Origin of the sequence: Streptomyces sp. NPDC059679 (assembly GCF_042734105.1) — a bacterium.
In the GTDB taxonomy this organism is placed as follows: domain Bacteria; phylum Actinomycetota; class Actinomycetes; order Streptomycetales; family Streptomycetaceae; genus Streptomyces.
This window is the reverse complement of sequence record NZ_JBHWES010000018.1, coordinates 113,157-168,294: the sequence shown is the minus strand read 5'-3', so window position 1 is coordinate 168,294 and position 55,138 is coordinate 113,157. Positions and strand designations below refer to the sequence as shown.

General features: G+C 72.2%; 50 protein-coding genes and 1 pseudogene (1 of these 51 running past the window's edge). 12 read left to right on the top strand and 39 right to left on the bottom strand.

Annotated features, from left to right (window positions below):
- Positions 1 to 143: 143 nt before the first annotated feature.
- The 12 genes from ACFV2X_RS21220 to ACFV2X_RS21165 all read right to left on the bottom strand — a co-directional run bounded on the left by ACFV2X_RS21220 (position 144) and on the right by ACFV2X_RS21165 (position 11,665).
- Positions 144 to 815 (bottom strand): class F sortase, encoded by a 672-nt coding sequence (locus tag ACFV2X_RS21220; RefSeq protein ID WP_385618524.1) that lies wholly within the window; start codon positions 813 to 815, stop codon positions 144 to 146.
- A gap of 114 nt (positions 816 to 929) precedes the next feature.
- The gene (locus ACFV2X_RS21215; RefSeq protein ID WP_385618521.1) at positions 930 to 1,535 is read right to left on the bottom strand and encodes a hypothetical protein; all 606 of its coding nucleotides are present in this window, start codon (positions 1,533 to 1,535) and stop codon (positions 930 to 932) included.
- 69 nt (positions 1,536 to 1,604) lie between these two features.
- Positions 1,605 to 3,083, bottom strand: coding sequence for an acetyl/propionyl/methylcrotonyl-CoA carboxylase subunit alpha (locus tag ACFV2X_RS21210; RefSeq protein ID WP_385618518.1), 1,479 nt, complete (start codon positions 3,081 to 3,083; stop codon positions 1,605 to 1,607).
- Between the two features lie 5 nt (positions 3,084 to 3,088).
- On the bottom strand, positions 3,089 to 3,712 hold the full coding sequence (locus ACFV2X_RS21205) for an acetyl-CoA carboxylase biotin carboxyl carrier protein (protein WP_385618515.1): 624 nt from the start codon (positions 3,710 to 3,712) through the stop codon (positions 3,089 to 3,091).
- The gene (accD, locus tag ACFV2X_RS21200) at positions 3,709 to 6,219 is read right to left on the bottom strand and encodes an acetyl-CoA carboxylase, carboxyltransferase subunit beta (protein ID WP_385618512.1); all 2,511 of its coding nucleotides are present in this window, start codon (positions 6,217 to 6,219) and stop codon (positions 3,709 to 3,711) included. Before accD ends, ACFV2X_RS21205 begins: the two co-directional genes overlap by 4 nt.
- Positions 6,220 to 6,278: 59 nt before the next feature.
- Positions 6,279 to 6,608, bottom strand: coding sequence for a TcmI family type II polyketide cyclase (locus ACFV2X_RS21195; RefSeq protein WP_385618509.1), 330 nt, complete (start codon positions 6,606 to 6,608; stop codon positions 6,279 to 6,281).
- Between the two features lie 2 nt (positions 6,609 to 6,610).
- Entirely contained in the window at positions 6,611 to 7,075 is a 465-nt protein-coding gene (locus ACFV2X_RS21190; protein WP_358639688.1) for an SRPBCC family protein, read from the bottom strand.
- Between the two features lies 1 nt (position 7,076).
- Positions 7,077 to 7,334: an acyl carrier protein gene (locus ACFV2X_RS21185; RefSeq protein WP_353590510.1), complete on the bottom strand. Its 258-nt coding sequence runs from the start codon at positions 7,332 to 7,334 to the stop codon at positions 7,077 to 7,079.
- Complete coding sequence (locus ACFV2X_RS21180) at positions 7,334 to 8,566, bottom strand: ketosynthase chain-length factor (RefSeq protein ID WP_385618505.1); 1,233 nt, start codon at positions 8,564 to 8,566, stop codon at positions 7,334 to 7,336. The genes ACFV2X_RS21185 and ACFV2X_RS21180 overlap by 1 nt, the downstream gene beginning before the upstream one ends.
- A gap of 118 nt (positions 8,567 to 8,684) precedes the next feature.
- On the bottom strand, positions 8,685 to 9,959 hold the full coding sequence (locus tag ACFV2X_RS21175; protein ID WP_385618502.1) for a beta-ketoacyl-[acyl-carrier-protein] synthase family protein: 1,275 nt from the start codon (positions 9,957 to 9,959) through the stop codon (positions 8,685 to 8,687).
- Positions 9,956 to 10,363, bottom strand: a complete 408-nt coding sequence (locus ACFV2X_RS21170; protein ID WP_385618499.1) for a cupin domain-containing protein — start codon at positions 10,361 to 10,363, stop codon at positions 9,956 to 9,958. The genes ACFV2X_RS21175 and ACFV2X_RS21170 overlap by 4 nt, the downstream gene beginning before the upstream one ends.
- Before the next feature lie 84 nt (positions 10,364 to 10,447).
- Positions 10,448 to 11,665, bottom strand: a complete 1,218-nt coding sequence (locus tag ACFV2X_RS21165; RefSeq protein WP_385618496.1) for a SchA/CurD-like domain-containing protein — start codon at positions 11,663 to 11,665, stop codon at positions 10,448 to 10,450.
- Positions 11,666 to 11,823: 158 nt separating this feature from the next.
- On the opposite strand from ACFV2X_RS21165, the gene ACFV2X_RS21160 reads away from it, so the two are divergent.
- The gene (locus ACFV2X_RS21160) at positions 11,824 to 13,452 is read left to right on the top strand and encodes an FAD-dependent oxidoreductase (RefSeq protein WP_385618493.1); all 1,629 of its coding nucleotides are present in this window, start codon (positions 11,824 to 11,826) and stop codon (positions 13,450 to 13,452) included.
- Positions 13,453 to 13,579: 127 nt separating this feature from the next.
- Here the strand turns inward: ACFV2X_RS21160 and ACFV2X_RS21155 are convergent, their stop codons facing one another.
- The 4 genes from ACFV2X_RS21155 to ACFV2X_RS21140 all read right to left on the bottom strand — a co-directional run bounded on the left by ACFV2X_RS21155 (position 13,580) and on the right by ACFV2X_RS21140 (position 17,112).
- Entirely contained in the window at positions 13,580 to 14,242 is a 663-nt protein-coding gene (locus ACFV2X_RS21155; protein ID WP_385618490.1) for a DedA family protein, read from the bottom strand.
- Positions 14,239 to 15,021: an MBL fold metallo-hydrolase gene (locus tag ACFV2X_RS21150; protein ID WP_385618487.1), complete on the bottom strand. Its 783-nt coding sequence runs from the start codon at positions 15,019 to 15,021 to the stop codon at positions 14,239 to 14,241. Before ACFV2X_RS21150 ends, ACFV2X_RS21155 begins: the two co-directional genes overlap by 4 nt.
- 189 nt (positions 15,022 to 15,210) lie before the next feature.
- Complete coding sequence (locus tag ACFV2X_RS21145; protein ID WP_385618484.1) at positions 15,211 to 15,870, bottom strand: hypothetical protein; 660 nt, start codon at positions 15,868 to 15,870, stop codon at positions 15,211 to 15,213.
- 15 nt (positions 15,871 to 15,885) lie between these two features.
- Positions 15,886 to 17,112 (bottom strand): hypothetical protein, encoded by a 1,227-nt coding sequence (locus ACFV2X_RS21140; RefSeq protein ID WP_385618481.1) that lies wholly within the window; start codon positions 17,110 to 17,112, stop codon positions 15,886 to 15,888.
- Between the two features lie 165 nt (positions 17,113 to 17,277).
- Here ACFV2X_RS21140 and ACFV2X_RS21135 point away from each other — a divergent pair, with 165 nt between their 5' ends.
- Positions 17,278 to 18,318, top strand: a complete 1,041-nt coding sequence (locus ACFV2X_RS21135) for a dipeptidase (RefSeq protein WP_089509028.1) — start codon at positions 17,278 to 17,280, stop codon at positions 18,316 to 18,318.
- Positions 18,319 to 18,322: 4 nt separating this feature from the next.
- On the opposite strand, the gene ACFV2X_RS21130 is transcribed toward ACFV2X_RS21135, so the two are convergent.
- The 3 genes from ACFV2X_RS21130 to ACFV2X_RS21120 are packed head-to-tail and all read right to left on the bottom strand — an operon-like array spanning position 18,323 to position 20,404.
- Positions 18,323 to 19,108 (bottom strand): fibronectin type III domain-containing protein, encoded by a 786-nt coding sequence (locus ACFV2X_RS21130; RefSeq protein ID WP_385618478.1) that lies wholly within the window; start codon positions 19,106 to 19,108, stop codon positions 18,323 to 18,325.
- The gene (locus ACFV2X_RS21125; RefSeq protein WP_385618476.1) at positions 19,105 to 19,713 is read right to left on the bottom strand and encodes a hypothetical protein; all 609 of its coding nucleotides are present in this window, start codon (positions 19,711 to 19,713) and stop codon (positions 19,105 to 19,107) included. The genes ACFV2X_RS21130 and ACFV2X_RS21125 overlap by 4 nt, the downstream gene beginning before the upstream one ends.
- Before the next feature lie 13 nt (positions 19,714 to 19,726).
- Complete coding sequence (locus ACFV2X_RS21120) at positions 19,727 to 20,404, bottom strand: cinnamyl alcohol dehydrogenase (protein WP_385618474.1); 678 nt, start codon at positions 20,402 to 20,404, stop codon at positions 19,727 to 19,729.
- A 209-nt stretch (positions 20,405 to 20,613) separates the two neighbouring features.
- On the opposite strand from ACFV2X_RS21120, the gene ACFV2X_RS21115 reads away from it, so the two are divergent.
- On the top strand, positions 20,614 to 22,797 hold the full coding sequence (locus ACFV2X_RS21115) for a phage holin family protein (protein WP_385618550.1): 2,184 nt from the start codon (positions 20,614 to 20,616) through the stop codon (positions 22,795 to 22,797).
- A gap of 37 nt (positions 22,798 to 22,834) precedes the next feature.
- Positions 22,835 to 24,205: an amino acid permease gene (locus tag ACFV2X_RS21110; RefSeq protein WP_385618471.1), complete on the top strand. Its 1,371-nt coding sequence runs from the start codon at positions 22,835 to 22,837 to the stop codon at positions 24,203 to 24,205.
- 9 nt (positions 24,206 to 24,214) lie between these two features.
- Here the strand turns inward: ACFV2X_RS21110 and ACFV2X_RS21105 are convergent.
- Positions 24,215 to 25,564: pseudogene (locus ACFV2X_RS21105) on the bottom strand (MFS transporter); the annotation flags it as partial.
- Positions 25,561 to 26,145: a TetR/AcrR family transcriptional regulator gene (locus tag ACFV2X_RS21100; RefSeq protein ID WP_385618468.1), complete on the bottom strand. Its 585-nt coding sequence runs from the start codon at positions 26,143 to 26,145 to the stop codon at positions 25,561 to 25,563. The pseudogene ACFV2X_RS21105 and the gene ACFV2X_RS21100, both read right to left, overlap by 4 nt.
- A gap of 114 nt (positions 26,146 to 26,259) precedes the next feature.
- Between ACFV2X_RS21100 and ACFV2X_RS21095 the strand changes: the two genes are divergently transcribed.
- Together ACFV2X_RS21095 and ACFV2X_RS21090 are read left to right on the top strand one after the other, a co-directional pair.
- A complete protein-coding gene (locus tag ACFV2X_RS21095) occupies positions 26,260 to 27,012 on the top strand; it encodes a hypothetical protein (RefSeq protein ID WP_385618465.1) in 753 nt (250 codons plus the stop codon).
- A gap of 156 nt (positions 27,013 to 27,168) precedes the next feature.
- Positions 27,169 to 27,555 carry a nuclear transport factor 2 family protein gene (locus ACFV2X_RS21090; protein WP_385618463.1) on the top strand — a complete coding sequence of 129 codons (387 nt, stop codon included), beginning with the start codon at positions 27,169 to 27,171 and terminating at the stop codon, positions 27,553 to 27,555.
- Here ACFV2X_RS21090 and ACFV2X_RS21085 read toward each other — a convergent pair.
- On the bottom strand, positions 27,545 to 28,348 hold the full coding sequence (locus ACFV2X_RS21085; RefSeq protein WP_385618460.1) for a helix-turn-helix domain-containing protein: 804 nt from the start codon (positions 28,346 to 28,348) through the stop codon (positions 27,545 to 27,547). The two genes, ACFV2X_RS21090 and ACFV2X_RS21085, sit on opposite strands and share 11 nt — an antisense overlap.
- Before the next feature lie 93 nt (positions 28,349 to 28,441).
- Here ACFV2X_RS21085 and ACFV2X_RS21080 point away from each other — a divergent pair, with 93 nt between their 5' ends.
- The 3 genes from ACFV2X_RS21080 (at position 28,442) to ACFV2X_RS21070 (ending at position 31,156) form a co-directional block, all read left to right on the top strand.
- The gene (locus ACFV2X_RS21080) at positions 28,442 to 28,747 is read left to right on the top strand and encodes a 4a-hydroxytetrahydrobiopterin dehydratase (protein WP_385618457.1); all 306 of its coding nucleotides are present in this window, start codon (positions 28,442 to 28,444) and stop codon (positions 28,745 to 28,747) included.
- A gap of 94 nt (positions 28,748 to 28,841) precedes the next feature.
- Positions 28,842 to 30,143 carry a cytochrome P450 gene (locus ACFV2X_RS21075; RefSeq protein ID WP_385618455.1) on the top strand — a complete coding sequence of 434 codons (1,302 nt, stop codon included), beginning with the start codon at positions 28,842 to 28,844 and terminating at the stop codon, positions 30,141 to 30,143.
- Between the two features lie 86 nt (positions 30,144 to 30,229).
- Complete coding sequence (locus ACFV2X_RS21070; protein ID WP_385618453.1) at positions 30,230 to 31,156, top strand: class I SAM-dependent methyltransferase; 927 nt, start codon at positions 30,230 to 30,232, stop codon at positions 31,154 to 31,156.
- A gap of 69 nt (positions 31,157 to 31,225) precedes the next feature.
- Here the strand turns inward: ACFV2X_RS21070 and ACFV2X_RS21065 are convergent, their stop codons facing one another.
- The 5 genes from ACFV2X_RS21065 to ACFV2X_RS21045 all read right to left on the bottom strand — a co-directional run bounded on the left by ACFV2X_RS21065 (position 31,226) and on the right by ACFV2X_RS21045 (position 37,302).
- On the bottom strand, positions 31,226 to 32,404 hold the full coding sequence (locus ACFV2X_RS21065; protein ID WP_385618451.1) for a S1 family peptidase: 1,179 nt from the start codon (positions 32,402 to 32,404) through the stop codon (positions 31,226 to 31,228).
- A gap of 298 nt (positions 32,405 to 32,702) precedes the next feature.
- On the bottom strand, positions 32,703 to 33,536 hold the full coding sequence (locus tag ACFV2X_RS21060) for an aldo/keto reductase (protein ID WP_385618449.1): 834 nt from the start codon (positions 33,534 to 33,536) through the stop codon (positions 32,703 to 32,705).
- Between the two features lie 182 nt (positions 33,537 to 33,718).
- Positions 33,719 to 34,432 carry a hypothetical protein gene (locus tag ACFV2X_RS21055; protein ID WP_385618447.1) on the bottom strand — a complete coding sequence of 238 codons (714 nt, stop codon included), beginning with the start codon at positions 34,430 to 34,432 and terminating at the stop codon, positions 33,719 to 33,721.
- A gap of 20 nt (positions 34,433 to 34,452) precedes the next feature.
- A complete protein-coding gene (locus ACFV2X_RS21050) occupies positions 34,453 to 36,279 on the bottom strand; it encodes an AMP-dependent synthetase/ligase (protein ID WP_385618445.1) in 1,827 nt (608 codons plus the stop codon).
- Positions 36,280 to 36,444: 165 nt separating this feature from the next.
- Positions 36,445 to 37,302 carry a LysR family transcriptional regulator gene (locus ACFV2X_RS21045; RefSeq protein WP_385618442.1) on the bottom strand — a complete coding sequence of 286 codons (858 nt, stop codon included), beginning with the start codon at positions 37,300 to 37,302 and terminating at the stop codon, positions 36,445 to 36,447.
- Positions 37,303 to 37,466: 164 nt separating this feature from the next.
- Here ACFV2X_RS21045 and ACFV2X_RS21040 point away from each other — a divergent pair, with 164 nt between their 5' ends.
- Positions 37,467 to 38,561 (top strand): bile acid:sodium symporter family protein, encoded by a 1,095-nt coding sequence (locus ACFV2X_RS21040; protein WP_385618440.1) that lies wholly within the window; start codon positions 37,467 to 37,469, stop codon positions 38,559 to 38,561.
- A gap of 10 nt (positions 38,562 to 38,571) precedes the next feature.
- On the opposite strand, the gene ACFV2X_RS21035 is transcribed toward ACFV2X_RS21040, so the two are convergent.
- From ACFV2X_RS21035 to ACFV2X_RS20985, 11 genes are all read right to left on the bottom strand, one after another.
- Positions 38,572 to 40,527: an exo-alpha-sialidase gene (locus ACFV2X_RS21035; RefSeq protein WP_385618437.1), complete on the bottom strand. Its 1,956-nt coding sequence runs from the start codon at positions 40,525 to 40,527 to the stop codon at positions 38,572 to 38,574.
- Positions 40,528 to 40,681: 154 nt separating this feature from the next.
- The gene (locus tag ACFV2X_RS21030; RefSeq protein WP_385618434.1) at positions 40,682 to 41,044 is read right to left on the bottom strand and encodes a MerR family transcriptional regulator; all 363 of its coding nucleotides are present in this window, start codon (positions 41,042 to 41,044) and stop codon (positions 40,682 to 40,684) included.
- A gap of 64 nt (positions 41,045 to 41,108) precedes the next feature.
- Positions 41,109 to 42,314, bottom strand: coding sequence for a serine hydrolase domain-containing protein (locus tag ACFV2X_RS21025; protein WP_385618432.1), 1,206 nt, complete (start codon positions 42,312 to 42,314; stop codon positions 41,109 to 41,111).
- A complete protein-coding gene (locus ACFV2X_RS21020; protein WP_385618547.1) occupies positions 42,311 to 43,513 on the bottom strand; it encodes a serine hydrolase domain-containing protein in 1,203 nt (400 codons plus the stop codon). Before ACFV2X_RS21020 ends, ACFV2X_RS21025 begins: the two co-directional genes overlap by 4 nt.
- 203 nt (positions 43,514 to 43,716) lie before the next feature.
- On the bottom strand, positions 43,717 to 44,475 hold the full coding sequence (locus tag ACFV2X_RS21015) for an SDR family NAD(P)-dependent oxidoreductase (protein WP_385618429.1): 759 nt from the start codon (positions 44,473 to 44,475) through the stop codon (positions 43,717 to 43,719).
- An 84-nt stretch (positions 44,476 to 44,559) separates the two neighbouring features.
- Entirely contained in the window at positions 44,560 to 46,020 is a 1,461-nt protein-coding gene (locus ACFV2X_RS21010; RefSeq protein ID WP_385618427.1) for an MFS transporter, read from the bottom strand.
- A 101-nt stretch (positions 46,021 to 46,121) separates the two neighbouring features.
- Positions 46,122 to 46,706 carry a TetR/AcrR family transcriptional regulator gene (locus tag ACFV2X_RS21005; RefSeq protein ID WP_385618425.1) on the bottom strand — a complete coding sequence of 195 codons (585 nt, stop codon included), beginning with the start codon at positions 46,704 to 46,706 and terminating at the stop codon, positions 46,122 to 46,124.
- A 175-nt stretch (positions 46,707 to 46,881) separates the two neighbouring features.
- Complete coding sequence (fdhD, locus tag ACFV2X_RS21000) at positions 46,882 to 47,736, bottom strand: formate dehydrogenase accessory sulfurtransferase FdhD (RefSeq protein WP_385618423.1); 855 nt, start codon at positions 47,734 to 47,736, stop codon at positions 46,882 to 46,884.
- A gap of 24 nt (positions 47,737 to 47,760) precedes the next feature.
- Entirely contained in the window at positions 47,761 to 48,621 is an 861-nt protein-coding gene (locus ACFV2X_RS20995) for a 2Fe-2S iron-sulfur cluster-binding protein (RefSeq protein WP_385618420.1), read from the bottom strand.
- Entirely contained in the window at positions 48,618 to 50,579 is a 1,962-nt protein-coding gene (locus tag ACFV2X_RS20990) for an NAD(P)H-dependent oxidoreductase subunit E (RefSeq protein ID WP_385618417.1), read from the bottom strand. Before ACFV2X_RS20990 ends, ACFV2X_RS20995 begins: the two co-directional genes overlap by 4 nt.
- 2 nt (positions 50,580 to 50,581) lie before the next feature.
- The gene (locus ACFV2X_RS20985; protein ID WP_385618544.1) at positions 50,582 to 52,564 is read right to left on the bottom strand and encodes a molybdopterin oxidoreductase family protein; all 1,983 of its coding nucleotides are present in this window, start codon (positions 52,562 to 52,564) and stop codon (positions 50,582 to 50,584) included.
- Positions 52,565 to 52,809: 245 nt separating this feature from the next.
- Here ACFV2X_RS20985 and ACFV2X_RS20980 point away from each other — a divergent pair, with 245 nt between their 5' ends.
- On the top strand, positions 52,810 to 53,226 hold the full coding sequence (locus ACFV2X_RS20980) for a hypothetical protein (protein ID WP_385618414.1): 417 nt from the start codon (positions 52,810 to 52,812) through the stop codon (positions 53,224 to 53,226).
- Positions 53,227 to 53,424: 198 nt separating this feature from the next.
- Here the strand turns inward: ACFV2X_RS20980 and ACFV2X_RS20975 are convergent, their stop codons facing one another.
- The gene (locus tag ACFV2X_RS20975) at positions 53,425 to 54,816 is read right to left on the bottom strand and encodes an OFA family MFS transporter (RefSeq protein ID WP_385618411.1); all 1,392 of its coding nucleotides are present in this window, start codon (positions 54,814 to 54,816) and stop codon (positions 53,425 to 53,427) included.
- A gap of 179 nt (positions 54,817 to 54,995) precedes the next feature.
- On the opposite strand from ACFV2X_RS20975, the gene ACFV2X_RS20970 reads away from it, so the two are divergent.
- On the top strand, positions 54,996 to 55,138 hold the 5' end (the start) of the coding sequence (locus ACFV2X_RS20970) for a GntR family transcriptional regulator (protein WP_385618409.1). The gene runs 535 nt beyond the window's last position; 143 of the gene's 678 nt are visible here — the first part of the coding sequence; it begins with the start codon at positions 54,996 to 54,998; the stop codon falls past the right edge of the window.

Here is a 55,138-nt window from a genome sequence, read left to right as displayed (position 1 = left end):
GCGCCCTCTTTTTTTTTATTTCAGCCCGCGGGTCCCCGCGCCGCGGGCCCCCCACCCCCCCACCCCCGCGGCGGGCGCGGGTCCCTATACCCCCGGCGCCCCCCCGGCCGCCCGGCCCCATCCGGCGTTTCTCCAGGGCGGGCTCAGGCCCACTGGAAGGAGTCGAGGTGGGCGAACACGACGACATTGGCGGTGTAGTCGCGGACGGCGCGGTCGTACGAACCGCCGCAGGTGATCAGGCGCAGCTGCGCGTCGGGGGTCTGCCCGTACACCCGCTCGTCGGGGAAGTTCGCCTTGTTGAACGTCTCCACCGAGTCGACGACGAACGTCGCGACGATCCCGTCGGCGCGGGTGATGGTGACCCGGCTCCCGGTCTTGAGCGAGCTGAGCGGATAGAACACCGCCGGGCCCGTCTTGGTGTCCACATGCCCCGCCACAATGGCGTTGCCCCGCTCGCCCGGTGAGGGGCCACCGTTGAACCAGCCGGCCAGGTTGTTGTTGTCGGCGGGCGGCGGGATCAGCACCCCCGACCGGTCGAGCGTCAGCTCGGTGAACGGTGCGCTCACCCCGATGGAGGGGATGTCCAGATGCCTGGCGGGCGAGCGCGGCAGCGCGGGCCCGAGCCGGACCTCCTGAGGGGCGGCCGTCTGGGGGCGGGGGGTGAGCGTCGGTCCGGAGATCGCGGGCTTCTTCTGCGAGGGCTGTGTGGAGGCCGCGTCGACCGAGTTGTAGATCAGGAAGACGCCGATGAGGGCCGAAGCGGCGGCCCAGCGGATGACGCGGGTGTTGCTGTCGGCACCGCCCTGTTTGCCCATGGATTCTGCCTTTCTGGCCGGTGGAGAGCCCACCGGCAAAGAGCGTGGCGCTGCCGTGGCCAACCGCCACAAGCGGTGTCGGCCACGGCAGCGGGGCTACGAAAAGCGGTCAGCTCAGATCGCGGTCCCAGTGGGCTTGCGACGACGCAGGGCGTAGGCACCGGCGCCGAGGCCACCGAGGAGCAGAACCGAGCCGGCCGCCATGCCGCCACCGGTGGTGGCCATGCCGCCGCCACCGGTGTGGACACCACCGTGCGGCTTCTCGTGCTCGCGCTCCTTGCCGTACGAGCTGCTGCCGCCCCAGCCGTGCTCTTCCTTGCCCTTGCCTTCTTCCTTTTCCTTGCCGTAACCGCTGCCGTAGCCGCTGCCGTAGCTGCCCTTGCTGTAGTCGTCGTTGCCGTAGCCGGACTCTTCTTCCTTGCCCTTGCCGTAGCCCGACTCTTCTTCCTTGCCCTTACCGTAGCCGGACTCTTCTTCCTTGCCCTTGCCGAAGCCCGACTCCTCTTCCTTCTCCTTGCCGAGGTCGGACTCCTCCTTGCCCTTGCTCTCCTTCTCCTTCCAGGAGCCGCCGGAGCCGTAGTCCTCAGACTCCTGACCGCTGGAGTAGCCGCCGTGGCCGCCCGGGTCGGAGACGTCAGCGGCGAACGCGGCGGCAGGGGCGCCCAGAGTCAGGGATGCGGCAAGCGCCGTCCCGGCGATGAGTGCGCGAGTTGAACGCATGAGTCATTCCTTCCGGCACCTGCACGATTACTGACATTTGCCAGATAAAGGGATCGCGTAGGTGTCTCATCAACCGTCAGCGACGTGGGGCCCCGCTGCCACTTGGCGCGGCCCGCTTTCGGGCCGGTTGTAAGCCCTCCGAGTGGAGATCGCCGTGGTCTTCACTCGTTCGCCGCGCGAATGGGCTGACGATGAATCATCTTTTCGGCCCATCGTTTCGATCAGCCCCGTAGTGTGCGTCGCCGACCGGAACTCCGGGCGCGCCAGCACCCGCCGCAGAAACCCCAGCGTGGTCCGTACGCCCCCGCCACCGACCCGGAACTCGCCCAGCGCCCGGTCCATACGGGCCAGTGCCTGCTCGCGGTCCGGCGCCCAGGCGACGGTCTTCGCCAGCAGCGAGTCGTAGTCCGGGCCCACCCGCCAGCCCGGGAAGGCGTGCGTGTCCACCCGTACGAAGGGCCCCCCGGGCGGTACGAACTCCGTCAGCGAGCCGGGTGTGGGCGCGAAGCCGCGGTCCGGGTCCTCGGCGTTGACTCGGCACTCGATCGCCACGCCCCGCCGTACGACATCACTCTGACCGAACGTCAGGGGCTGCTCGGCCGCGATGAGGATCTGCTCCCGGACGATGTCGATCCCGGTCACCATCTCGGTGACCGGGTGCTCGACCTGGAGCCGGCAGTTGATCTCCATCAGATAGAACTCGTGGTCGGGGGTGAGCACGAACTCGAAGGTGCCCGCTCCCACATAGCCCACCGCCGCCGCGCCCCGCACCGCCGCCGCGCACATCGCGGTGCGCCGCTCCTGGGGCAGATTCGGCGCGGGGGCCTCCTCCACCATCTTCTGGTGGCGCCGCTGTACGGAGCAGTCGCGCTCGCCGAGGTGGACCACCTTGCCGTGCCGGTCCGCGAGCACCTGCACCTCCACATGGCGGGCATGCTCCACGAACCGCTCCATGTACAGGCGCTCATCGCCGAACACCGCGCGGGCGTGGGCCCGTGTCTCGTTGAACGAGGGCACCAGGGCGTCCGGCTCGCGGACCACCGCCATACCGCGGCCACCACCGCCCGCCACCGCCTTGAGGATCAGCGGATAGCCGATCCGCCCGGCGATGTCCTTGGCCTCGGCCGGCGTGGCCACCGCGCCCGTACTGCCCGGCAGCACCGGCAGCCCCGCCTCCGCCATCAGCGCGCGGGCCGCCGCCTTGTCGCCGAGCCGCTGCATCACCGAGGCCGGCGGGCCGATGAAGGTGATCCCCGAGTCCTCGCACACCTCCGCGAAGTCCGGGTCCTCGGACAGGAATCCGTACCCGGGGTGGATGGCCTGCGCCCCGGTGCGGTGCGCCGCCTCGATGACCGCCGGGACGCTGAGATAGCTGGCCTTCGACTGCGGCGGACCGATGTGCACGGCCTCGTCCGCGAGCCGGACCACGGCCGAGTCGCGGTCGGCGGTGGAGTACACCGCGACGGTGCGCATGCCGAGCTCGCGGCAGGCGCGCAGAACACGCAGCGCGATCTCGCCGCGGTTGGCGACGAGGACGGTGGAGAACACGCGGATCACACCGGCCCGGCGGCGGGGCCGGGCGCCACCGCGATCAGAGGCTGCTGATACTCCACGGGCTGCGCGTTGGGCACCAGGATCTCCACCACCCGCCCGGCGGCGTCCGATTCGATGGTGCTCATCATCTTCATGACTTCCAGCACACCGACCGGCTGCCCCGGCTTGACCATGTCCCCGACCCCGATGAACGGCGGGGCGCCCGGCTCGGGCGCGTGGTAGAAGGTGCCGACCGTCGACGCGCAGATGTACCGCAGCCCGGCCTCCGCCTGCCGGGTTCCGGCCTGCGGCCGCATCCCGTCCGCCACGGCCACCTGCGCATGCGGATGGGGATGCGCCTGCGCCTGCGGATGCTGCGGCGGAGCCGCTGCGGGCCCGGACGGCGGTGCGTGCTCGTGCTCGCGCTTGGGCTCGTGCTCGTGCCCGGCCGGATCCGGCCACTCCATCTCAACTGATGTCTGCCCGTGCCGCAGCGTGATCCGGCGCGGGTGCTTGTCCGCGGCCTTCGCCAGCTCCGTCACACTGCGGCACAGGGAATCCAGCGTGGCATGCGGGGGCAGCACGACCGCGCCCGGCCGGTGCCCGTTCTCGCGATGGTCCGTGATGTGGCTGTCCGCTGTCACGATGCACCTCTTTTGGTGTGTAGCCGTGCGCCGGCCGACCCGGCGGGGACCCCCGTGTCAAGACCGAAGCGGCGGAACCGCTCCGCCCGCGCCGCCAGCAGCCGGTCCGCCTCCCACGGCACCAGCTCGCCCAGCGCCTCGACGAGCGCGTCGCCGAGCAGGGCCGCGGCCTTCGCGGGATCGCGGTGGGCGCCGTCCGGCGGCTCCGGTACGACCCCGTCGACCACCCCGAGCCGCAACAACTCCCTCGGGTCCAGCCGCAGAGCCGCCGCGGCGGCCCGGGCCGCCTCGGGGTTCTTCCACAAGATGGCGGCGCAGCCCTCCGGACTGATGACCGAGTAGATACCGCCCGCGCTGATCAGCACCCGGTCGGCGAGCGCCAGCGCGAGCGCGCCACCACTGCCCCCCTCGCCGACCACCGCGGCCACCACGGGCACCGGCAGCCGCGCCATCAGCCGCAGATTCTGCGCGATCGCCAGCGCCTGACCGCTGCGCTCCGCGTCCGGGCCGGGGTTGGCCCCCGGCGTGTCCACCAACGTCACCACCGGCAGTCCGAGCTTCGCCGCCATCCGCATCAGCCGCGCGGACTTGCGATAGCCACTGGGCGCGGGCATCCCGAACCGGTGCGCCTGCCGCTCCGCCAGGCTCGCCCCGCCCTTGTGCTGCCCGATGACCATCACGGGCAGCCCGCCGATCCGCCCCGGACCGCCGACCACGGCGGGGCAGTCCTCGGCGAGCCGGTCGCCGTGCAACTCGTGGAAGTCGTCGACGATATGGCCGATGTAGTCCATCACGGTCGGCCGATCAGGATGCCGAGCCCCCCGCACCCCCTCCCAAGCGTCCCGCTCCGCCACCTCCCCGACCTCCCGCATGACCGCGCTCCGCGCGGCCCTGGCGCGGGCTGCACCGGCCGCGTCCGGCCCGCCGCCCGGGGTGGCGTCCGCCTCCGCCTGTGTGGTGGCGGCGCCCGCCCGGCCGTTCGGGGCGGTGTGCGGCCCGTCGACCGCCGCGTCGGCGGGGCCGTGGGCTGTCGTGTTCGGGTGGTTCGCGGCGGTCGCGTGCGACCCGGCGCCGGGGACGGCGTGCGGTTGCCCGCGCTCGGCGGCCCGCCGCTCGCCGCGCGGGCCGGTTTCCGCTTCCCCGTCCAGGGCGGGGAGTTCCGCCTCCGCGCCGCTCGGGTGGCGTGCCGCCGCGCTGAGGGGGGCGGCGGGGGCTTGCGGCCCGTCGTCAGGTACCGCGTGGGGTTGCCCGTACGCGGTGGCCTGCCGCTCGCCGCGCGGGGCGGCGTGCTCCGCCCCCGCCTGTGCGTTGGCGAGGCTGTGGGCCGCCGTGCCTGGGTGGGTGGTGGCGGCCGTGTCCGGCCCGCCACTTGGCGCGGCGGGCCTCCGGTCCGCCCGTGCGTCCGCCCCCGCGCCGACGGCGCCGTGAGCCGCCGCGCCCGGGTGGCCGGCGGAGGCGTCCGGCTGCCCGGCCGGCGCGTCGTACCGCGCCGCGTCCGGTCCCCCGTACGCGGTGGCGTGCCGGCCGCCGGCCGAGGCGGGGTTCGGCCTCCCAGCCGGTGCGTCCGCCGGCCCGCCGTCCGGGTGGCGGGCCGCCGCGCTCAGGGGGGCGGCGGGCGCCTCCGGCCCGCCGTACGGGGGCGCGGCGTGGCGCGCCCCCGCCGCAGCCCCGCCGGAGGCGCCCCGCGCTGGGGTCCCGGCCGCCGGGCCCCCGGGCCCCGACACGCCGGATCCACCCAAGGCCAACAGCCGGGCCAGGGTGGGGCGGAGGGCGGAGCGGGGGATGATGTCGTCGACCATGCCGTGTTCCATCAGGAACTCGGCGGTCTGGAAACCCTCCGGCAGCCGCTCCCGGGTCGTCTGCTCGATGACCCTGGGCCCGGCGAAGCCGAGCCGCGCGCCGGGTTCGGCGAGGATGACGTCGGCGAGGGTGGCGTAGGACGCCGCCACGCCTCCGTACGTCGGGTCGGTGATGAGCGAGACCGTCAGGATCCCGGCCTCGTCGAGTTCGGCCATCGCCTGCGCGGTCTTGGCCATCTGCATCAGGGCCAGCGCGCCCTCCTGCATCCGGGCCCCGCCGGAGGCGGTGATCAGCAGCAGCGGGACGCGCCGGGCGAGGCTGGTCCGGGCCGCTTCGCAGATCAGCGCGCCCACGCCGCAGCCCAGGCTGCCGCCGAGGAACCGGAAGTCCATGGCCGCCACGACCACGGGCCGGTCGTCGATCCGGCCCACGGCGCAGATCACCGCCTCCTTGAGGCCCGTCTTCGCCCGCGCGTCCGCCAGCCGCTCCGCGTACGGCCGGGTGTCGGCGAACTCCAGCGGATCGTGCAGCGGCTGCACCTCGCCGATCGGCGCCGCGGAGTCGGCGTCGAGCAGTTGGTCCAGCCGCTGCCGCGCGGTCAGCGGGCTGTGCCAGCCGCAGTCCGGGCATACGCGCAGGGTGCGCGCGAACCTCTTGCCGTAGATCAGGTCGGCGCAGCGCTCGCAGCGCACCCAGTCCGCGACCACAGTGGTGCTCCCTTCCGGTCCCTTCCGGCCCCTTCCGGCCTTGTCCAGGCGTGCCTTGCTCAGGCGCGGTCGCGCTCCCAGCGGTAGAACTCATGCGCCATGGCGTCCTTGGGCTCGCGCCACGTCTCCGGGTCGTACGCCTGCACGAACGGCTGGAGCCGGGCGCTGACGTCACGGAACTCGGGGTGCTTGGCGTACCGGGCGACCTGGTCGGCCGGCGGCTGCTCGGCCTCGATCAGATGCAGATACACATCGCCGAACTGGAACAGGCTGCGCCCGGTGACCCCGATCAGTCCGGGCAGTTCGCCCCGGTCGGAGTGGGCGAAGACCTTGGCGATATCGGGCCCCGCGTCCCGGTTCATCTTGGCGACGATCATGGTGCGGTACATCGTCAGGCCTCCACCGTGGCGCGGGCGCGCTGCTCGATCTTCTCCCGGATGAGCTCCATCTGGATCTTGGAGTTGCGGTTGATGAGGTCCGTCATCCCGGCGTCGTCGATCGGCGCGTCGGGTCTCATCTCGAAGTCCTGGGTCCAGCGCATCCGGGTGCCCTTGGGCATCTCGTCGTACTCCCAGCGGATGTTCATGAAGGCGAACGGGCCGGTCTCGACCCGGCGCGCCCATACGGTGTGCACATCGCGGGCGGTCTCGCGCTCGGACACCCAGCTCCAGACCTTGCCGTTCTCGTCGGGGTGCATGGTCAGCCGGAAGGTGGTGGTGTCACCCTCCCGCCGCAGCACCTCGACCGAGGCGTACTCGCTGAACAGGTCGGGCCAGTTCTCGATGTCGTTGGTCATGTCCCACACCAGGTCCATCGGTGCCGCGATGGTGATCTCGTTGTCGGTGTGCCCGGGCATCTCATGCTCCTGCGGTGATTGAGGCGTTGATGACGTCGATGAAGTCATTGGGGGTCTTGCAGCTCTCGGCACCCGGTTCGATCGGGGTGCCGTAGTGGTTCTCCAGCTCGCCGACGATGGCGAGCAGACCGAGCGAGTCGAGCCCGAACTCGGTGAAGGTCATCTCCGGCGACCCCGCGAGGGCGGCCGGGTCGACGGTCAGGCCGGCGCACTTCTTCATGAGCGCGGCCAACTCCTGGTGGGTGAATTGACGGGACATCACATATCTCCTTCCGGGCCGCGGAGCACGAGCGCCGCGTTGTAGCCCATGAGCCCCCGGCTGAGCACCAGCGCACACCGCGGCTCGGCGGGCCGGGGACTGCGGGTGACCAGGTCGAGCTCATGGCAGACGTCGGTGACATACGGCGTGGGCGGCACCATGCGGTGCTCCATGGCGAGCACCGCGGCCGCCACGTCCAGCGTGGGGGCCGCGCAGTGAGCCCGGCCGAAGCCGGTCTTGGGCGCGGTCACCGGGACGCGGGTGCCGTGCGGGCCCAGGGCGTCGGCGATCGCCAGCGCCTCGGCCCGGTCCGCCTCCGGCACGCCGAGCGCGTCCGCGAACACCACATCGATCTCCTCGGGCGCGCACCGCGCGTCGTCCAGCGCCACGCGGATCGCGCGGGCCAGCCCCTCCCGGGACTCCTCCCACCGGGACGCCCCGGTGAAGGTCGCCCCGTAGCCGCTGATGAACCCGCGGATCGGCACCCCGCGGCGCCGGGCCGCCCCCTCCTCCTCCACGACGAACATGGCCCCGCCCTCGCCGGGTACGAAGCCGCATGCGTCGGTGGTGAACGGCAGATACGCCCGGCCCGCCTCACGGGCCCGGCTCAGCTCCCGCCACCCCAGCTGGCACACCATCGAGTACGGGGCGAGCCCCGCCTCGGTGGCGCCCGCGACGATCGCGTCCGCCCCGTGTCGGATCGACCGCCGTGCGTGCGCCAGCGCGTCCAGTCCGCCGGCCTCGTCGTCCGCCACCACACCACACGGCCCCTTGAAGCCGCCGCGGATGGAGACCTGGCCGGTGCTGGCCGCGTAGAACCAGGCGATGGACTGGAACGGGCCCACATGGCGCGGGCCCTTGCCGTACAGCTGCTGCAGCTCGCGCTGTCCGAACTCGCCGCCCCCGGAACCGGCCGCGGTGACCACGCCCACGGCGAACGGCGACAGGTCGTCGACCGGCAGCCGCGAGTCCTCCAGCGCGAGGTCGGCCGCGGCCAGCGCGATATGGGTGAAGCGGTCGGTCTGGACCAGCAGCCGCTCCTCGATCATCGTGGCCGGGTCGAAGCCACGGATCTGGCCGGCGACCCGCACCGGGAAGTTCTCGCTGCCCTCGCGGGTGAGCCGGTCCAGGAAGCTGATCCCTTCCCGGGTGGCCTTCCAGAAGGCGTCGGTGCCCACGCCGTTGGGCGCGATGACCCCGAGCCCGGTCACCACCGCCCCCCGGGCACTCACGCGCCTCCACCCCGCTCAGTCTTGGCGCGCTTCCACGCGCGGGCTTCCTTCGTCACTGCTCGCTCCTTCGTCGCTGCGCGGCTCCTCAGTCCAGCCCGCACAGCCCGCCAAGACACGCTCATCTCGGACCCCCCGCCCGGCTCAGTACCACCGCGGACTGGAAGCCGCCGAACCCGCTGCCGACCGACAGCACATTGCGCAGCGGCAGGGCGCGCGCGGTGCGCGGGACATAGTCCAGGTCGCACTCGGGGTCCGGGGTCTCGTAGTTCGCGGTCGGCGGGACCACGCCGTGGGCCAGCGCCAGGGCGCAGGCGGCGAGCTCGATCGCGCCGATCGCCCCCAGCGAATGCCCCACCATCGACTTGATCGAGCTCATCGGCGTCTTGTACGCGTGGGCGCCCAGCGACCGCTTCACCGCGGCCGTCTCGTGCCGGTCGTTCTGCTTGGTGCCGGAGCCGTGCGCGTTGACGTAGTCGATCTCGGTGCCGTCGATGCGGGCGTGGCCGAGCGCATGGTTGATCGCCTCGGACATCTCCAGGCCCTCCTGGGTCAGACCGGTCATGTGGTAGGCGTTGCCGTAGGTGGCGAACCCCTTGAACTCGCAGTACGCATGGGCCCTCCGGGCCCGGGCGTGCTCCAGCTCCTCCAGGACCAGCACGGCCGCGCCCTCGCCGAGGACGAAGCCGTCGCGGTGGGCGTCGAACGGCCGGGAGGCGTGGGCCGGGTCGTCGTTGTTCGTCGAGGTCGCCTTGATGGAGTCGAAGCAGGCCACGGTGAGCGGGGTGACCGGGGTGTCCGCCGCCCCCGCCACGCACACATCGGCCCGGTTCTCCTCGATCGTCTGGAAGGCGTACCCGATCGCGTCAAGACCCGACGTACAGCCCGTCGACACGGTCTGCACCGGCCCGTGGGCGCCCGCCAGCTCCGCCACGCCGGAGGCCAGCGCGCTCGGCGAGAAGGCGTGGTGCAGATACGGGCCCGCCCGCCGATGGTCCACGTCCCAGCGCGCGCCGGACTCGCTGACCTTGACGTAGTCCTGCTCCAGCCGGGTGGAGGCGGCCACCGCCGAACCCATCGACACGCCTATCCGCCACGGGTCCTCGGCTCCGGACCCGTCGGGCTCGATCCCCGCGTCCCGCATCGCCTCGGTGGCGGCCACCAGCGCGAACTGCACATACCGGTCCGAGCGTTCGATCTGCTCGGCCGTCAGCCCGCAGGCCACGGGGTCGAAGTCGCACTCGGCGGCGATCCGCGAGCGGAACCTCGCGGCATCGAACAGCGTGATGCCGCGGGTCGCCGTGCGGCCCGCGGTGAGCATGTCCCAGAAGGCCGGGACGCCCACGCCCCCGGGAGCGACGACACCGAGCCCGGTGACCACCACCCGTCGGGTCACGACGCCGCCTCGGCGGGTTCGGCGGTCTCGGTGTCCACATGGCCCAGCTCCGGGCGCGGGGCCAGCGGGCCGAGGTGGAAGACCATCCGGGCCTCGGTGTCGCCCACGTTGCGGAACCGGTGGCGCATGTTGATGGGGATCAGAAGCCCCTGGTCGGCACGGAGCGGATGCGCCGTATCGTCCAGGTCCACTTCCAGCTCACCGCACACCACGTACACGAACTCCTCGGAGTACGGGTGGTAGTGCTCGGTGACGCGCTCGCCGGGCTGCACGACGGCCATGCCCATGAAACCGCTCGTGGCGCCCACCGTGGTCGGGGTGAGCATGGCGCGCACATCGCCGCCGCGACGGCGGTTGGGGGCGACCGCGGACAGGTCGACGATGAGGTGGGACTGCGTGGTCATAATGGCCTCCAGAAGGCGGCGCGGCCGCCGCGCACGACGGAGAGTGGGTGGGGGTTGGCAAGTACGGGCTTGGGAGGGGGAGTGTCAGTAATCCGCCGCGCGGCGGTCGGTGACCGGTTCCATGTCGCAGTCGGTGAGGAAGCGCCGCAGCCCGGCCTCGCTCGACAGATCGATCTTCTTCTTGCCGCCCGCCCCGGCGTCGAGCAGCCGGGCGTCGAGGAGCCGGCCCAGCACCGCGGCCGCGCGCTGCCCGCTGACCCCGGCCGCCACCGCGAGATCACGGTCGAGCGGTGCGTCCATGTCCACCATGCGCACGACGATGTCGTCGCGCTGGAAGACCGTGCTGCTCACGATCGTGGGCTGCCCCTCGCCGCCGTCGGACGTCATCGCCGCCTTCGGCCTGGTCACCGCCAGGTCGTCCTGACGGGCCAGCAGACTGGCCACCGCCGGGCCGCAGCCCTCCTTGACCGGGTAGAGCAGCATGTGGCGCCGGAGATTCGGCGGGCGGCTGGGGTCCGCCGTCAGGTGGTGCACCACGGGCAGCGCCGCCCGCATGAAGAAGTCCCGCGCGGCCTCCGGGTCGTCCAGGTCGCGGTCCTCCTCCAGATGCGGGTTGATGGCCTCCTCGACCGCACGGACCTCAGGCTGCCTGGCCACGTGGCGCAGCGCCGCCACCAGATCGCCCTTGACCTCGACCGCCCGTACGACACGGTTGCCGCTCATGAACAGCGAGGTGCGGCACAGCCGGGTGTTCTCGTCCACGCGGGCCTCGGGCGCAGCGTAGTCGGCCAGGATCTTGGCCACGCTCTGCTCGCTGCCGGGCTTGACGGTGAAGGTCAGGGCGTGCCGCACCAGTCCGTCGCCGACCCGCGGGGCCAGCTGTACGCGGGGCGCGGCGCGGCGGCCGGCCGCCTCCTTGGCCGAGAAGGTCTCCCGCAGCACGCTGAACCGCAGCGACCGGGTGTCCTCCACACATCCGTGGAGGGGCTTGACCATCTCGCGGTGCTCGGGGCTCTCCACCCAGCTCAGAAACGGCGGAGCGCTCTCCCACTCGCTGGTGATCAGCCACTGCGAGGGGTTCTCGATCGACTGGCACAACTGGTCGCTGATGTGGCCCGGGACCGCGGCCACCTGCTGGGACAACTGCTCGTAGGCATGCAGGAAACGCTCTTCGGCGCCCGCGTGGACCGACACCAGCAACACCACACGCAGCCGGGCGTCGGTGAGCGTGGAAGGCCGAGGCGGGGGCTCGGTCGTCGTCGCGGACTTCGCGGGCCGCGAAGTCTTGGGCAGGGTGCTCATAGGTTCGACTCCTCCTCCGGGGGCGTCCTTCGCCGGACGCGGCGCCCGTTAGTCGATCGTGGAGCGCTCCCACGGATGCCGCGAGATATGTGAGCCATCCGGGCGAAGGGGCTCGCCAGACACCTGACCAGGGCCAAAACCCCGGGAATAGCAGCGAGATGAATCCCCATGTCGATGAGCGTGTGCCAGTACTCGTCGTGGGCGGATCCCTGGTGGGACTGTCCGCCTCACTTTTCCTGGGCCGTCTGGGCGTCGGACACCTGCTCGTGGAGAAACACGCGAGCACCTCCACGCACCCGCGCGGGCGCGGAAACAACCTCCGCACCATGGAGTTGTTCCGGACCGCGGGAGTGGAGTCCGCGATCCGCGAAGCCGCGTCCGTCCTGGCCGGCAACCATGGCATCCTGCAGGCCGAATCCCTCACCGGAGTGGACCACCACTGGCTCTTCCGGGAGATCGACCCGGGCGGCGCCATGCGCGGGCTCAGCCCCTCCGGATGGTGTCTGTGCAGCCAGAACGACCTTGAACCGGTCCTGCTGCGGACCGCCCAGGAGCTGGGCGGCGAGCTGCGCTTCTCCACCGAACTGATCTCCTTCGAGCAGGACGCCGACGGGGTGACCGCCGTCGTCCAGCACCGGGAGTCCGGGCGTACATCCGTGGTGCGCGCCGACTACCTCATCGCCGCCGACGGCCCCCGCAGCTCCGTACGCAGACGCCTGGGCATCGGCCAGACCGGCCGCGGCGAGTTGTTCCACAACGTCAGCATCACCTTCCGCGCCAAGCGGCTCGCCGATGTCGTGGGCGACCGCCGCTTCATCGCCTGCTATCTGACCAACCCGGCCGCCGATGGGGCGCTGCTCCCGGTGGACAACGCCGAACAGTGGGTCTTCCACGCCCCCTGGCACCCCGAGACCGGCGAGACCCTGGAGGACTTCACCGACGAGCGGTGCGCCGAACACATCCGCAAGGCCACCGGCGTCCTCGACATGGAGGTCGAAATCACCGGCAAGGCCCCCTGGCACGCCGCCGAACGGGTGGCTGAGCGCTACCGCGACGGCCGGATCTTCCTCGCCGGCGACTCCGCCCATGAAATGTCCCCCACCGGCGCCTTCGGCTCCAACACCGGCATCCAGGACGCACACAACCTCGCCTGGAAACTCGCCGCCGTCCTCGGCGGCTGGGCCGGCCCCGGGCTGCTGGACACCTACGGCGTCGAACGCCAGCCGGTCGCCGTGGCCACCAGCGCCCGCGCCGCCGCGCGCTCCGCCGAACACAACCACCCCGGCTACACCCCGCCGCCGTCCACCGGCGGCCCGCAGCGCGATGTGCTCGCGGTGGCCATGGGCTACCGCTACGCCTCCGACGCGGTCCTCGGCGCCGACCCCGCCACCCCCGCCGTCCCCGACCGCTTCACCGCGGGCGGCGAACCCGGCAGCCGAGCCCCCCATCTGTGGGTCGACCGCGACGGCCTCCGGCTGTCCACCCTCGACCTGTACGAGCGCACCTGCGTCCTGCTCACCGGCCCCGAAGGCGCCGCCTGGCACGGCGCCGCGCTACGCGTCGCCGACCGCCTCGACATCCCCCTCGCCGCCTACCGCCTCGGCCTCGACCCCACCCACGACCTGACCCCCGACCCCGGCACCGACTGGACCGAACTCCACGGCACCACCCCCCAGGGCGCGGTCCTCGTCCGCCCCGACGGCTTCATCGCCTGGCGCGCCGAGGGCGCCGAACGCGAACCGGAGCGGGTCCTGGCCGACGTCCTCCAATCCGTCCTCTGCCGCTGATCCCGGGCCCCGGACCCCGGACCCCGCCCACCGAGTGCCCGAGCCGGCCCGGCCGACCGCGCCGCGACGTCGCGGCGGCCGGGCCCGGGGCCCGGTCACGGGGTGGCGCGGGCGTGGAAGGAAAAGGTCAGCCCGTCGCCTCGCCGTGTGCCTCGCGGCGGGCGCGGGTGCGGCGCCAGAGGGTGGGGGCGGTGCTGAGGAGGACGGTCAGGACGATCGCGGCGGCCACGCCCTCCCAGGGCCTGGCGAAGAGCGACCCGCCCAGGATGCCGATGAGGGCGTAGGCCCCGGACCAGGCCAGGACCGCCGGGGCGTCGCCGCGGGCGAAGCGGCGCATCGGCATACGGGAGAGGAGGCAGGCGAGCATCACCGGGATGCGTCCGGCGGGGAGGAGACGGGAGAGCACCAGCACCGCGACCCCGTGCTCGTCGAGGCGGGTGCGGGCCTGGGCCAGGCGTTCGGGGGCGGCGCGGCCTTCGAGCTGGGCGAGCCAGCGGGAGCCGTTCTTCGAGCCGAGGCCACGGCGGCCGAGCCAGTACAGGGCGATGTCCCCGAGGAAGGCCGCGAAGGAGGCCACACAGAAGACGACGAGCAGCGAGAGGGGCGGCACGCTCTGATGGATCGCCACCACCGCCGCCGAGCTGACCACCGCGCCCGTCGGCACCACCGGCACCAGCGACCCCAGCACCACCAGCAGGAACAGCGAGGGGTAGCCGACCGCCTGCTGAGTCGACTCGGGCGGCACGCCGCGCGCGAGCTCGCCGATGCCGTCGAGTATCTGGCCGGTCATCCGGTGGTCTCCAGGTGTACGCATTCGCCGTGCCGCAGCGCATGCACCACCGCGTCGGGGGCCAGCCGTCCGGCGTGCCGGACGAAGTCGTCGCCGGGGGAGTGGAATTCGTGCGGCCGGATCCCGTCGAGGCCGATCGGCCAGTACGTGCCGTAGTGCACGGGCACCGCGCTGCGCGCGCCAAGACGGGCGAGCGCCTGGGCGGCCCGGTGGGCGTCGAGATGGCCGTGGCCGAGGTAGGGGCCCCAGCCGCCGACCGGCAGCAGCGCCACGTCGCAGTCGCCGACTGCCCGTGCCATGCCGTCGAAAAGACCGGTGTCGCCCGCGAAGTACGTCGTGGACTCGCCCCGCAGGACGTAGCCGAGCGCGGGCACCCGGCTCGGCCCGTACGGCAGCCGTCTGCCGTCGTGCGCGGCCGGTACGGCCCGGATCCGGACCTCGCCCACCGCGATCTCCTCGCCCGGCCGCACCTCCGTGACCCGCAGCTCCCGCGCCCGGGCCACCCGCCGCAGCCCCGGCACGGCCCGCCCGGCGCCGCGCGGCACCACCAGCCGGGTGCCGGGACGCAGCCGCATCAGCGAGGGGAGGTGGAGGTGGTCGGCGTGCAGATGGGAGACCACCGCGACATCGGCGACCTCGGCGGCGGGCGGCGGCACAGGCCCCCGGCGGCGCCGCAGATGCGCCAGCCGCCGTACGAACAACGGGTCGGTCAGCACGCGCACGCCGGAGTCCCGCACGGTGGTGGTGGCATGCCCCCACCAGGTGATCTCCACCGACACTCGGACCCTCCCTCATGGCGCCGCCCGGACCGCGCCGCCCGGACCGGCGGACGGCGTGGACGGTTACGTCCGCGTCGATCCTCTCACCGCGCCCGGCGTCGGTGGACGGCCCCCGCCCGTTCACCCCGCCCGTTCGCCGCCGCCCGCTCACCGCCGCCCGCTCACCGCCGCCCGCTCACCGCAGGGCGCTCAGCCGCTGAGCGCGAACGCCAGCACGACCGCCAGCACCAGCAGCGCCCCCCACCACAGCAGCAGCCGTCCCCGGCGGCTGCCGGCGGCCGGGGGCGGCGGAGGAGGGGGGTCGGGCTTCGCCGGCCGTCTGGCGCGCACCCGGAACGGGGGCGAGACGGACCACTGGGCCCGTTCCACCGCTGCGTTCGCCGGGAAGCTGAGGGCCTTGGACCGGACGGGGGCCAGGTCGTACCGGTCCGTCTGCCAGAACCGTTGGAAGGCGGGGACGTTGTGCTCATGGGCGGTCCGCAGCGCCCCCTGCGGCACCCACGGGCGCGGTCCGCCGTCGGACGCGACCGCCGGGAGGGTGCGCAGCACCCCTTCGATCAGATAGATCGGGCGGGAGTGCGCGTCGTACAGCGCGCCCCGCTCTTCCCCCGCCTCGACCGGATCGGGGCGTATCACCCGGAACACCAGGGCGAGGTCGTCCGCGTCGGACCGCTCGATGACCCGGAACCGCAGCTGCCCCTCCGGGGTGGGCTTCCCGCCGGCCGCGTCCAGCAGCACCGGCTCCAGCCCGTCAGCCGCGCCGCCGGGCAGACCGGGCACCACGACCGTACGGAAGGGGGTGCGGCGCCCTCGGCTGATCAGGAAGGGCCACCACTCGACACTCTCCACGGGACCACCCACGCCTCAGGCCAATATGGAGTCCGGCTCGGCCCGCTCGAACTCGCCCAGCCGGCCGACCAGGCGGTGAACGGTGTGGTGCACGGCGGACTTCTCGTCCTTGACGGATTTTACGCGGCGCCCGCGCCAGGACCGCTGGAGTCTTTTGGCCCTGCGGACCTCTCGCGGCGACCGGGAGGCCAGCTGGCCGAGCGCCCCCAGCGCGGCGTCCAGGAAGCCCGCCAGCACGGCGGGGCTGACGGTGATCCCGGACTTCATCAGCTGCGCCTGCAACTGGGGTGACAGGCCCGCCGCGAGGAGCTTCCTGACGCGCCCGGGGGAGCCGGCCTGGTCCCCCGAGTCCTGGCCGGGATTCTGGTTCTCGCCCGCCTCCTGGTCCTGCTGTGGGTCCTGGCCGGCCGCCCGCCTGGCCTCGCTGATCCGCAGCGCTTCGTACGCGCGTACGCACAGATCCGGCAGCACCGAGACGAGCGGGATCTCCACGTTCATGGGCTTGGGGTTCGTCCGGTCCAGCTTGCGCACCTTGCCCTCGCTGTCGAGCACCGCGAACCCCCGGCCGACGGCGCTCACCGGGATGAGCCGGATCCGGCCGGGCGGCACCGGGAATCTTCGGGTCTTCCCGGGCGCGCGGCTGGCGACGAGCCGGCTGAAGGTGGGCTCCCGCATCAGGCGCTGCCTGACGTCGGCCAGCGTGAAGTTCTGCTCCACCAGGTCCCATTTGGTCACCACGAAATGGATGGGCCCCGGGAAGCCCTGCATCAGGGAGAACATCGGCGCCAGATCGTCCCGGAGGAAGTCCTCCGCGCCCCGGTTCCCGAACAGCAGGCCGCGGATCTTGACCCCGTCCAGCAGCCCGAGCAGCGCGTCGGCCGTCTCAAGGCGCTCCTCGAACCAGTCCTGGACCTGCGACCCTTCGCCGACAGGGTGGGTCAGATGCTCCCCGGCGTAGTCGATGTACTCGATCTGCATCGTCTCGAACACCCCGAACCGGGTCCACATCCGGCAGGTGAACGTCCACTCGGGGGTCTCCGTACGGTCGGTGGGCGCCGGCCAGTCGCCAGAGCTCGCGACCTCGGAGTACACCTCGGTGAGCTTCCGCTCCTGGTCGCGGGGGAGCCGCACATGGAATCCCAGCTCCGGGTCCTGTGTGCGCAGCCGCTCCTGGAGCGCCGCCAGATACACGGTCTTGCCGGAGCCGGACGGTCCCAGCGCCACCACGTTGAACTTCTCCACGCTCATATCCCCCCGGCGCCCCGACAACAGCCATGCCGGTGGGACGGTACCGCTGGAACGGCCGATACCGGTTCATGGATGCGACGATTCATTCGAAAGGGTGTTGACAGCGCCGCCGCTCCCCGTCAGATATTCCGTGGCCCGGCGCCCGGCCCGTACGCCACCATGGCGTACGTGTCCCCGCATCTGGAACTCCACCGCCGCGCGGTGGTCGCCGACGCCCATAACGACCTGCTGATCGCGGTCACCGCCCGCCCGCCGCACCGCTGGGCCTCCTTCTTCCGCGACCAGTGGCTGCCCCAGCTGCGCGAGGGCGGGGTGGATCTCCAGGTGCTGCCGGTCTTCATCGAGGACCAGTTCCGCCCCGAGGGCGCGCTGCGCGAGACGCTGCGGATGATCGAGTGCGCGCACACCCTGGCCGAGGGCAACGCGGACGAGGTACGGCTGTGCCTGGACGGGGACGACATCGACCGCGCCCTGGACGAGGGCAGGATCGCGCTGGTCCTGGCGCTGGAGAGCGCCCCAGGGCTGGACGCGAACGTGGAGCTGATCCCGACCCTGCACCGGCTCGGGGTGCGCATGGCGTCCATCGCTCACTGGGGCCGTACCGCCCTGGCCGACGGCAGCGGCGAGGACGCCACCGGCAGCCGGCTCACCGAGGCGGGGGTGGCGGCGCTGGCGGAGATGGAGCGCCTGGGGATCCTCTTCGACGTGTCCCATCTGGGCGCCTCGGGCGTCGCCCATGTGCTGGAGCTGGCCACCCGGCCCGTGCTGGCCACGCACTCCTCCGCCCGCGCCCTGCTCGACCACCACCGCAACCTCACCGACGAGCAGATCCGCGGCCTTGTCGCGACCGGTGGCATGGTGTGTGTGAACTTCCTCGGCGAGTTCGTGGCCACCGACCCCGCCGAGCGCACGGTGGACCGGCTGGCCGATCACATCCTGCATATCGTCGAGGTCGCGGGCGTGGACCGGGTGGGTCTTGGGCCCGACTTCATCAAGGAGGTCAGCGCGGACACCAGCCCGCCGTGCTGCGAGGACCTGGAGTACGCCGAGCTGGTGGTGCCGGGCCTCGAAGGCCCCCGCGGGCTGCCGCTGGTGACGGAGGCGCTGGTCCGCAGGGGCCTGCCCGAGGGCGACATCCTCAAGATCCTCGGCGGAAACGTCCTGGAGCTGTTCCGCAAGGAGCTCGGCCGACCCGCGTGAGCCGTCACCGCTCCGGCGCGGATCCCGTCTTCAGGTGTACGACGTTGGACCCCTTGCCGTAGGTGAAGGCCCGCACCCGGTACGCGGCTCGCTTCTCGTTCGGGAGGGTGATCAGGCCGAAGGAGTTGATGTTCCGGTCCAGGACGGCCACCGGCCGGAAGCGGTCGCCGCCCTGTGGCCGGTCCTCCAGCAGATAGCCCTGCTCGTCGGAGGCGTGGTCGGTCCAGGTGAACCGGATGCCGTTGGCGTGCATGACGGTCGCCTTCAGCCCGGTGGGGGCGGCCGCCCGCGCCGTGGCGGCGTCTTTGACGGAGCCGGTGTGCACGGCCGTTTGGCGCAGTGTCCGGGGCGGCGCCCACTCGTGGTCGCTCTTCTGCTCCTTCGCCGTGAAGTCCCCCTTGGGCAGGCGCACCTCGACCGGCCGCGAGGCGGGCCCGTAGTAGGGGCGGACGCGGTAGTAGAAGGGCGTCTGGGGCATCAGATCGGGGTGTCGGTACGAGGTCTGGCCGAGCGGGACGTACTCCAGGATCGTGTACGGCCCCTCGGGTTCGGTCGCGAACTCCACGATCCGCCCGGCGGCCCCCGGCTCCGTGCCCGTCCACCTCAGGGTGATGTCCACCGGCGAGGTCAGGGTGGCGGTGAGCCGGGGGCCGGTGGCGGTGAGCTTGGTGCCGGTGGCGGAGGAAGGGGCCGGTTCGGCGGAGCGGGTGGCCGGCTGCGGCGACGAGCAGCCGGCCAGGGCGGCGGCGACGAGGACCGCCGCCGCCAGGGCTCTGCGCGCGCCGCTCACTTGCGCCAGAACTTGACGTTGCTCCACACCACCGTGGCCGGGCCGTTGCCACTGCTGGTGCGGTAGGCGCCGAACTTGTCGTAGAAGCTGCCGCCGGGGCTGTCGACGGTGTGCTTCAGCGATCCGTTGATGTAGGTGCGGTGTTCCTTGCCCACCTGGTGCACGGTGTTCACCCGCACCGTCGCGCCGACGGTCCCCGCGTTCGAGAGGGTGTCCCCGCCGTGCACGGCGTACAGCCGCCCGCCGCGCTCGACGGCCAGCATGAAGTACGGGCCCGCACTGCCGTCCGTGTCGTTGAACGTCTGCTTCAGGCTGATCCGGGTGCCGCCCATGCTGGTGACCTTGAAGTACCCCTCGAACTGGTGGGTGCCACCGGTGTAGGTGTCATACCGCCGCTCGGCGCGCTGGTCCCCGCTCGCCGTCGAGCAGGTGAGCTTGAAGGTCAGATCGTCGACCTGACCGCAGCCCCGCTCCTGCACCTTGAATCCGGGGGACTCCGAGGTCCAGCCGCCGGGCTCGACCTCGGCGTGGGCGGCGGTCGGAGCCGTCAGCAGCAGTCCGCAGGCGGCCGAGATCGCGGCGATCGCGCGGTGTTTCACGGACATGTCTCGCGCTCCTCTACTTGACCCAATAGTGGATGTTGCGGAAGCGGGCCTCGGCCCGGCCACTGCCGTGGTGGTACACGCCGTTCTTGAAGTGGCGCGTCGCGGACCCTCGGTCGGCGACGGTCAGGACCAGCTGGTCGTCGGCGTAGACCTGGATCTTTCCGGCGTCCGCGTCGTGCGCGACCTTCAGGTTCCACCACTTGTTGTAGACACCGGACTTGATGACCTGGTCCGTGTAGCGCTTGACGGTGCCGCCGTTCTCGCTGGACACCCGCAGCATGATGTCGGTCGCGGGGGTGCCGGAGGGGTGCTTGACCCGCAGGATCTGCATGAAGTCCGCGCCGTTGGTGCCGGACGGGATGTACACATCGGCGTCCCACATGTGCTTGCCCGAGGTGTACTCCTGATTCCAGCGCATCTCGGTGCGCGGATCGGTCGAGCTGCCCTCCTCCAGGGGCTCGTCCGTGGAGTACACCCACATGGTGTGCGTCTTGGTGCCCGAGTCGTAGCGGTAGCGCTCGCTGAGGTCGAGGTTCCAGGGCTTGTGCATGGCGTAGGTGAAGGACTTCTGCTGCCAGCCGTCCGTCGGCGCGGCTGCGGTCGCCGGTGCCGCCGACGCCAGGCCGGCCGGCGCCGCCATGAGCGCGGCGACGGCGACGGCCATGGCCACTCGGGTGCGTAACGCGGGCATTGATCATCACCTCCAGTCGATAACGGGTCGATTGATCATGGTCTAGACCAAGAGTCACGGTAGGCCCGCGCGCATGGCGTGTCCATATCAATGAACGAGATTCTTATAGAGAAACGCCACGGCCGGGCCCGAGGTCCGCTGTGACAGGCTGGGGGCCGGTCCGCGAGTGCCGAGCGGGCGTGGATACGCGAGGTGAGTACGGCGTGCAGATGCCCCGTTGGAAGTCCGTGGGCGCGGCCCTGCTGCGGGTGCTCGCGGTGTGGGCCGTGTCCACGCTCACCATGCTGGCCCTCGCGGGCATCCTGCCCGACTTCCGGCTGCAGTCCGCCGACGGGGACAGCACCACCCGGATCGCGATCACCGCGGCGAGCGGCGCCGGGGCCTTCGGCCTGCTCAGCGCGCTGGTGTGGCCGCTGCTGGTGCGGGCCCTGCTGCTGGTGCCCGCGTTTGTGCTCGGGCTGCTGGTGTTCGTGCTCAACGGCTCGCTGCTGCTGGTCGCGTTGAACCTGATACCGGACGGGCGTGGCGCCGCTGAGCCGGAGACCGCCGTGGTGGTCGCGGCCGTGATGTCCGCCGCGTCCTCGGCGACCAGCACCTTCCTGACCGTACGGGACGACGGCGCCTACGGCCGGCGGCTGGCGCGGCTGGCAGACCGCAGACAGGGCAGACGGCGCAGACAGGGCGGGACGGACGGGCCGCCGCAGCCGCCCGGAACGGTGTTTCTGCAGATCGACGGCGTGGGACACGATGTGCTGCGGGACGCGGTGCGGCCCCGTGGCAACCGGCCGCCGATCATGGAGACCGTCGCCGGCTGGGTGGACACCACCCATACGCTCACCCCCTGGCGCACCGACTGGTCCAGCCAGACCGGCGCCAGCCAGCTCGGCATTCTGCACGGCTCCACCGAGGACGTGCCCGCCTTCCGCTGGTACGAGAAGGAAGCCCGGCAGGTCATCGTCAGCAACCGGCCGACCAGCGCGGCCGAACTGCAGCGCCGGGCCGCGGCTCGCACCGGGGACGAGGGGCTGCTCACCGTCGACGGGGCCAGCCGCGGCAACCTGTTCACCGGCGGTGCCGAGGAACTGGCCCTGGTGCTCTCGGTGGCCGCCCGGCGTGGCCGCCACAACCGCTCCCGCAGCGGCTACTTCGCGTACTTCAGGGACCCCGCGAACGCCACCCGCACCGCCGGCTCCTTCCTCGCCGAGATCTTCCGCGAGCTCGGCCAGTCGGCGCGCGCCAGACTGCGCCGCGAGACGCCGCGGGTGGGGCGGGGCGGGCTGTATCCGTTCATCCGCGCCTTCGCCACCGTCGTGGAGCGGGATGTCGTGGTCGCCGCGGTGATGGGGGACATCCTGTCCGGGCGCACCGCGATCTACGCCGATCTGGTGGCGTACGACGAGGTCGCCCACCACTCCGGGCCGCGCAGCCGCGACACCCACCAAGTACTGCGCCGCCTCGACCGCAGCGTCGCGCTGATCGCCGAGGTCGTCGAGCACGCACCGCGCGACTACCGCATCGTGCTGCTCTCCGACCACGGGCAGAGCCCCGGCGCGACCTTCGCCGACGCCTACGGCCTCACCCTGGAGGACCTGGTGCGGGCCGGCTGCGCACTGCCCGTGCCCCGGCAGGCCGGGCGCGCCGGGGGGCACCGCCCAGCGCTGGCCGGGGGAGGGGCCGAGGCGCGCGAGGCGGCGCGCGCCGCGCTGCGCAGGCCCGAGCGGGACGGCGACGGGCACGGCCCGTCCGACCCGGTGGTGCTCGCCTCCGGCAACCTGGGTCTTGTCTCCTTCCCCGATGTGCCGGGCCGGATGAGCCGCGAGGAGATCGACCGCCGCCACCCCGCGCTGCTGCGCACCCTCGCCGACCACCCCGGTGTGGGCTTCCTGCTCGTACGGTCCGAGCGGCACGGCGCGGTGGTGCTGGGCGCGGACGGCGCCGAGCACCACCTCGACACCGGCCGGGTCGTGGGGCGCAGCCCCCTCAAGGTCTTCGGGGACGGCGCCGTGGCCGCCGTACGGCGCACCGCGCGCTTCGCGAACGCCCCCGACATCATGGTCAATTCCGCCTACGACCCGGCGACCGGCGAGGTGCACGCCTTCGAGGGGCAGATCGGCTCGCACGGCGGGCTCGGCGGGGCGCAGAGCCACCCCTTTCTGCTGTGGCCCATCGAGCTCAGCCCGCCCATCCGGCCGGGGGAGCAGCTGGTGGGGGCCGAGCGGGTGCACGCGGTGCTGCGGCGCTGGCTGCGGGAGGCGGACGGACCGCAGGTTCCGGAGACCCCACCGGCCCCGCAGGTCCCAGAGGTTCCGGAGAGCGAGGAATCACGGTTGCTCGGCGATGTCACCGCAGCATCTCCGGCGGCCCCGCCACCCCTGCCGGACAAAACGCGGTGATTTGGTGCACCATGCATGATTCCCCGACCATGGCGGAATGCACGACCCGCACCACGCCCGCCGCTTCGGCCTGCCCACGGCGACCGCGCTCGTCATGGGCAACATCATCGGCGGCGGCATCTTTCTGCTGCCCGCCTCCGTCGCCCCGTACGGCACCGTCAGCCTGCTCGCCTTCGTCGTCCTGACCGTCGGCGCGGTCGCGCTCGCGCTGGTCTTCGGGCGGCTGGCGGAGCGCGATCCGCGCACCGGCGGGCCGTACGTCTACGCGCGCGCGGCGTTCGGCGACTTCGCGGGGTTCCTGTCCGCCTGGTCGTACTGGACCATGACCTGGGTCAGCAACGCGGCGCTTGCGGTGGCGGCCGTCGGCTATGTCCATGTGCTCGTCCCCGGCCATGAGTCCAAGGGCGTCGACCTGGCCGTGGCGCTGCTCGCGCTGTGGCTGCCCGCGCTCGCGAACCTGGCGGGCACGCGGTGGGTCGGTGTGGTGCAGATCGTCTCCACGGTGCTCAAGTTCGTGCCGCTGCTCTTCGTCGCCGTAGCCGGGCTCTTCTTCTTCGACCCGGACAACCTCGGCCCGTTCCACTCCGGCGGCGGCAGCGCGGTCGGCGGGCTGTCGGCGGCGGCCGCGATCCTGCTCTACAGCTATGTGGGCGTCGAATCGGCGTCGATGAGCGCGGGCGAGGTGCGCGACCCGGAGCGCAACGTCGGGCGGGCCAGTGTGCTTGGCACCGTCGGCGCCGCCGCGGTCTATCTCGTCGGCACCCTGTCGGTCTTCGGCACCGTCGCCCACCGGGACCTGGTGAACTCCACGGCGCCCTTCTCCGACGCCGTGAACGCCATGTTCGGCGGCTCCTGGGGTGGCACCCTCATCGCGCTGGCCGCCGTGGTGTCCATCGTCGGCGCGCTCAACGGCTGGATCCTGATGAGCGCCCAGGCGCCGTACGCGGCCGCCCGCGACGGGCTCTTCCCCGCCGCGTTCGCCGCCAAGCGGCGCGGTGTGCCGACCTTCGGCGTGCTCGTCGGCACCGTCCTCGCCTCGCTGCTCACCGTCCTGAACTACACCTCAGGCTCGGGCGGGGTCTTCGAGTCCCTGGTCCTGATCACCACCTTCTCGGCGACCGTCCCGTATCTGCTGGCTGCCGGCGCCCAGGTCCACTTCCTGCTGTCGGGGCGCCGGGACGAGGTGCGCGCCGGCCGCTTCGTCCGGGACCTGGTGCTCGCGCTGCTCGGCTTCGGCTTCTCCTTCTGGCTGGTCGCGGGCGCCGGATACGCCGCGGTGTACCAGGGCACGCTCTTCCTCTTCGCCGGTGTGCTGGTCTACATCCTGATGGCCGCCCGCCGCGCCGCCACCCGAGCCGGCACGGCCGCGGAGACGGTTCCCGCGGACGGCGCGCGCCCGGCCGTCTGACCCGCCGCCCGACCCGCCGCGCGACCCGCCGCCCGACCCGGGCAGCGCGGCGGCCAGCGGCACCCCGGCCGCGGCGACGGCCGCCAGGACCACCAGCGTGGTGGCCGTCGTGGTGAGGGCCATCAGCATGGTCGCCGCGGCGACGCCCAGCGCCGGGCCGACGTTCAGGGCGGTCTGCTGAAGCCCGCCGGCCACCCCGGCGTGGTCCACATGCGCGTGGCGCACGATCACGGCCGTCGCGGTGACCATCACCGCGCCGAACCCGGCGCCGATCGCAAGGAAGCAGCCGCCGATCGCCACGGCCGTGGACTCCTCGTCGAGCCGGGAGAACAGCAGCACGCCGAGGGCGAGCAGCGCCATCCCCGCCACGGCTGTCCGCCGGGGTCCGTACCGGCGCAGCAGTACGGCGCAGACGGGCGCGCCCAGCACCATCATCGCGGGCAGCGGCAGCGCCCTCAGCCCGCTCTGCAGCGGGTCGAGCGCGAGCACGTCCTGGAGGAAGTACGTGCCGAGGAACAGCGCCCCGAACACCGCGGCCGACGCCGCCACCAGGACGCCGAGCGCCGGGGCGACGGCCGCCGAGCGCAGCAGGCCCGGCGGCAGCAGGGGGTGCGCGGTGCGCCGCGCGTGCCGGGCGAACGCGCCGCCTGCCGCTGCCGTGGCGAGGACCCCGACCGCGGTCGCCGCCGTCCAGCCGCTCTCCGGCAGCGCGACGAGCGTGTACACCACGGACGCCAGGGCGAGCGCGAGGAGGAGGGCACCGGGCAGATCGAGCGGGAGGTCGGCGGTCCGCTTGGGCTCCGGGATCCGGACGACGAGCGCCAGGACACCGAGCAGCAGCGCGGGCGCCACGGTGAGGAAGAAGACGGAGCGCCAGCCCAGCCGGTCCGTCAGCGCCCCGCCGATCAGCGGACCGGCCGCGGCCGCCAGCCCGATGGCGCTGGTGCGCAGCGCGATGGGCATGCCGATCCGGTCCGGCGGGTACGCGGCCCGCAGCATCCCGAGCGTGGCCGGTTGCAGCAGCGCGCCGAACACCCCTTGGGCGACGCGCAGACCGATCACCCAGCCCACCCCCGGCGCCAGGCCGATGCCCGCCGACGCGGCGGCGAAGCCCAGGGTGCCGAGGGCGAACAGCCGCTGATGGCCGTAGCGGTCACCCAGGCGGCCGGCGAACACCAACAGGCCCGCCACCGCGATGAGATAGCCGGTGCTGGTCCACTGCACCGCGGCGAACGAGGCGTGCAGATCCCGGCGCATATCGGGCTGCGCGATGGTCAGCACGGTGCCGTCCAGGGCGACGATCGCGGCCCCGGCGACGCCGGCGACCAGCGTGAGCATCCGCTGGTACGAGGACCTCATCGCCGCTCCGGCCCGAGGTGCGCCTCCAGCGCGGCGCGCAGCAGCGGTTCGACGTCGTCGGTGCCCGTCGCGAGCTGAAGGCTGCCCCACCCCCACAGCTGGGCGATGCCGTGCAGATTGGCCCACAGCGCGCCCGCGACGACCTGGGGCGGGGCATCGACCGCGGGCCGTGCCCGGGCGACCAGGTCGACCAGCACCTCGAAGAGCGGCAGGCTGGTCCCGCGCAGCCCGAGGTGGTCGCTCTCCAGCAGGTCATGGCGGAACATCAGCTCGAACATGCCGCGGTTGGTCAGGGCGAAGTCGAGGTAGACCCGCCCCAGCGCCATCAGTTGGGCGCGCGGCTCCACCCGTCCGTCCCCGACCGCCTCGGCGACCCCGGCGGCCAGCTCGGCGAAGCCCTGGCGCGCGATCGCGGACAGCAGCGCCAGGTGGGTGGGGAAGTAGCGGCGCGGGGCTCCATGGGAGACCCCGGCCCGGCGGGCGATCTCCCGGAGGGACAGGGACTGCATCCCTTCCCTGGTCACCAGATCCACGCCGACCTCGATCAGACGGGACCGCAGCCCCGTGTCGTGCTCGCTCATAGACACTGTCTACCAGGTCGGGTAGACAGTGTCTACTCGGGCCATTCAGGGGCCTGTTGGGCGAGAATGATGCGCCAACGCTTCTGTGACGACATGTAACGACGTGAGGCCGACATGACCGAGCAGCACCCTCCGACGCCCCCTCAGCCCGCGGGCGTCCCGCCCCAGCCCGCGGGCATCCCACCTCAGCCCGGACAGCACCCCGCCGCGCACCCGCCCGCGCCCCCGCGGCAGGGCCGGATCTCGCTGCGCCACCCGCTGGTCACCGGCGCGATCGGCCTCGTGGTCGGCCTCGCCGCGGTCGGCATACCCGTACTGCTCTCGGACGACGACGGCGGCGGCTTCGGCGGCGGGGGCGGCGACGCCAAGCTCAGCGCTCCGGCGAAGCTCGACGGGCTCAGACCCTTCGCTGAGATCCAGAGCGAGTCAGGCGTCCCCAAGGCCAAGGACATGGCGGACGCCATCACCGAGGAGGACCGCAAGAGCGGTGAGCGGCTGTCCGAGGCGTACGGCGGTGCCGCCGCCGTGGTGAAGCGGTACGCCGACGACGGCGTCCTGACGACCGCCACGCTGGTCGCGGTCCGCAGCCGGTCCCCGAAGCCGTACGTCCCCGACCAGGACCCGAAACGACTCGGTCTGGAAAAGCCACAGGACGAGCTCAAGACGATCGGCGACGTGTCCTGCGTGCTCTACAACGAGCCCACCGCGGCCGGTTCCGAGCCCAGGAAGGAGTCCGTGCACGTCACCTACTGCCAGCGCACCGGCGACGGGCTCACCGTCCAGGTCCGCACGGGCGGCAGCGGATTGGCCAACCAGCCCGACAAGGTCGCGTCCCTGGTCGAAAAGGCCTGGTCGGCGCTCTCCTGAGCCGGGCCGTCCCGAGCCGGGCCATCGTCATTACCTGGCGGGTAATCGACCGGGCGAGCCGTCGGCGGCATGGTTGGGGCATCGGGTTCCGGGCCGGCGCACTCCGGCTCGGAACCCGGCCTCACCAGCACTTTTCATCATGAGGAGAGCCCTGCCATGACCGCGCAGACCCAGTACGAGACCGCCGTCGCCCGCTACTTCGAGGCGTGGAACGCGACCGACGCCGAGGCCCGCTCCAAGGCCGTCGCCGCCGCCTGGACCGAGGACGGCGGCTACACCGACCCGCTCGCCGCCGTCAGCGGCCACGACCAGCTGGCGGCGGTCATCGCCGGGGCCCAGGAGCAGTTCCCCGGCTTTGTCTTCCAGCACACCGGGACCGTCGACGGCCACCACGACACCGCCCGCTTCACCTGGGAGCTGGTCTCGACGGCCGACGGCTCGGCGCCGGTCGCCGGGTTCGATGTGATCACGCTGGCCGAGGACGGCCGGATCCGCTCCGTCCTGGGCTTCCTGGACCGCATCCCGGCGGCGCCTACGGCATGAGCCGCCGCAGGGTCTGCGCCGTCTCCGGGTCGGCCGGGAGAAGGGTCTCGATCGCCAGCTCGGAGACGGTGACGTCCATGGGGGTGTTGAAGGTCGCGATCGTGGACACGAAGGACAGCACATGTCCGGCGTGCTCGATCACCATCGGCAGCGCGAAGGGCGCGTGGTCCCCGCCCGTGGCCGCCCGCTCCTGGCCCCCCGCGCCCAGCGGATAGGCGCTGACCTCGTCGTACAGCTTGCGCAGCGGCGAGGACCGCATCAGCGCCAGCTGCCGCTCCATCTGCTCCAGCAGATGGCCCCGCCACTCGCGCAGATTGAGGATGCGCGGGGCCAGGCCGTCCGGGTGCAAGGTGATGCGCATCGCGTTCATGGGTGGCCGCAGGAGGTGGTCCGCGACCCCTTCCAGCAGCATCGCCATCCCCTGGTTCGCCGCCACCACCTGGTACATGCCGTCGACGACGATGGCCGGGTACGGGTCGTAACCCGTCAGCAGCCGCTCCATCCCCTCGCGCAGCGGGCCCATCGACGGGTCGTCCACAGAGGTCTCCGGGTAGTGCGGCGCGTAACCGGCCGCGATCAGCAGGGCGTTGCGCTCCCGTACGGGTACGTCGAGGTGTTCCGCGAGGCGCAGCACCATCTCCTGGCTGGGCCTGGCCCGTCCGGTCTCGATGAAGCTGATGTGGCGGGCGGAGGAGTCGGCGCGCAGTGCGAGCTCGAGCTGGCTGATCCGCCGCCGGTCCCGCCATTCGCGCAGCAGAGCGCCCACCCCCGGGGCAATCACGGCAGTCGTCATGCCCCGACGGTAACCGAACACGCGTCTGCGCCTCGTGCGCGGCCCGCACGGTGCGTGGGAAGGTGGGGGCAGTCGCGACGAAAGGGGCGCCCCATGGCAGTCCAGCCGCTGTCGAACGAGGAGATCGAGCGGGGTCTGGAGGACCTTCCCGGCTGGTCGCTGCGGGACGACCGGCTGGTGCGCGGGTACTCCTTCCCCGGACATCTGGCCGCGGCCCGTCTGGTGGCCGAGGTCGCCGAGGCGCAGGAGGAGCTGGGGCACCACTCCGACCTCACGCTCGGCTACAACAAGGTCGGCGTCTCGGTGAACACGCACAGTGTCGGCGGCAAGGTGACCGAGTTGGACCTCCGGCTCGCCCACCGCATCGAGGGCATCGCCCGAGGACAGGGTGTGTCCTAGAACACCGCTTTTTGACAAGGATGTTGGTCTGATCTGATCACTTCGTTAGCCTCCCGGCAGCCCCCCGATACGCCGCTCCGAGGAAGACGACGCAGTGACGAACCCTCAGGACCCCCAGAACCCCCAGGACGCGCAGGTCCCTCAGGCCGCGCGCAGCGCACCGGATACCCCGCCCCCGGGCTGCCCCGCCCACGCCGCGCGGCTGTACGGACCGGACTTCCGGCGGGAGCCGGCCGAGACGTACCGGCGGATACGACGCGAGGGACAGGTCACCCGCGTCCTGCTCGAAGGCGACGTCCCCGTGTGGTTCGTCGTCGGCTACCGCGAGACCCGCCAGGTGCTGAACAACATCGAGACCTACGGCCGCGACCCGCGCCGCTGGAACGGCTGGGACAGCGTGCCGCCGGACTGGTCCCTCATGCCGTGGGTGCGGTACACCCCGATGATGCCCTTCACGGAGGGGGAGGAGCACCTGCGGCGCGCGGCGGCCGTCAGCGAGGTCCTGGCCACGCTCGACCCCTTCGTGCTGCGCGGGCACTGCGAGCGCTTCGCCGATCAGCTGATCGACAAGTTCGCCGTGACCGGCCGGGCGGATCTGGTGTACGACTACATCTACTCGGTGCCCACCCTCGTCATGGGCGAGGTGTTCGGCCTGGCCGAGGACGAGGACGGACTGGCGGTCCTGGCGGAGGGGCTGACCTCCTCGTTCGTCTCCGGCGAGGACGCCATGGCCGCTCAGCAGCGGGCCGCCGCGTATGTGGCGGGGCTGGTCAAGGCCAAGCGCGAGGCGCCGGGCCCCGACCTCACCTCGCGGTTCATCCAGAGCACTCCGAACCTCACCGAGGAGCAGCACATCGCGGACGTGATGATGCTGATGGGCGCGGCGCTGCCGCTCACCTCGTACTGGATCGGCAACACGCTGCGGCTGCTGCTCACCGACGAGCGCTTCGCCACGACCCTCACGGGCAACCGCCGCAGCATCGGCGAGGCCATGAACGAGGTGCTGTGGGTGGACGCCCCGCTCCAGAACCTGATCGGGCGGTACGCCACCCGCGACACCGTCCTCGGCGGTCAGCGCATCCGCACCGGCGACCTCGTCGTCCTCGGCCTGGCCGCCGCCAACGCCGACCCGCTGCTGTGGCCGAACGGCCACGTCGGCCACGCCGGGAACCACTCCCATGTCGCCTTCAGCGCCGGCGAGTACGGATGCCCGGTGGGCGGCCCCGAGACGGCCAGGATCATCGCGGAGACGACGATCGAGGTGTTGCTGGACCGCGTTCCGGACCTGGTGCTCGCGGTGGCCCCCGAGGAGCTGAGGTGGGTGGACTCCGTCTGGTACCGCTATCTGGAGTCGCTGCCCATCACCTTCACCCCCACCGGGGTCACGGGGGGCTGATACCGCCCCGGGGCAGGTGGCGGCCCGCCTTGCCGAACCGGCAACAATGTTTGTCGATCGGGCGGGGCGGGGGCAGGCTCTGCGGCATGAGCGGACACCAGCACACCCACGCTGACCCCACCCATTCCCACACCCACGGCGGCCCCGCCCATGCCGATGACGCGCACCCGGACTGGGCCGCCTTCGGGGAACTCCTCGACCTGAGCGCGGATGTTCACACCCCCGCCGTCGAGCAGACCGCCGAGTGGCTGCGCGGGCTCCTCAGGCTCGATGGGGGACATGTACAGCGCGCGCTCGACATCGGCAGCGGGCCCGGCGGCGCCGCGTGCGTGTTCGCCCGTGCCTTCCCCGACGCCGAGGTGGTGGCCGTGGACGGCAGCCCGGAGCTGCTGGCGCGGGCCCGCGAACGCGCCGCGCGGCTCGGGGTCGCCGACCGCGTACGGACCCACCTGGCCGAACTGCCCGAGGGGCTGGCCGAGGTGGGGGACGCGGAGCTGATCTGGTCCAGCAAGGCGGTGCACCACCTGGGGGACCAGCAGGGCGCGCTCGACCGGCTCGCCGCCGCGCTGCGCCCCGGCGGGGTGCTGGCCGTGGCCGAGGGCGGGCTGTCGCCGCGCGCGCTGCCCCGCGACATCGGCATCGGCCGCCCCGGCCTGCTGACTCGGCTCGACGCGCTGCAGGAGGAGGCGTTCGCCGAGATGCGGACCGGGCTGCCCTACGCCAAGGAGACGACCGAGGACTGGCCGGCCATGCTCGCGGCGGCCGGGCTGACCGGGGCCCGCAGCCGCAGCTTCCTGACCGACCTGCCCGCACCGCTCGACGCCCCGGCCCGCCGTCTGCTGCACGCCGACCTGACCCGTCTGTCCGACCATCTGGCCGACCGCCTCGACGCGACGGACCGCGCCACGCTCGACCGGCTGCTCGACCCGGACGACGAGGCGGGCGTGCTCCTCCGGCCGGATGTGTTCTGGCTGAGCGCGCAGACCGTCCACGCGGCGGTCAAACCGCGGTGATCAGGTCCCGGTGAGCCGGTCGTGGGCAGTCCCGGTGACCCGGGGCCTGCCCACGGCGCGTCAGGTCCCTCAGCCGGTGGTGAGGGTGAGGCCGTACGCCTCGAGGATCGGGTTCACCGGCTGGAAGTACGTGGTGCCGCCGGCCGTGCAGTCGCCGGAGCCGCCCGAGGTGACGCCCTGGGCCTGGCTGCCGGAGATGTACGAGCCGCCGGAGTCGCCCGGCTCGGCGCATACGGTCGTCCGGGACAGCCCGCTGACCATGCCCTCGGAGTACCGCACACTGGTGTCGAGCTGTTCGACCGTGCCGCAGTGCCAGCCGGTCGTCGAGCCGGAGCGGCAGACCGAGGAGCCCACCGGCGCCTCCTGGGAGCCGGCGACCGTGACGACGGAGCCGCCGGGGCCGAGCACCACGGGCTTGGGCGTCCAGGTGCTGTTGACCGCCACCCAGGCGTAGTCGTTGCCGGGGAAGCGCGACGCCTGGAAGGTGCCCTGGGCGGCCTTGTTGACGCCGGTGGTGGTGGCGCCCGCCTCGCCGCAGTGGCCCGCGGTGACAAAGCCGCCCTGGGAGCCCTTCGCCACCGAGAACCCGATCGAGCAGCGCGCGGTGCCGTTGATGTAGTACGCCTCGCCGCCGCGTACGTCGTCCAGCGGTTTCGGCTGCTCGGCGGACTCCACGATCCGGACCATGCCGCGGTCCACGCCGCTGGCAGTGACGAAGGCCGAGGCCTGGTCGGGGTCGGCCGACTGCACCACCACGCTGTTGCTCTTCACATCCACGTACCAGACGGCGGCGGCCGCGGCCGCCGGCGCGCTGTGCTCGGCGGCGCGGTCCAGGGTGCCCTTCGCGGCGGTGAGGTCGTCGAGGCTGTGGCTGACCGTCACGGGCTTGGCGCCGGCCGCGGTGATCATGCCGTGCCGACCCTGGTCGGTCGTGGCGACGGTGAGCTCGGCGGTCTTGCCGGTCACCCACGCTCCGCCGAACGCGGTCCCCAGGCTTTTGCGGAGGGCGGGGGTGGCCGTACCGGCCCGGTACTCGTTGCTGATCCGCGCCCTCGCCTCGTCGGCCGTGAGGCCGAGGTCGCGCCGCATCGCGTCCAGCATCTCGGCGGGGACCCCCGTGGGGGCCTCGGCGGTGGGGCCGGGCTCCGCCGCGGCGGATGTCACGAGGGCGGGTACGGCGGTCAGGGAGAGAGCGGCGATGGCGATGGCACAACCAGCGGTGAGGGCAGGTCTGTGTCTGCGGAGCATCGGGTGTCTCCTCGTGTCGTGGGGGCTTGCGCCAACGTAAGCCGCCCCGACACACGCCGCCCACCTGCCGGCTCTCCCCGGTTGCGCCCGGCGGCAACACCCGGCACGACCGCCCGTGGGCCCGCTCCCAAGCCCGTCGCCGGAGGCGGCCCGGCGCCCGGTTGTTGACGGCCTGGGCACGAGGACGCCACCCGAACAGCCGCCGCCAATCCAGCGGTTGCGCGAGCCGGCGGTTACGCGAGTGCCCCCGCCCGGTGGGGAGGGCGGGGGCACTCGGCAGGCCGGGCAGGGCTCGGCATCACACCAGGTTGAAGGTGTCCGGGTCCGGGCCCAGACGGTTGCCGGAGTCCATCGCGTCGATCGTCGCGAGGTCCTGGGCGTCCAGCTCGAAGTCGAACACGTCGATGTTCTCCGCGATGCGGGACGGCGTGACCGACTTGGGGATCACCACATTGCCCAGGTCCAGGTGCCAGCGGAGCACCACCTGGGCCGGGGACTTGCCGTGCTTCCCGGCGATGGCCTTGAGCCGGTCGTCCTCCAGCAGGCCCTTGCCCTGGCCGAGCGGGGACCACGCCTCGGTCACGATGTTGTGCCGGGCGTTGAAGGCGCGCAGCTCCGACTGCTGGAACTGCGGGTGCAGCTCGACCTGGTCGATGACCGGGGCGATCTCGGTCTCCGAGAGCAGGCGCTGGATATGGGCGGGGTGGAAGTTCGAGAGGCCGACGGCCTTGGCGCGGCCCTCGGCGGCGATCTTCTCGAACGCCTTCCACGTGTCCACGTACTTGTCGACCCCCGGCACCGGCCAGTGGATCAGATACAGGTCCACATACTCGAGGCCGAGCTTGGACAGCGAGGCGTCGAAGGCGCGCAGGGCGGAGTCATAGCCCTGCTCGGCGTTCCAGAGCTTGGTGGTCACGAACAGCTCGTCGCGCGGGATGCCCGACGCGGCGATGGCCCTTCCCGTGCCCTCCTCGTTGCCGTAGATCGCGGCGGTGTCGATGCTGCGGTAGCCGGCGTCGAGCGCCGTACGGACCGCGATTGCCGCCTCGTCGTCCGGGACCTGCCAGACGCCGAAACCGAGCTGGGGCATCTGGACGCCGTTGCTGAGGGATATGAAGGGGACCTTGCTCACGAGCGGTCGATCCTTACGTCGAATGCGGGAACGTACAAGGGAACGGTTAAGGGGAGTGTCGTATTCCCGTTCGACCGCTCCGTACGTTGCTTCCCGGCACGCCCCCGCACCACACCCCCGGGCCGTCGGTGATCCGGCCCGCGGCGACCGCTTCGGCCACCGCGGACCAGAACGCGCGGTCCTCACCCCGTGGCGAGCAGCAGCGGCTCGGGGAGCTCCGCCCGGAATCGCCGCCGCATATGCCCTTCGCGCACCGTCGCGCCCACCTCGACGGCGGCATGGCTGACCGTGGCGCGCGGCGCGCGCACCACCATGGCCAGCCGGTAGGTACCGCTGATGCTCGCCGTGGGGGTGCGGCGGATCTCCCAGCCCGGGTCGGACCTGAGCTCGCGCCGCGCCTCCAGACAGACCCGTGCGCCCCGCGCGGCTCGATCCTGCCCGACGAACCCCAGCCGCGGGCCGAGGTGGGCCGGACCGGTGGTCCGGACCGCGCCGCTGAGCTGCAGCGGGAGCATGGACCAGGCCACCGGCTGGAAGGCGGCGCGGCGATTTCCGGCCGGTTCGGCCGAGAGGGTCAGAGCAAGATTGACCGTATGTAGTTGAGGACTGGCTGCTTCTTGTGCGCAGCTGACCGAAAGATGCACCAAGTGGTAGGCCGCGCTGTGTGCCTCATCGGCCTTGTTGGCCTCCGATTCCACAAATGCCTTGAGCTCCGGAACCCGGCCCACGAGTTCCTTCGTCACCGGCACGGACAGCGGCCCGCCCAGCGTGACCTGCCCGGCCAGGGCGGCGGCCGTGGCGGGCCGCCGTGGGACATGGCCCGAAGGCCCGGAGATTTCCTCGGATACCAGTGCCAGCTCGCGCTCGGGAAGTTCGGGGAGAATGATGTCGATCATTTCCGTGCCCCCTTTGCGGCTCAGGATTGGTAGAGCGCCTCGATTTCGACGGCATACGCCTGCTCGATCGCCTTCCGCTTCAATTTCAGCGAAGGCGTCAGGAGACCATGCTCCTCCGAGAACTGAGCTGCAAGTATTCGGAACGTACGAATCGACTCGGCTTGGGAGACCAGTGTGTTGGCCGCGACCACCGCCCGCCGGATCTCCAGCTCCAGCTCCGGCTCGCGGACCAGCTCCTGCGCGGGCAGCTCCGGCCGACCGCGCATCGTCAGCCAGTGTGCGACGGCCTCGGCGTCCAGCGTGATCAGCGCCGCCACATACGGCCGGTCGTTGCCGACCACGATGCACTGGGCGACCAGCGGATGCGCCCTGATCCGCTCCTCCAGGACCACCGGCGACACGCTCTTGCCGCTGGAGGTCACCAGGATCTCCTTCTTCCGCCCGGTGATCGTCAGATAGCCGTCGTCGTCCAGGGTGCCCAGGTCACCGGTGGCCAGCCAGCCGTCCCGCAGCACCGCGTCGGTCGCCTTGGGGTCGCTGAGATAGCCCTCGAAGACCTGATCGCCCGACAGCAGGACCTCGCCGTCGTCCTCGATGTACACGGCGGTGCCCGGCAGCGGAACGCCCACCGTGCCGAAGCGGGTCCGGTCGGGCGGGTTGGCGACGGCCGCCGCGGTGGTCTCGGTGAGCCCGTACCCCTCGAAGATCGTGACGCCCGCGCCCGCGAAGAAGAGCCCGAGGCGGCGCTCCATGGCCGAGCCGCCCGAGAAGGCGTGCCGGACCCGGCCGCCCATCGCCGCCCGCACCTTGCTGTAGACGACCTTGTCGAAGAACTGGTGCTGCATGCGCAGCGAGGCGCCGGGCCCGGGCCCGATGCCAAAGGCCCTGGCCTCCTGCGCCTCCGCGTACCGCACCGCGACGTCCACGGCCTTGTCGAACGGGCCCAGCCGCCCCTCCGCCTCGGCCTTTCTGCGGGCCGCGGCGAAGACCTTCTCGAAGATGTACGGCACGGCCAGGAAGAACGTCGGCCGGAACGACTGCAGATCGGGCAGCAGCGCGGCCGCGGTCAGGTTCGGCTGGTGCGCCAGTTTCACCCGGCCGCGGATCGCGGCGACCTCCACCATCCGCCCGAAGACATGCGCGAGCGGCAGAAACAGCAGCGTCGCGGCCTCGTCGCCGCGCTTGGAGTGGAAGACCTCCTCGTACAGGGCGACCACGGTGTCGCATTCGGCCATCAGATTGGCGTGGGTGATGACACAGCCCTTGGGGCGGCCGGTGGTGCCCGAGGTGTAGACGATGGTCGCGGGGTTCTCGGGCTGCAGCGCCTTGCGGTGGCGGTGCACCACGTCGTCGTCCATCGACGCCCCGGCCGCGGTCAGCTCGTCCACCGCGCCCGCGTCCAGCTGCCACAGCCTGGTCAGCATCGGCAGCCGCCCGACCACCGAGCCGATCGTCATGGCGTGGTCCTCGTGCTCCACGACACAGGCGGAGACGTCCGCGTCATGCAGCATCCAGAAGACCTGCTCGGCGGAGGAGGTGGGATACATCGGCACGCTCTGCGCCCCGATGGACCACAGCGCGAAGTCGAACAGCGTCCACTCGTAGCGGGTACGGGACATGATGGCGACGCGGTCGCCGAAGCGCACGCCCTGGGCCAGCAGCCCCTTGGCGAGGCCCATCACCTGGTCACGGAACTCGCCCGAGGACACATCGAGCCACTCGCCGTCCGCCGTTTTGCGGCCGAGCGCCACCCGGTCCGGATCCGCGTCCGCATGGTCGAACACGGGATCCGCCAGGCCTCCGGTCTGCGGAGGGCTCGTCAGTGGGGGGACGGTGAACTCGCGCAATGACTAGCTCCTTGAAGCGCTCCGCACAGCGCCGTGACCGTATCTGATCTGGGGCTATCAGCCCGTTGTGCGGCTCATGTGTGACGTCTTTCTCCACCGAATCTCTCCCATCAGGGCACAGCTCGGGGCGCGGGTCAATGCATCACGCACGGGTTGGTGCGCTGGTCAGGGCACGGGCCCGGCCAGGATCGCGGCGGCCAGCCGGTCGGCCGCGGCCCGGGCCGCGGAGTCCCGCTGCCGCCTCCCGTGCAGCAGTACGAACTCCACCGGGCCGAGCTCGGGCAGCCCGGCCCGGTCCGGGATGCCCGTCAGGCCGGGCGGGATCAGGCCGCGGGTATGCGCCATGACGCCCAGGCCCGCGCGCGCCGCGGCGACCAGCCCGTTGAGACTGCCGCTCGTGCACACGATCCGCCAGGGCCTGCCGTGCCGCTCCAGCACCTCCAGCGCGCGGGCCCGGGTGAGGCCCGGCGGCGGGAAGACGATCAGCGGCAGGGGGCGGTCGGGGTCAAGACGCAGCCGCTCGGAGCCGATCCACACCAGCTTGTCCCGCCACACCAGCCGGCCCCCCGGCCGCTCCTCGGACCGCTTGGCCAGCACCAGATCCAGCTTCCCCGCCGCCAGCCGCTCGTGCAGCGTGCCCGACAGCTCCACGGTCAGCTCCAGGTCCACCTCGGGGTGGTCGCGGCGGAACCCCTCCAGAATCTCGGGGAGCCGGGACAGTACGAAGTCCTCCGACGCGCCGAAGCGCAGCCGCCCGCGCAGCCGGGTGCCCTGGAACCAGCTCGCCGCCCGCTCGTTCGCCTCCAGGATCGTCCGGGCGAAGCCCAGCATCGCCTCGCCGTCCTCGGTCAGCTCCACCCCGTGGGTGTCGCGGGTGAACAGCGGCCGGCCGACCTCGTCCTCGAGCTTGCGCACATGCTGGCTGACGGTGGACTGGCGCAGACCGAGGCGGTGGCCGGCCTGGGTGAAGCTCAGCGTCTGGGCGACCATGAGGAACGTGCGCAGCTGGGACGGGTCGTACACACCGCAAGTGTAGGCGGGGGTCATCGCGGTTCGCGATGACAGTCAGAGCGGTCAGTGGGATTCCCGATAGCGGTGATCAAGAGCATGGTGGAGAGGGCATCCGTTCGTGCCGCCCGGGACGCGGAGCGAGCCGAGCGAGCCGAGAGAGCTGAGAAAGAGAGCGCATGCACCGCCGTAAGATCACCCTCCCGTCCTGGCTCCCTCTCGACTGGTTCATCCTCGCCCTGATCGGCACCGTCGTCCTCGCCGCGCTGCTTCCCGCCGACGGCCGCGCCGCGACCGTCGCCGACGGGGCGACCACCGTCGCGGTCGCCTTTCTCTTCTTCCTGTACGGCGCGCGTCTTTCCACCCGCGAGGCGCTGGACGGAATGCGCCACTGGCGGCTCCATCTGACCGTGCTGGCCTGCACCTTCGTCATCTTCCCGGTGCTGGGCACGGCAGCCCGCGGCCTGGTGCCGTATGTGCTGACGCATCCGCTCTACACCGGGCTGCTCTTTCTCTGCCTGGTGCCCTCCACCATCCAGTCCTCGATCGCCTTCACCTCGATCGCCCGGGGCAATGTCCCGGCCGCCATCTGCGCGGGCTCCTTCTCCAGTCTGATCGGCATCGTCATCACCCCGCTGCTGGCCGCGCTGCTGCTGGGCAACGGGGGCGGCGGATTCTCGGCGGACTCGATGCTGAAGATCGCCCTGCAGCTGCTGGCGCCGTTCCTCGCCGGGCAGCTGCTGCGCCCCTGGGTCGGCGGCTTCGTCGCCCGCCACCGCAAGGTCCTCGGCTACGCCGATCGCGGCTCGATCCTCCTGGTCGTCTACGCCGCGTTCAGCGAGGGCATGGTCCGCGGCATCTGGCACCAGGTCACGCTGGGACGGCTGGGCGCGCTGCTGGCCGTGGAGGCGGTGCTGCTCGCGGTGATGCTCACGCTCACCTGGCACGGCTCCCGGCGGCTGGGCTTCAACCGCGAGGACCGGATCGCGATTGTCTTCGCCGGGTCGAAGAAGAGCCTGGCGTCCGGGCTGCCCATGGCGAGCGTGCTGTTCGGGGCGCAGGCGAGCCTGGCGGTGCTGCCGCTGATGCTCTTCCACCAGATGCAGCTGATGGTCTGCGCGGTGCTGGCCCGGCGCTTCGCCAGGTCGGCTCCGGAGCCGATGGCCCCGGAGCCGGCCTCCGCGACGGCGAAGCCGCAGGAGGCCCAGCCGCAAGAGAGTCAACCGCAAGAGACTCAGGCGCGGGAGGCGGCTCAGGCGCCGGTCGGCGCCTGAGCCTCAGGGACTAGTCGTCGGCGGGGCGGACGCGGTCCAAGGGAAGCCGTACGAGCTCGGCGCGATCCTTGCCGTGCCCGTCGGCCGGCGTGGCGTTGAACTCGCGGACCTGCCGCAACTCGGTGTCCGACAGCGCACGCGCCCACACCCGTAGCTCGTCCAGATCGCCCGTCAGATGCGAGCGGCTGTCGACGGCCTCGCCGACATGGATGCCGAACGGCGAGGTGCGGGTGACCGGCCCGGGCACATCGGCGGTGGAGAACGCCGTGCCCCCGTCCACGGTCAGGGTCAGTCGGCCCCCGGCGCGGGTCAGCGCCGCGTGGTGCCACTGCCCGTCGTTGTATGCGGAGTCGGTGCTCACCGAGGCGCTGGTGAAGGTGGCGGGGCCGCTGACCGTGGTGATCAGCGCCCGTACCCGGCCGCTGGACGGCTCACCGCGCAGCCACACCTGCGGCTGCTTGTTCCCGATGCCACCCATCCACAGGAACGGCTGCTGGCCCGAGGTTGCGGTGTAGCGGAACCACAGGCTCACCGTGAAGTCGCGGGTGCCCAGCGGCAGCGAGGGCCGGAAGGGGATGTGCACGGCGTCGTCCGTACCGTCGAACGACAGCCCCCGTTCGAACCGCCCCTCTGCCAGGGCCGGGCCGCCGAGCACGGTGGCCGGGCGGGCGTCGGGCGCCCGGTCGGAGGTGGTCGGATCGGGGCCGCGGCGCGGGCCGAGCCAGTCCTCGGTGAAGCGGGCGAAGCGGATCTCGTCGCGGGCGTCGACCGCGCCGCCCTCGTACATCAGCCCCACCTCGTCATGCGAGATGGCGACCATGTCCGAGTAGCCGGACCAGTCGGTGGTCACGACCTTGCCGCGGTCGACGCTGTCCCAGCTGCGGCCCTCGTTCCAGGAGGAGCGGATCATCATGGTGCGGCGCCGGTCGGGGTCGGCGGGTGCGGCGAACAGCAGACGGCTGTAGTCGTCCCGGTCCTCGCTGCGCAGCCGGAGGATCGAGCCCTGCACCTGCGGTGTGTACAGGTCGGGGATGGTGCGGAACGGCCCGGTGAAGCTCTCCCCGCCGTCCTTGCTGACGGCGAAGTCGCGGTGGCCGAGGTCCGTGCCGTCCTGTTCGCGCCCGTTGACGTAGACCGAGCCGTCCTCGCGCTCCACCAGCGTCATCTCGGAGGGCTTCTGGCGGAAGGTGCCGTCCGAGCCGATGGGCCAGCTGTCCACCGCGCCGATGCGCCAGGTGTCGCCGCCGTCGTCGCTGTAGGCCAGCGCCGCGTGGTTGGCGGTGATCCGGGTGCCGTCGTGGGTCTCGGTGTTGACGGTGAAGAGCAGCCGTCCCCGGTGCCGGCCGTGCTGCAGCTGGATGCCGTGCACGGGCCCGGTGGCGTACCAGGAGTTCCACGAGGCGGGCAGCAGCGAATCGCTCAGATCGCGCGGGGTGGACCAGGTCGCGCCGTCGTCGTCGCTGTACTGGAGGTGCGGGGTCCGGTCACAGGGCACATCACAGCTCTGCGCGTCGTCACGCCCGGTGTTGTACGTACTGGCGAGCACGATGCGGCCGGTGCGCTGGTCCACGATGGGCGCCGGGTTGCCGTGGGTGTCGCCCGCGCCCTCGTTGATCACCTGGAGCGGTCCCCAGGTGCGGCCGCCGTCCGTGGAGCGCTTGAGTACCAGGTCGATATCGCCGGCGTCGCCGCAGTTGTCCGTCCGTCCCTCGGCGAAGGCCAGCAGGGTGCCGTCCTTCGACTTCACAATGGCCGGGATCCGGAAGCACGAGTATCCGCTGTCCTGGGAAGACTTGAAGAGGACTTGCTGCTCGAAGTCGGTACGGGCCGCGGAAGCGGACGACTCCGCTTCCGCGGCCCGTACCGGAATCGGGATCAGGGCCAGCGCCGCGGCGGCGAGGAGAGCCGACGCGCGGCGCCGCCATGGTCTGGACCGCTCATGTGTAGCGCGAAGATCTGACGCCATCGTCACCGACCTGCCCTTTCAGCGGCATCTGGACATCACGACATCAAGACATCCCACGTGTGATCGAGTGCTGCCGGAGCAGTGTCCCGTCTCGCCCCCGCGCCGGACAAGGACCCTGCGTCAGATCGTGTGCGGGCCAAGCGGGTTGGGCCGCTCAGCCCGCAGTTGCCAGACCGGCCGTGATCACCGTGTCAAGCAGCGAACGCGAGGTCTCCAGCTCCTCGATGGCCGACGTCATCCGCGCCCGCTCGTCCTGCAGCTGTGCGATCAGCTCGGTGCAGGTGGGCACCAGGCCCTCGCCGTCGTCCCGCAGACACGGCAGGATCTGCGAGATCGTCGCGGTCGACAGCCCGGCGGCGAGCAGCGAGCGGATGCGGTGGACCACGGTCACATCGGCCTCGCCGTAGACGCGGTAGCCGCTGGGCAGGCGCTCCGGCTGGAGCAGGCCCTGCTGCTCGTAGTAGCGCAGCAGCCGCTCGTTCACCCCGGTGCGCCGGGCCAGTTCACCGATGCGCATGCCATGTCCCCTCGTCGCACCGCCGCCGGACGTCGCCCAGCAGGCTTCTCATGGATGTCAGAGTTTACCCGGCGCGCCCGCACAGAGCGTGATCTATCAGCCCCTTCACCGCCCGGTCGGCCTGTTCCTGCCGCCCCGTTCGGGACTCGTCGAAGCTGTTGGTCGACACCGTCACCGCTCGGCGGCCGTCGGTGGTGACGCCGTTCTCGCTGGAGTAGCCGAGGGCGTTGCCGCCGTGGTGCCAGTAGAAGCCGCCGCAGCTCAGCGGGGTCGTCTCCAGGCCGAGACCGGCGCGGCGCCCCGGCTCGTCGGGTATCGGGACGGTCCGCCGCATCTCGGTGAGCTCGGCGGGGCGCAGCAGCCGCCCGGTGAGGAGCGCGCCGAAGAAGCGGTTGACGTCCATCGGGGTGGTGACCAGATCGCCGGACGCGTCGGCCGCCGTGGAGTTGAAGACCGTGGTGTCGACGCGGCGCCCGTCCTCCGCGTAGGTGTGGTACCCGTGTGCGTACGGCGCGGGCAGATACGGGTGGTCGCCCGGCAGGGACGTCCCGGTCAGCCCCAGCGGGCGGATGACCCGGTCGCGGACCTCCGAGCGCCAGGGGTGTCCGGTGACCCTCTCGATGATCATTCCTATGACGACATAGTTGGTGTTGGAGTAGCGGTATGCCGCCCCGGGCTCGGAATTCGGGGGATGGCCCACCGCGGCGGCCACCAGCTCCCCGGCGGTGTAGTGGCGGAAGCGGTTCTCGTAGTAGCCCCGGGCGGAGTAGCCCGCGGGGAACACTTCGGGGATGCTCGTATAGCCGCGCAGCCCACTGGTGTGCTGGAGCAGCTGCCGGACCGTGATGCGGCGGCCGTCGTTGCCGTGGCCGCTGACGACGCCGGGCAGCCACTTGTCGACCGTGTCGTCCAGCGCCAGCCGCCCCTCGCCGACCAGTTGGAGCGCGACGGTGGCGACAAAGGTCTTCACCGTGCTGCCCGCGCGGTAGTGGGCGTCGGTGCGCATGGGGGCGCCGGTGCGCAGCTCGGCCTCTCCCGCCCGGGCCGTGGCGGTGCCGGACGGGGTGTCCAGTACGGCCGCCACCCCGATCGCCCCGGCCTGGTGGACCGCCGCCGTGTCGCGCCGTAACACCTCCGCGCTGCCCCTTTCCGCGGAGCCGCCCCTCCCCGGGGAGCTGCCCTTCCCCGGCGCGGGGGCCGACGCCACCAGAGCGGCGACGGCTGCCAGGGCGGCCAGGGACGCGGCCACACGCCGCCTCACCGCGCTCACCGGCGCACCACCTCACCGCACATCACCCGGTCCAGAAGCGCCTGTACGGCCTTCTCGGCCCTGAGCAACCGCTCGTCGTCCGAGGTGGTCCCGCTGGCGCTGATCACCACCGAGCGCCGTCCGTCCGCGCTGAACGCCGTCCTCACCGTGCCGCCTTCGAGGTCGCCGCCGTGGCCCCAGCGGTACCCGCCGCAGGTCAGCGGCTGCCGCATCAGCCCGAGCCCGTACCGCAGTCCGGGGAACGCCATCTCGAAGTCGGGGCCCACGGGGACCGTACGACGCATCTCGGCGAGCTGCGCGGCGGGCAGGAGGCGACCGCCGAACAGGGCCGTGAAGAACCGGTCCAGGTCCCGCTGGCTGGTCACCAGCGACCCGGCGGCATCGGCCCACGAGATATTCCGAACCGTGGTGTCGGTCCACCGGTCGGAGCCGGGGAAGCGGTGGTAGTTATGGGCGTACGGCTGCTTCAGATACGGGTCGTCGCCGGGCTCGTAGGTGTCCTCCAGCCCCAGCGGCCGGACGATGCGGTCGCGCACCTCATCGGCCCAGGGCCGCCCGGTGGCCTTCTTGATGATCAGGCCGGCGAGCATGTAGTTGGGGTTCGAGTAGTTCCACTTCGGTTCCGGGTCGTCCGGGTCGGCGGGCGGGAAGTCGGGGCTGTGCCGCATCGCCCCGGCGATGCTCTGCTCCGGATCGAAGTGGTAGAGCTTCGTCCGCTCGAAGTCCTCTGCCGTGTCCCCCAGGTCTTCCTCCAGGCCGTAGTTGTAGATGCCGCTGGTGTGCTGGAGCAGATTCCGGATGGTGATGCGGCTGCCGTCGTTGCCATGGCCCGACACCAGGCCCGGCAGCCAGCTGTCGACGGTGTCGTCCAGCGACAGCCGTCCCTCTGCGGCCAGTTGCAGCACGACCGTGGCCGCGAAGGTCTTGGTGACGCTGGCGGCCCGGAAGTTCGCACCGTACGGAACCGGGCGGCCGGTGTGCAGCTCGGCCTCGCCGGCGCGGGCCAGGATCCGACGCCGGCCGTCGCGCACCTCCACGGACATGCCGATGTACCCGGCCTCCCGGAGGGTCCTGACCACTTCGTCACGCAACGCGTCCTGGCCGGGCGAGGTGGCGGGCGGTGCATAGGGGGACGCCGCGGCCGGCACCGCCGCGACGCCGCCGGCCGCGACCACGGCGAGCGCCGCGGCCGCGGCCATGCCCCTCAACCGGAGCTTCTTCGAGCGGAGTTGCCCCCCTCGGAGCTTGCGGGCGGACGTCGGGACGGAGAGTGTCATGGCGGTTTCCTTCATGCTCACCACCCTCCCGGAGGCGGTGGTGCCGGGACCATCACACCAGCCCTAGTCCCGAGGTCACGCCAGCCCTACTCCTCGGGTATGGCCAGCCCTACCCCGACGGGCCGTCAGGCCGAGGACCCGCTGTCGATGACCAGGTCCGTGCCGACCACCGCGCCGGCCGCGGGCGAGGCGAGGTAGAGCACCGCGGCCGCGACCTCCTCGGTCTCCGCGAGCCGGCCCAGCGGGGTGTCCCGCTTCATCCGCTCGGCCCGCTCGGCCTCCGTCTCGCCGGGCCGCAGCGACATCGAGGTGGCGGCGGCCCCCGGGCTGACCGCGTTGATGCGGATGCCCTGGTGGATGTGGTCGAGGGCGGCGGCGCGGGTGAGCGCGGACACCGCCGCCTTCGAGGTGAGGTACGCGGCGAGGTTGGGGATCCGGAGGTGTGCGCCCAGGTTGGAGGAGATGTTGACGATGGCGCCGCCGCCGTGGTCCTTCATGTGCGCGATCTCGTGCTTCATGGCCAGCCAGACGCCGGTGACATTGGTCCGCTGCACCGCGTCCCAGTCCTCCTCGCTCACCTCGCCCATGGGCCCCACACCGCGCAGGATCCCGGCGTTGTTCACCGCGATGTCCAGCCCGCCGAACCGGGTGACGGTCTCCTGGACGAGCGCGTGGAGCTGCCCGGAGTCGGTCACATCGGCCACGGCCGCGGCGGCCTTCCCGCCGGCGGCCTCGATCAGCCCGACGGTCTCGTCCAGCGTGGCCGCGGTGCGCCCCGCGGCGACCACGGACGCGCCTTCGGCGGCGAAGGCGAGCGCGATCGCGCGGCCGAGGCCGGAGCCCGCGCCGGTGACGAGCGCGGTCTTGCCGGGGAAGCGGTTCATGGGCGTCTCCTTGAGAGAGATGAGTGATAGGTGATGGGTGGTTCAGGAGGCCGTAGGTGGTTCGGGAAGCGGTCGGCCGGTGGCTCAGGACGGCCGTGGTCCGCTGCGCCGGCTCAGCGCGGTGAGGGCGGCGAGCGCCGCCAGCGCGGCCCCCGTCGCGGCCAGGGACGAGGCGTCGCCGCCGAGCGTGAGCAGCACGGCGAACAGGACGGTCGGGCCGAACTCCATCGCCGTGTTCATCACGCCGCCCGCGAGCCCGGCCTGCCCCGGCGGCACACCGTCGGTGGCCAGCACCGCGGCGCCCGCGAAGGAGGCCGCCGTACCGAGCGGCAGCAGCACAAGGCCCGGCAGCAGCCCGTACGCGTACGGCGTGCCCGCGTCGAGCCCGCCGAGCGCGAGCAGCACGAGCCCCGCGCCGCCCACGCCGAGCCCGGCGGCGGTCACGGCCCGGGCCCCGTAGCGCCCGATGAGCGGCCCCGCCGCCCGCCCCGAGACGAGCAGCGCGACGGCGAACGGCACGAAGGCGGCCGAGGTGCGCAGCGCCGACCAGCCGCGGTCCTGCTGGAGGTGGAGCGAGAGGATCACAAAGGTCAGCGCGGTCCCGCAGGCGGTCAGCGCGATCGCCGAGAGCGCGAGCACCCGCCGCCGGTCGAGCAGAAAGCGGGGCGGCAGCAGCGGGTCGCGGGCGCGGCGCTCGACGCCCCAGAACGCGGCGAGCAGCACGGCCCCCGAGAGCAGCGGCACCAGCACGCCGGGCGATGCCCAGGGGTGGGCGTCGGTGACCACGAGCCCGTAACTGGCCAGGGTGATGCCGCAGGTGGCGAGGAAGGCGCCCGGGAGGTCGAGCGCCCTGCCCCCGCTCGGCGACCTGCCTCCGCTCGGCGTGGTGTCCCCGCTCGGCGTGGTGTCCGGCAGCAGCCGCGGCGCGAAGGCGAGGGCCGCGCCGGCCACCAGGAGCGGTACGGCGAAGTTCCAGCGCCAGGACAGCAGGGTCGAGATGACGCCGGAGAGCAGATTGCCCGCCGTCGCGCCGAGCACCGAAAGACCGCCCCAGGTCGCCATCGCCCTGCCGTGCGCGGCGGGGGAGGGGAAGACGGCGCGCAGCACGGCCATGGCGGCGGGAGCGCTCAGCGCCGCCCCCGCGCCCTGCGCGAAGCGCGCCGCGAGCAGGGCCTCGAAGCCAGGGGCGAGCGGGGCGGCGGCCGAGGCGGCGGCGAGGAGCGCGAGCCCGGCGGTGAGCGTGCGGCGCCCGCCGTAGCGGTCGGCCAGCCGCCCGCCGAAGAGCAGCAGCCCGGCGAAGGTGAGCCCATAGGCGGCGCTCAACAGGATCAAGTCCGAGCGCTGGAGGCCGAATTCGCGCCCGATGCGGGGGAGCGGTACGGAGATCGCGGCGAGCGTGAAGATCAGCGTGGCCTGGACGCTGCCGAGCAGGACGAAGGCGCCGCGCTGCCTCGACTGCTGGACCTGCCGGGCTTGCCGAACGGCGGCGGCCGTGGTGCTCGCGGCGTTCGTGGTACTCGGCTCGTCGCCGTCTACGGCGGTCATGGCTCCCCCGATTTCCTGACCAAATTCTTGACCGAACGGTTCGTTATAAGGGCGTGCGAAGGAGCCGCCCGATCGGCTCCGGTGTGTGTATGAGGTGTGGCTCAGTCCAGCATGGCCAGCGCCTGCTCGGCCGCGTCCCGGACCCTGGCCGGGTCCTGTGAGGCCTTGCCGACCACCCGCAGCCCCTGCATCAGTACGAACAGCATGCGGGCCAGTGCCCGCGGATCGCGGTCCTCGGGCAGTTCGCCCTGGGTCTGGGCGCGGAGCAGCGCGGCGTACAGCGGGGTCTCGACGTGTTCCCAGCTGATCTCGACCCGCCGGGCCACCACGGGGTCGTGCGGGGCCAGTTCCGCCGCGCTGTTGGTGATGAAGCAGCCGTGGCGGCGCTCGTCGGGGGAGGCGGCCTCGGCGGCGAAGCGGCGCACCAGCTCCCGCACCGCGGGCAGTGCGGGGCCCGGCTGGGACAGGTCGCCCACCAGGCGCGGGTCGCGCGTCTCGGCGTACCGGTCCAGGGCCTTCAGGTACAGCTCGTGCTTGTTGCCGAAGGTCGCGTAGATGCTGGCGCGGCCGATGCCGAGGTGTTCGACGAGGTCGGCCATCGAGGTGGCCTCGTAGCCGCGCCGCCAGAACAGCTCAAGCGCCGACTGGAGTGCCGCGTCGGGGTCGAATTCCTTGGTCCTGGCCATGGCGCAGACTCTAGACTCAATTAGAACGATCAGTCAATAAAAGGCTGTCCCGGCCAGAGGGCCAGGAGTCAGAGGGCCAGGAGTCAGAGGGCCAGAGGTTGGGAGAAGGGCCGGCCGGCGCAGGGGGCGCTCCTCACCGGCCGGTCCGTCATCCCGTGCAGCGGGCAGACCGGTGTCAGGTCCTGCCGGCCGCTGTCCGCAGGGCAAGCCGGTGCTCGCCCGCGTACACGTTCATGGAGGCGCCGCGCAGAAAGCCGACCAGCGTCAGCCCGGTCTCGGCGGCCAGGTCCACGGCCAGCGACGAGGGCGCCGAGACGGCCGCGAGGACCGGGATCCCCGCCATGACCGCCTTCTGCGCGAGCTCGAACGAGGCCCGGCCGGAGACCAGCAGCACGGCCCCGGACAGCGGCAGCAGCCCCTGCTGCAGCGCCCGTCCGACCAGCTTGTCCACCGCGTTGTGCCGGCCCACGTCCTCACGTACGTCCAGCAGCTCGCCCTCCGGCGTGAACAGCGCCGCCGCGTGCAGCCCCCCGGTCCGGTCGAAGACGCGCTGCGCGGCGCGGAGCCGGTCGGGGAGGGAGGCCAGCGTCTCCGGCTCGATCCGCACCGGGGCGTTCTCGTCGTCGCCCACCGGCCAGCGCGCCGTGGTGCGCACCGCGTCCAGGCTGGCCTTGCCGCACAGCCCGCACGACGAGGTCGTGTAGACGTTGCGCTCCAGGGTGATGTCGGGGACGGGGACGCCGGGCGCCAGCTTCACGTCCACCACGTTGTACGTGTTCGAGCCGTCCTCGGTGGCCCCCGCGCAGTAGACGATGTTCGCCAGCTCGTCCGCCCGCCCCAGGACCCCCTCGCTCACCAGGAAACCGGCGGCGAGCGCGAAGTCGTCGCCCGGCGTCCGCATGGTGATCGCCAGCGGTTTGCCGCCCAGCCGGATCTCCAGGGGCTCCTCGGCGACGAGGGTGTCCGGGCGCGTGCTCACGGCGCCGTCCCGGATGCGGATGACGCGGCGGCGCTCGGTGACCCGTCCCATATTCGATCAGTCCCGTCAGTCCCGTCAGTCCCGGTTCTGTACGTGCTGGTAGCCGAAGCGACCCTTGATACAGAGATTGCCGTGGGTCACCGGATTGTCGTGTGGCGAGGTGACCTTCACGATCTCATTGTCCTGCACGTGGAGTGTGAGGTTGCAGCCGACGCCGCAGTAGGCGCATACGGTCGTGGTCTCGGTCTGCGCCGACTCGTCCCAGGTCCCGGCCGCCCGCATGTCGAATTCCGACCTGAAGCTGAGCGCGCCGGTCGGGCACACCTCGATGCAGTTGCCGCAGTAGACACAGGCGGAGTCGGTCAGCGGGGCGTCGTGCTCGGCGGAGATACGGGCGTCGAAACCGCGGCCCGCGACCGCGATGGCGAAGGTGTTCTGCCACTGCTCACCACACGCGTCCACGCACTTGTAGCAGAGGATGCACTTGTCGTAGTCGCGGACATAGAGGTCGTTGTCGACCTTCGGCTGCTCGTCCATCCGGGCGGCGTCGGGTCCGAAGCGGCCCGGCTCGGCCCCGTACTCCTCGATCCACTCGGCGGCGCGCGGCGTCGTCGACAGATCGGTCGAGGAGGCCAGCAGCTCCAGGACCACCTTGCGGCCGTGCCGGGCCCGGTCGGTGTCCGTACGCACCTCCATGCCCGGCTCCACACGGCGCGAGCAGGCCGGGGCGAGGGTCCGCGCGCCCTCGACCTCCACCACACACACCCGGCAGGCGTTCTTGGGGGTGAGCGTGTCGCCCTGGCACAGCGTCGGGATGTCCTTGCCCGAGGCGCGGCACGCGTCCAGGAGCGTGGACCCCTCGGGGGCGCGCACCGGCTCCCCGTCGAGCGTGAAGTCGACCAGGCGGCGCGGCGGCTGAAGCGGGACGGCGGTCATACGGAGGCTCCCTTCCCGGCGGACGGTCGAGGGGGTTCGAAGACGCCGAGCCGGTCGATGGCGGATTCGACGGCGTTCCAGGCGGTCTGGCCCAGACCGCAGATCGAGGCGTCCCGCATCGCCTGCCCGACCTCGCGCAGCAGCGCGATATCGCCGGCCGCGGCCGCCCCCGTACGGTCCTTGATCCGGTGCAGCGCCTCCTCCTGCCGCACCGTGCCCACCCGGCAGGGCACGCACTGCCCGCAGGACTCGTCGCGGAAGAACTCCGCGATGCGCAGCAGGATGTGCGGCAGCTCCACGCTCTCGTCCAGGACCAGCACCACCCCCGAGCCCAGCGTGGTGCCCGCGGCCCGGGTGCCCTCGAAGGTGAGCGGTACGTCCAGCTCATCGGGGCGTACGAAGCCGCCGGCCGCGCCGCCGAGCAGCACCGTGCGCAGGGCGGGCGGCGGCCCGGCGAGGTCCAGCAGCTCGCGGAGCGTGGCGCCGAACGGCAGCTCGTAGACCCCGGGGCGGTCCACGGCGCCGGAGACACAGAAAAGTTTGGTGCCGGTGGAGGTTTCGGTGCCGACGCGCGCATAAGCCGCGGCGCCCTCGGTCAGGATCGGCAGGACGTTGACCAGCGTCTCGACGTTGTTGACCGCGGTCGGCTTGGAGAACAGGCCCTTCTCGACGGGGAACGGCGGTTTGCTGCGCGGCTCGCCGCGCCGCCCCTCGATCGAGTTGAAGATCGCGGTCTCCTCGCCGCAGATGTACGCCCCCGCGCCGCGCCGGATCTCGATGTCGAACGCGAAGCCCTGGCCCAGCACATCCGGGCCGAGCAGACCGCGGGCGCGCGCCTGGCCGATGGCGTGCTCGAGGCGGGCGAGGGCGCGCGGGTACTCGCCGCGGAGGTAGAGATAGCCGTGGTGGGCGCCGATCGCGTATCCGGCGATGGTCATGGCCTCGATGAGCGCGTACGGGTCGCCCTCCATCAGCACCCGGTCCTTGAACGTCCCCGGCTCGCTTTCGTCCGCGTTGCACACCAGGTAGTGCGGGTGGTCGGGCTGCCGGGCGGTGGCATCCCACTTACGCCCGGTCGGGAACGCGGCCCCGCCCCGTCCCACCAGACCCGCGTCGCTCACCTCGCGGATCACCCCGGCGGGGCCGAGCGCGAAGGCCCGGCGCAGGGCGGCGTAGCCGCCGTGGGCGCGGTAGTCGTCCAGGCTCGCCGGGTCCACGACCCCCACCCTGCGCAGCAGCCGCAGCCCCTGGGCCCCGCTCCCGGTTCCGGCCGCGGCCTGTGGCACGGCGGCCACGGCGGGCGGCTCGGCCGGTGCGTCCGCCACCGCGCGGGCGGCCTCGACGACGGTGGCGGGGGTGGCGGGGGCGATGACGGCGGTTGCCGAGGCGACCCCCGCGGCGGCGGGCCCGGAGGCGGTCGTTGGTGCTGCTGTGGCCCCGGCGGCGGCCGTGGGTACGCCCGCGCGGATGGCCAGCGCCGCCGGGGCGCGCTCGCACAGGCCCAGGCACGGGCTCGGCTGCCAGACCACACCGCCCTCCCGGGCCGACCCCGCCGCCCCCAGCTCGCGCCCGAGACCCGCGCGCACCTCCGCCGACCCGCGGGCCGCGCAGGCCAGGTCCGTACAGACGTGGACGACGGTGGCCGGGCGGGGGCGGACCGAGAACATCGCGTAGAAGGTCGCCACGCCATAGCCCTCGGCGGGCGGCACGGTCAGCCGGCGGCACAGATAGTCCAGCGCGCCCTCGCTGATCCAGCCCACGCGGTCGTTGATCGCGTGCAGCCCCGGCAGCAGCAGGTCCCGCCGCTCGCGCGCCGCCCGCCCGCCGCGCGCCCAGCGCAGATCGGTGTCCGTACGGTCGTCGGCGCCCTCCCAGGCGGACTCGGGCGGGCCGAGCAGCGCGTCGACGGCGGCCCGCTCCTCGTCCGTCGGCTTGCTGTCGCCGAAGCGCAGATCCACGTTCAGCTCCTCACATCGGCGGGCACGGGAAGCTTTTCGATCCGGATGGCCGACGCCTTGAACTCGGCCGTCCCGGCGATCGGGCAGTTCGCCTCGATGGTCAGCGCGTTGGTGTCGACTTCGTCGGGGAAGTGCATGGTCATGAAGGCGAGCCCCGGCCGCAGCCCCGGGTCGATCCACACCGGCGCCATCACCGCGCCGCGCCGCGACGCCACGCGCACCTCTTCCCCGGCCGCCACCCCGTAGCGGTCCGCGTCCTCCGGGCACAGCTCGATGTACTCGCCGCGCCGCAGCGGGGAGGCGAAACTGCCGCTCTGCACCCCGGTGTTGTACGAGTCGAGGCGCCGCCCCGTGGTGAGCCGGATGGGGTAGCGCTCATCGGTCAGATCGACCGGCGGGTCGTGTTTGACCGGCCCGAAGGGGGCGCGCGGTCCGCGCCGCGCCGGGTCCGCCGCCCACAGCCGCCCGTGCAGATAGCTGGGCTCCAGCCGCTCGGTGCTGGGGCAGGGCCACTGGATGCCGTGGTGTTCCTCGAGCCGTTCGTACGTCATCCCGAAGTGGTCGGGGGAGACGGAGCGCAGCTCGTTCCACACCTCCTCGGCACCCGTGAACTTCCAGTCGCGGCCGAGCCGTCGGGCCAGCTCGCAGATGATGTCGATGTCCTCACGGGCCTCGCCCGGCGGTTCCACGGCCTTGCGCACCCGCTGCACCCGCCGTTCGCTGTTGGTGGTCGTGCCGTCCGTCTCGCACCAGGCGGCGGTGGCGGGCAGCACGACATCGGCCAGTTCGGCGGTCTTGGTCAGGAAGATGTCCTGGACCACCAGATGGTCCAGGGCGCGCAGCCGCCGGATGGCCTGCTCGCTGTCGGCCTCGGACTGGGCCGGGTTCTCGCCGACGCAGTAGACCGCGCGCAGCCGGCCCTCTTCCATCGCCTCGAACATCTCGGTGAGGTTGAGCCCGTAGCGCGGCTGGATGACCACGTCCCACGCCGCCTCGAACTTCCCCCGGCTTGCCGGGTCCAGGATGTCCTGGAAGCCGGGCAGCCGGTTGGGGATGGCGCCCATGTCGCCACCGCCCTGCACGTTGTTCTGCCCGCGCAGCGGCTGCAGCCCGGAGCCGTGGCGGCCGACGTGGCCGGTCAGCAGGGACAGATTGATCAGCGCCCGGACGTTGTCCGTGCCGTTGTGGTGTTCGGTGATGCCCAGTGTCCAGCACAGCTGGGCGCGTTCGGCGGTGGCATAGGCGTGTGCGAGGTCGCGGATCGCGGCCGCCGGCACCCCGGTGACCTTCTCGGCGACGGACGGGGTCCAGGGCTCGACCTCGGCCGCGTACTCCGTGAAGCCGCTGGTCGCCCGGTCGATGAAGGCGCGGTTGGCGAGCCCGGAGTGGATGATCTCGCGGCCGACGGCGTGGGCGAGCGGAATGTCGGTGCCGACGTTGAGCCCGAGCCAGCTCTCCGCCCATTCGGCGGTGGAGGTGCGGCGCGGATCGACGGCGTACATCCGGGCTCCGTTGTGGATGCCCTTGAGCACGTGCTGGAAGAAGATGGGGTGCGCGAAGCGGGCGTTGGAGCCCCACATCACGATCAGATCGGTGTCCTCGACCTCGGCGTACGAGGAGGTGCCGCCCCCGGAGCCGAAGACCGCCGACAGGCCCGCGACGCTGGGCGCGTGGCAGGTGCGGTTGCACGAGTCCACGTTGTTGGTGCCCATGACCACGCGCGCGAACTTCTGGGCCACGTAGTTCATTTCGTTGGTGGCGCGGGCGCAGGAGAACATCCCGAACGCGTCGGGCCCGTACGCCCCGGTGGCGGCGGCGAACCCGGCGGCGGCCCGGTCCAGCGCCTCCTCCCAGGTGGCGCGGCGCAGTTCGCCGCTCGCCGGGTCCCGTACGAGGGGGTGGGTGAGGCGGGGGTAGCGCCTGGGCTGTCGGTTGCGGTTACGGGCCACGACGGGCTCCTTATGACGGCATGACGGCTCATACATCGTCGGCAACGCGAGCATGTCGACAGGATATTGAATACAGTATGCCTGCTGGGGTTGTTAGGGAAGGGTTCCACGGCGTCCTTGCAGCGCATCCGCGGCGTACGCGCATTACCCCTGACGTAATCGACCGTCCGAAACCCGCCGGGCAGAGTGGCTTCCACCAGGCCACGGACCGGCGCACTCCGGCCCGGGACCCTGGCAGACCATTCCCACGGGACCCCGACGCCCACGGAGGCCGATCCGTCATGTCCGCTGTTCAGCTCGCCGCCCTGGCCCGCACCTCCGAGCCGCAGACCATGCTGCGCCGCTTCCTCGCCCTCGACGCCGTCGTCACCACCGGCAACGGGCTCGCCTACCTCGCCGCCTCCGGGCCGCTCGGCAGATTTCTCGGCATGAGCCAGGGGCTGCTGCTGGGACTCGGCGCCTTCCTCACGCTCTTCGGCGCGGGCGTCGGAATCCTCGCCACGCGCAAGAGCCCGCCGGTGCTGCAGGTCCGCGCCGTCATCGAGTCGAACGTGGCCTGGGCCGTGGTCAGCCTGATCGCGCTCGCCACCTGGCTGGCGCCGACGACGGCGGGCGCGGTGTGGATCCCGCTGCAGGCCGTCACGGTCGGCGGCTTCGCGGCCCTGCAGTACGCGGCGCTGCGCGCGACGCGGACCTGACTCGGGCCCGGCGGCGTGACGAAGAGGCCCCGGCCCGCTCTGATCGGGCGGCTGGGGCCTCTGTCCATGGATTCGCCTGGATCCGCCCGGCTCAGCCGGTGAAGAGCTGGGTGGCCTTGCGTACGAGCTCGTAGACCCCGTAGCCGAACGGGAGGACCACCCAGGCCCAGACGGCCACGGTCAGCGCCGTGCGGTTCCTCATCGGTCCGTTCCCTTCTCGGCGGGCTTCTCGGCGGCTTGCTCAGTCGGCTCTGCGGCGGGCTCGTGGAAGCGCGGATTGACCGGCCGGATCAGCTCGTTGGCCACGAAGCCGATGACGAGCAGGCCGATCATGATCGACATGGAGAGCGAGTAGAGACCGGGGCCGGTGTGTCCGGCCTCCTTCTGGTGGTCGGCGACCTTGTTGACGATGAACGGGCCGAGGACCCCGGCCAGCGACCAGGCCGTCAGCAGCCGCCCGTGGATCGCGCCCACCTGGTAGGTGCCGAACAGGTCCTTCAGATACGCCGGTACGGTCGCGAACCCGCCGCCGTAGAAGGACAGGATCACCAGCGCGCAGACCACGAACAGCGGCTTGGAGGAGTCCCCGAGCTGCGCGAGCGCCAGATACATCAGCGCGCCCACGCCCAGGTAGATCCGGTACATGTTCTTGCGGCCGAGCAGGTCGGAGGTCGACGACCACAGCAGCCGCCCCGTCATGTTCGCGGCCGACAGCAGCGCCACGAAGCCCGCGGCGGCGGAGGTGGTGACGGAGGCCGAGGTGTCCGCGAAGTAGTCCGTGATCATCGGCGCGGCCTTCTCCAGGATGCCGATGCCGGCCGTGACGTTCATGCACAGCACGACCCACAGGCACCAGAACTGCGGGGTGCGGATGGCGTTGCGGGCGGAGACGTGGGCGGTGCTGACCAGGCGGCCGGGTGCGCTCGGCGGCTCCCAGCCGGCCGGCCGCCAGCCGTCCGGCGGCACCCGCACCAGCAGTACGCCGAGCGCCATGAAGGCCCCGTAGGTGAGTCCGTGCACCAGGAAGGTGGCCGCGATACCGGAACTGTCCTCGCCGAACGCGTCCAGCAACCGGGTCGACCAGGGCGAGGCGATGAGCGCGCCGCCGCCGAAGCCCATGATGGCGATGCCGGTGGCCATCCCTGGTCGGTCGGGGAACCACTTCATCAGTGTGGAGACCGGCGAGATGTATCCGATGCCGAGGCCGATGCCGCCGATGAAGCCGTAGCCGAGCACCACCAGCCAGTACTGGCGGGTGGCGGCGCCCAGCGCGGCGACGAGGAAGCCGGAGGAGAAGCAGACCAGCGATACGAACATCGCCCAGCGCGGGCCGTTGCGCTCGACCAGCGTGCCGCCGAAGGCCGCGGAGAGGCCCAGCATCACGATGCCCAGCTGGAAGGGGAGCGCGCTCGCCGTTCCCGACAGGTCGAGCGAGGACTCCAGCGGAGGCTTGAACACGCTCCAGGCGTACGCCTGGCCGATGGCGAGGTGGACGGACAGCGCGGCGGGCGGAACCAGCCAGCGGCTCCAGCCCGGCGGTGCGAGGGTGCGGGAGCGGTCGAGGAAGGCGAGGCGGGGAGTGGAGGGCATGGCCGCGACTTTAAGTAATTCGGCCACCTCCTGACCAGATGTCAGAGGGCAGGTGCGTGGACAGTATGGGTAAACTGTAGACAATAACCAATCGGGGGAGCCTGTCCGCCGAGGGAGCCACAGAGCCACAGAGTCACCAAGGCCGCAGAGCCCGAGACGACGAATCCGAAAGGGGTCCGATGCTGTCCAGAGGACTTCCGCAGGGCGCGGTGCCGAAGCTGGAGCGACCGGGGCCGCTCCGCGAGCGCGTCTACGAGGCGCTGCTCGAGCTGATCACCACCCGCGCCCTGCGCCCCGGCCAGCACCTGGTCGAGAGCGAGCT

What these genes read in the sequence shown, in the direction of transcription:
- ACFV2X_RS21220 (WP_385618524.1), bottom strand. Translation starts at nt 815, where the DNA reads ATGGGCAAACAGGGCGGTGCCGACAGCAACACCCGCGTCATCCGCTGG.
- ACFV2X_RS21215 (WP_385618521.1), bottom strand. Translation starts at nt 1,535, where the DNA reads ATGCGTTCAACTCGCGCACTCATCGCCGGGACGGCGCTTGCCGCATCC.
- ACFV2X_RS21195 (WP_385618509.1), bottom strand. Translation starts at nt 6,608, where the DNA reads ATGTACCGCACCATGATCGTCGCCAAGATGAACCGGGACGCGGGGCCC.
- ACFV2X_RS21190 (WP_358639688.1), bottom strand. Translation starts at nt 7,075, where the DNA reads ATGCCCGGGCACACCGACAACGAGATCACCATCGCGGCACCGATGGAC.
- ACFV2X_RS21185 (WP_353590510.1), bottom strand. Translation starts at nt 7,334, where the DNA reads ATGTCCCGTCAATTCACCCACCAGGAGTTGGCCGCGCTCATGAAGAAG.
- ACFV2X_RS21170 (WP_385618499.1), bottom strand. Translation starts at nt 10,363, where the DNA reads ATGACCACGCAGTCCCACCTCATCGTCGACCTGTCCGCGGTCGCCCCC.
- ACFV2X_RS21165 (WP_385618496.1), bottom strand. Translation starts at nt 11,665, where the DNA reads ATGAGCACCCTGCCCAAGACTTCGCGGCCCGCGAAGTCCGCGACGACG.
- ACFV2X_RS21160 (WP_385618493.1), top strand. Translation starts at nt 11,824, where the DNA reads ATGAATCCCCATGTCGATGAGCGTGTGCCAGTACTCGTCGTGGGCGGA.
- ACFV2X_RS21155 (WP_385618490.1), bottom strand. Translation starts at nt 14,242, where the DNA reads ATGACCGGCCAGATACTCGACGGCATCGGCGAGCTCGCGCGCGGCGTG.
- ACFV2X_RS21135 (WP_089509028.1), top strand. Translation starts at nt 17,278, where the DNA reads ATGGCGTACGTGTCCCCGCATCTGGAACTCCACCGCCGCGCGGTGGTC.
- ACFV2X_RS21125 (WP_385618476.1), bottom strand. Translation starts at nt 19,713, where the DNA reads ATGTCCGTGAAACACCGCGCGATCGCCGCGATCTCGGCCGCCTGCGGA.
- ACFV2X_RS21120 (WP_385618474.1), bottom strand. Translation starts at nt 20,404, where the DNA reads ATGCCCGCGTTACGCACCCGAGTGGCCATGGCCGTCGCCGTCGCCGCG.
- ACFV2X_RS21115 (WP_385618550.1), top strand. Translation starts at nt 20,614, where the DNA reads ATGCCCCGTTGGAAGTCCGTGGGCGCGGCCCTGCTGCGGGTGCTCGCG.
- ACFV2X_RS21110 (WP_385618471.1), top strand. Translation starts at nt 22,835, where the DNA reads ATGCACGACCCGCACCACGCCCGCCGCTTCGGCCTGCCCACGGCGACC.
- ACFV2X_RS21100 (WP_385618468.1), bottom strand. Translation starts at nt 26,145, where the DNA reads ATGAGCGAGCACGACACGGGGCTGCGGTCCCGTCTGATCGAGGTCGGC.
- ACFV2X_RS21095 (WP_385618465.1), top strand. Translation starts at nt 26,260, where the DNA reads ATGACCGAGCAGCACCCTCCGACGCCCCCTCAGCCCGCGGGCGTCCCG.
- ACFV2X_RS21090 (WP_385618463.1), top strand. Translation starts at nt 27,169, where the DNA reads ATGACCGCGCAGACCCAGTACGAGACCGCCGTCGCCCGCTACTTCGAG.
- ACFV2X_RS21085 (WP_385618460.1), bottom strand. Translation starts at nt 28,348, where the DNA reads ATGACGACTGCCGTGATTGCCCCGGGGGTGGGCGCTCTGCTGCGCGAA.
- ACFV2X_RS21080 (WP_385618457.1), top strand. Translation starts at nt 28,442, where the DNA reads ATGGCAGTCCAGCCGCTGTCGAACGAGGAGATCGAGCGGGGTCTGGAG.
- ACFV2X_RS21070 (WP_385618453.1), top strand. Translation starts at nt 30,230, where the DNA reads ATGAGCGGACACCAGCACACCCACGCTGACCCCACCCATTCCCACACC.
- ACFV2X_RS21065 (WP_385618451.1), bottom strand. Translation starts at nt 32,404, where the DNA reads ATGCTCCGCAGACACAGACCTGCCCTCACCGCTGGTTGTGCCATCGCC.
- ACFV2X_RS21055 (WP_385618447.1), bottom strand. Translation starts at nt 34,432, where the DNA reads ATGATCGACATCATTCTCCCCGAACTTCCCGAGCGCGAGCTGGCACTG.
- ACFV2X_RS21040 (WP_385618440.1), top strand. Translation starts at nt 37,467, where the DNA reads ATGCACCGCCGTAAGATCACCCTCCCGTCCTGGCTCCCTCTCGACTGG.
- ACFV2X_RS21035 (WP_385618437.1), bottom strand. Translation starts at nt 40,527, where the DNA reads ATGGCGTCAGATCTTCGCGCTACACATGAGCGGTCCAGACCATGGCGG.
- ACFV2X_RS21030 (WP_385618434.1), bottom strand. Translation starts at nt 41,044, where the DNA reads ATGCGCATCGGTGAACTGGCCCGGCGCACCGGGGTGAACGAGCGGCTG.
- ACFV2X_RS21020 (WP_385618547.1), bottom strand. Translation starts at nt 43,513, where the DNA reads ATGGCCGCGGCCGCGGCGCTCGCCGTGGTCGCGGCCGGCGGCGTCGCG.
- ACFV2X_RS21015 (WP_385618429.1), bottom strand. Translation starts at nt 44,475, where the DNA reads ATGAACCGCTTCCCCGGCAAGACCGCGCTCGTCACCGGCGCGGGCTCC.
- ACFV2X_RS21010 (WP_385618427.1), bottom strand. Translation starts at nt 46,020, where the DNA reads ATGACCGCCGTAGACGGCGACGAGCCGAGTACCACGAACGCCGCGAGC.
- ACFV2X_RS21005 (WP_385618425.1), bottom strand. Translation starts at nt 46,706, where the DNA reads ATGGCCAGGACCAAGGAATTCGACCCCGACGCGGCACTCCAGTCGGCG.
- fdhD (WP_385618423.1), bottom strand. Translation starts at nt 47,736, where the DNA reads ATGGGACGGGTCACCGAGCGCCGCCGCGTCATCCGCATCCGGGACGGC.
- ACFV2X_RS20995 (WP_385618420.1), bottom strand. Translation starts at nt 48,621, where the DNA reads ATGACCGCCGTCCCGCTTCAGCCGCCGCGCCGCCTGGTCGACTTCACG.
- ACFV2X_RS20985 (WP_385618544.1), bottom strand. Translation starts at nt 52,564, where the DNA reads ATGTATGAGCCGTCATGCCGTCATAAGGAGCCCGTCGTGGCCCGTAAC.
- ACFV2X_RS20980 (WP_385618414.1), top strand. Translation starts at nt 52,810, where the DNA reads ATGTCCGCTGTTCAGCTCGCCGCCCTGGCCCGCACCTCCGAGCCGCAG.
- ACFV2X_RS20975 (WP_385618411.1), bottom strand. Translation starts at nt 54,816, where the DNA reads ATGCCCTCCACTCCCCGCCTCGCCTTCCTCGACCGCTCCCGCACCCTC.